Annotated in this window: 54 protein-coding genes and 1 pseudogene (1 of these 55 only partly in view); 24 read left to right on the top strand and 31 right to left on the bottom strand. The window is 71.4% G+C overall.

Annotated features, from left to right (window positions below; all coding sequences use genetic code 11):
* The 4 genes from FVS66_RS35900 to FVS66_RS13035 all read left to right on the top strand — a co-directional run.
* Positions 1 to 21, top strand: the final stretch of a protein-coding gene (locus FVS66_RS35900) for an HNH endonuclease (protein WP_262386968.1). The gene continues 495 nt to the left of window position 1, outside the view; 21 of the gene's 516 nt are visible here — the last part of the coding sequence; the start codon falls outside the window, past its left edge; the stop codon is at positions 19 to 21.
* Entirely contained in the window at positions 18 to 1,703 is a 1,686-nt protein-coding gene (locus FVS66_RS13045) for an ATP-binding protein (RefSeq protein WP_149181355.1), read from the top strand. Before FVS66_RS35900 ends, FVS66_RS13045 begins: the two co-directional genes overlap by 4 nt.
* 251 nt (positions 1,704 to 1,954) lie before the next feature.
* Positions 1,955 to 2,188 carry a helix-turn-helix domain-containing protein gene (locus FVS66_RS13040; protein WP_149181354.1) on the top strand — a complete coding sequence of 78 codons (234 nt, stop codon included), beginning with the start codon at positions 1,955 to 1,957 and terminating at the stop codon, positions 2,186 to 2,188.
* 385 nt (positions 2,189 to 2,573) lie between these two features.
* Positions 2,574 to 3,809 carry a phage integrase central domain-containing protein gene (locus FVS66_RS13035; protein WP_149181353.1) on the top strand — a complete coding sequence of 412 codons (1,236 nt, stop codon included), beginning with the start codon at positions 2,574 to 2,576 and terminating at the stop codon, positions 3,807 to 3,809.
* Positions 3,810 to 3,887: 78 nt separating this feature from the next.
* Here the strand turns inward: FVS66_RS13035 and FVS66_RS13030 are convergent, their stop codons facing one another.
* Positions 3,888 to 4,649: a phosphoglyceromutase gene (locus FVS66_RS13030; RefSeq protein ID WP_149181352.1), complete on the bottom strand. Its 762-nt coding sequence runs from the start codon at positions 4,647 to 4,649 to the stop codon at positions 3,888 to 3,890.
* 117 nt (positions 4,650 to 4,766) lie between these two features.
* Between FVS66_RS13030 and FVS66_RS13025 the strand changes: the two genes are divergently transcribed.
* Positions 4,767 to 6,074 carry an MFS transporter gene (locus tag FVS66_RS13025; RefSeq protein WP_149181351.1) on the top strand — a complete coding sequence of 436 codons (1,308 nt, stop codon included), beginning with the start codon at positions 4,767 to 4,769 and terminating at the stop codon, positions 6,072 to 6,074.
* A gap of 196 nt (positions 6,075 to 6,270) precedes the next feature.
* Here the strand turns inward: FVS66_RS13025 and FVS66_RS13020 are convergent, their stop codons facing one another.
* The gene (locus FVS66_RS13020) at positions 6,271 to 6,759 is read right to left on the bottom strand and encodes a YbjN domain-containing protein (protein ID WP_149181350.1); all 489 of its coding nucleotides are present in this window, start codon (positions 6,757 to 6,759) and stop codon (positions 6,271 to 6,273) included.
* Positions 6,752 to 8,113 (bottom strand): D-inositol-3-phosphate glycosyltransferase, encoded by a 1,362-nt coding sequence (gene mshA / locus FVS66_RS13015; RefSeq protein ID WP_149181349.1) that lies wholly within the window; start codon positions 8,111 to 8,113, stop codon positions 6,752 to 6,754. Before mshA ends, FVS66_RS13020 begins: the two co-directional genes overlap by 8 nt.
* Before the next feature lie 253 nt (positions 8,114 to 8,366).
* Between mshA and FVS66_RS13010 the strand changes: the two genes are divergently transcribed.
* From FVS66_RS13010 to FVS66_RS13000, 3 genes are all read left to right on the top strand, one after another.
* Positions 8,367 to 9,179, top strand: coding sequence for a class I SAM-dependent methyltransferase (locus FVS66_RS13010; protein WP_149181348.1), 813 nt, complete (start codon positions 8,367 to 8,369; stop codon positions 9,177 to 9,179).
* A 182-nt stretch (positions 9,180 to 9,361) separates the two neighbouring features.
* Positions 9,362 to 10,423, top strand: a complete 1,062-nt coding sequence (locus FVS66_RS13005; protein ID WP_149181347.1) for a C40 family peptidase — start codon at positions 9,362 to 9,364, stop codon at positions 10,421 to 10,423.
* Positions 10,424 to 10,667: 244 nt separating this feature from the next.
* A complete protein-coding gene (locus FVS66_RS13000; RefSeq protein ID WP_149181346.1) occupies positions 10,668 to 11,903 on the top strand; it encodes a response regulator in 1,236 nt (411 codons plus the stop codon).
* A 135-nt stretch (positions 11,904 to 12,038) separates the two neighbouring features.
* Here FVS66_RS13000 and FVS66_RS12995 read toward each other — a convergent pair whose 3' ends face one another.
* The 6 genes from FVS66_RS12995 to FVS66_RS12970 all read right to left on the bottom strand — a co-directional run bounded on the left by FVS66_RS12995 (position 12,039) and on the right by FVS66_RS12970 (position 14,941).
* Positions 12,039 to 12,374 carry a DUF2516 family protein gene (locus tag FVS66_RS12995; RefSeq protein ID WP_149181345.1) on the bottom strand — a complete coding sequence of 112 codons (336 nt, stop codon included), beginning with the start codon at positions 12,372 to 12,374 and terminating at the stop codon, positions 12,039 to 12,041.
* A gap of 118 nt (positions 12,375 to 12,492) precedes the next feature.
* Entirely contained in the window at positions 12,493 to 13,086 is a 594-nt protein-coding gene (locus tag FVS66_RS12990; RefSeq protein WP_149181344.1) for a hypothetical protein, read from the bottom strand.
* A gap of 27 nt (positions 13,087 to 13,113) precedes the next feature.
* A complete protein-coding gene (locus tag FVS66_RS12985; RefSeq protein ID WP_149181343.1) occupies positions 13,114 to 13,515 on the bottom strand; it encodes a helix-turn-helix transcriptional regulator in 402 nt (133 codons plus the stop codon).
* 118 nt (positions 13,516 to 13,633) lie between these two features.
* Positions 13,634 to 13,792, bottom strand: coding sequence for a hypothetical protein (locus FVS66_RS35895; protein WP_262386967.1), 159 nt, complete (start codon positions 13,790 to 13,792; stop codon positions 13,634 to 13,636).
* 220 nt (positions 13,793 to 14,012) lie between these two features.
* A complete protein-coding gene (locus FVS66_RS12975) occupies positions 14,013 to 14,606 on the bottom strand; it encodes a hypothetical protein (RefSeq protein WP_149181341.1) in 594 nt (197 codons plus the stop codon).
* Positions 14,603 to 14,941 (bottom strand): hypothetical protein, encoded by a 339-nt coding sequence (locus tag FVS66_RS12970; protein ID WP_149181340.1) that lies wholly within the window; start codon positions 14,939 to 14,941, stop codon positions 14,603 to 14,605. Before FVS66_RS12970 ends, FVS66_RS12975 begins: the two co-directional genes overlap by 4 nt.
* A 369-nt stretch (positions 14,942 to 15,310) precedes the next feature.
* On the opposite strand from FVS66_RS12970, the gene FVS66_RS12965 reads away from it, so the two are divergent.
* Positions 15,311 to 15,523: a transposase gene (locus FVS66_RS12965; RefSeq protein ID WP_149181339.1), complete on the top strand. Its 213-nt coding sequence runs from the start codon at positions 15,311 to 15,313 to the stop codon at positions 15,521 to 15,523.
* A gap of 7 nt (positions 15,524 to 15,530) precedes the next feature.
* Here the strand turns inward: FVS66_RS12965 and FVS66_RS12960 are convergent, their stop codons facing one another.
* The 4 genes from FVS66_RS12960 to FVS66_RS36810 all read right to left on the bottom strand — a co-directional run bounded on the left by FVS66_RS12960 (position 15,531) and on the right by FVS66_RS36810 (position 18,090).
* Positions 15,531 to 15,980 (bottom strand): hypothetical protein, encoded by a 450-nt coding sequence (locus FVS66_RS12960; protein ID WP_149181338.1) that lies wholly within the window; start codon positions 15,978 to 15,980, stop codon positions 15,531 to 15,533.
* A 103-nt stretch (positions 15,981 to 16,083) separates the two neighbouring features.
* Positions 16,084 to 16,398, bottom strand: a complete 315-nt coding sequence (locus FVS66_RS12955; protein ID WP_149181337.1) for a hypothetical protein — start codon at positions 16,396 to 16,398, stop codon at positions 16,084 to 16,086.
* A complete protein-coding gene (locus tag FVS66_RS12950; RefSeq protein WP_149181336.1) occupies positions 16,377 to 17,624 on the bottom strand; it encodes an ATP-grasp domain-containing protein in 1,248 nt (415 codons plus the stop codon). The genes FVS66_RS12955 and FVS66_RS12950 overlap by 22 nt, the downstream gene beginning before the upstream one ends.
* Before the next feature lie 7 nt (positions 17,625 to 17,631).
* The gene (locus FVS66_RS36810) at positions 17,632 to 18,090 is read right to left on the bottom strand and encodes an ADP-ribosylglycohydrolase family protein (RefSeq protein WP_399225443.1); all 459 of its coding nucleotides are present in this window, start codon (positions 18,088 to 18,090) and stop codon (positions 17,632 to 17,634) included.
* 9 nt (positions 18,091 to 18,099) lie between these two features.
* On the opposite strand from FVS66_RS36810, the gene FVS66_RS12940 reads away from it, so the two are divergent.
* Positions 18,100 to 18,324: a hypothetical protein gene (locus FVS66_RS12940; RefSeq protein WP_149181335.1), complete on the top strand. Its 225-nt coding sequence runs from the start codon at positions 18,100 to 18,102 to the stop codon at positions 18,322 to 18,324.
* A gap of 337 nt (positions 18,325 to 18,661) precedes the next feature.
* Here the strand turns inward: FVS66_RS12940 and FVS66_RS12935 are convergent, their stop codons facing one another.
* Positions 18,662 to 19,924: a GNAT family N-acetyltransferase gene (locus FVS66_RS12935; RefSeq protein WP_149181334.1), complete on the bottom strand. Its 1,263-nt coding sequence runs from the start codon at positions 19,922 to 19,924 to the stop codon at positions 18,662 to 18,664.
* 190 nt (positions 19,925 to 20,114) lie between these two features.
* Entirely contained in the window at positions 20,115 to 20,783 is a 669-nt protein-coding gene (locus tag FVS66_RS12930) for an ABC transporter substrate-binding protein (protein ID WP_149181333.1), read from the bottom strand.
* A 116-nt stretch (positions 20,784 to 20,899) separates the two neighbouring features.
* Here FVS66_RS12930 and dtd point away from each other — a divergent pair, with 116 nt between their 5' ends.
* Complete coding sequence (dtd, locus tag FVS66_RS12925; RefSeq protein WP_149181332.1) at positions 20,900 to 21,325, top strand: D-aminoacyl-tRNA deacylase; 426 nt, start codon at positions 20,900 to 20,902, stop codon at positions 21,323 to 21,325.
* A gap of 136 nt (positions 21,326 to 21,461) precedes the next feature.
* Here the strand turns inward: dtd and FVS66_RS12920 are convergent, their stop codons facing one another.
* The 6 genes from FVS66_RS12920 to FVS66_RS12890 form a co-directional block, all read right to left on the bottom strand.
* Positions 21,462 to 22,442 (bottom strand): folate-binding protein YgfZ, encoded by a 981-nt coding sequence (locus FVS66_RS12920; RefSeq protein WP_149181331.1) that lies wholly within the window; start codon positions 22,440 to 22,442, stop codon positions 21,462 to 21,464.
* 10 nt (positions 22,443 to 22,452) lie between these two features.
* Positions 22,453 to 22,917, bottom strand: a complete 465-nt coding sequence (locus FVS66_RS12915; RefSeq protein WP_149181330.1) for a transcriptional repressor — start codon at positions 22,915 to 22,917, stop codon at positions 22,453 to 22,455.
* A 38-nt stretch (positions 22,918 to 22,955) separates the two neighbouring features.
* Positions 22,956 to 23,528 (bottom strand): FABP family protein, encoded by a 573-nt coding sequence (locus tag FVS66_RS12910; protein WP_149181329.1) that lies wholly within the window; start codon positions 23,526 to 23,528, stop codon positions 22,956 to 22,958.
* Between the two features lie 236 nt (positions 23,529 to 23,764).
* Complete coding sequence (locus FVS66_RS12900; RefSeq protein WP_316248180.1) at positions 23,765 to 24,883, bottom strand: hypothetical protein; 1,119 nt, start codon at positions 24,881 to 24,883, stop codon at positions 23,765 to 23,767.
* Positions 24,880 to 25,656, bottom strand: a complete 777-nt coding sequence (locus tag FVS66_RS12895; protein ID WP_262386966.1) for a hypothetical protein — start codon at positions 25,654 to 25,656, stop codon at positions 24,880 to 24,882. The genes FVS66_RS12900 and FVS66_RS12895 overlap by 4 nt, the downstream gene beginning before the upstream one ends.
* On the bottom strand, positions 25,653 to 26,513 hold the full coding sequence (locus tag FVS66_RS12890) for a hypothetical protein (protein ID WP_262386965.1): 861 nt from the start codon (positions 26,511 to 26,513) through the stop codon (positions 25,653 to 25,655). The genes FVS66_RS12895 and FVS66_RS12890 overlap by 4 nt, the downstream gene beginning before the upstream one ends.
* A 107-nt stretch (positions 26,514 to 26,620) precedes the next feature.
* On the opposite strand from FVS66_RS12890, the gene FVS66_RS12885 reads away from it, so the two are divergent.
* Positions 26,621 to 26,983, top strand: a complete 363-nt coding sequence (locus FVS66_RS12885; RefSeq protein ID WP_149181328.1) for a DsrE family protein — start codon at positions 26,621 to 26,623, stop codon at positions 26,981 to 26,983.
* Positions 26,984 to 27,039: 56 nt separating this feature from the next.
* On the opposite strand, the gene FVS66_RS12880 is transcribed toward FVS66_RS12885, so the two are convergent.
* The 8 genes from FVS66_RS12880 to FVS66_RS12850 all read right to left on the bottom strand — a co-directional run bounded on the left by FVS66_RS12880 (position 27,040) and on the right by FVS66_RS12850 (position 32,301).
* Complete coding sequence (locus tag FVS66_RS12880; protein WP_149181327.1) at positions 27,040 to 27,303, bottom strand: DUF3099 domain-containing protein; 264 nt, start codon at positions 27,301 to 27,303, stop codon at positions 27,040 to 27,042.
* A 125-nt stretch (positions 27,304 to 27,428) separates the two neighbouring features.
* Positions 27,429 to 27,716, bottom strand: coding sequence for a DUF1416 domain-containing protein (locus tag FVS66_RS12875; RefSeq protein WP_149181326.1), 288 nt, complete (start codon positions 27,714 to 27,716; stop codon positions 27,429 to 27,431).
* 36 nt (positions 27,717 to 27,752) lie between these two features.
* Positions 27,753 to 28,598: a sulfurtransferase gene (locus tag FVS66_RS12870; protein ID WP_149181325.1), complete on the bottom strand. Its 846-nt coding sequence runs from the start codon at positions 28,596 to 28,598 to the stop codon at positions 27,753 to 27,755.
* A gap of 155 nt (positions 28,599 to 28,753) precedes the next feature.
* Positions 28,754 to 28,834, bottom strand: coding sequence for a putative leader peptide (locus tag FVS66_RS36805; protein ID WP_350203226.1), 81 nt, complete (start codon positions 28,832 to 28,834; stop codon positions 28,754 to 28,756).
* Between the two features lie 201 nt (positions 28,835 to 29,035).
* A complete protein-coding gene (locus FVS66_RS12865; protein ID WP_149181324.1) occupies positions 29,036 to 29,725 on the bottom strand; it encodes a DUF2993 domain-containing protein in 690 nt (229 codons plus the stop codon).
* A 141-nt stretch (positions 29,726 to 29,866) separates the two neighbouring features.
* The gene (locus tag FVS66_RS12860; RefSeq protein WP_399225453.1) at positions 29,867 to 31,183 is read right to left on the bottom strand and encodes a hypothetical protein; all 1,317 of its coding nucleotides are present in this window, start codon (positions 31,181 to 31,183) and stop codon (positions 29,867 to 29,869) included.
* Positions 31,119 to 31,373 carry a MoaD/ThiS family protein gene (locus FVS66_RS12855; protein ID WP_149181322.1) on the bottom strand — a complete coding sequence of 85 codons (255 nt, stop codon included), beginning with the start codon at positions 31,371 to 31,373 and terminating at the stop codon, positions 31,119 to 31,121. Before FVS66_RS12855 ends, FVS66_RS12860 begins: the two co-directional genes overlap by 65 nt.
* 16 nt (positions 31,374 to 31,389) lie before the next feature.
* A complete protein-coding gene (locus FVS66_RS12850) occupies positions 31,390 to 32,301 on the bottom strand; it encodes an alpha/beta hydrolase (RefSeq protein WP_149181321.1) in 912 nt (303 codons plus the stop codon).
* A 281-nt stretch (positions 32,302 to 32,582) separates the two neighbouring features.
* On the opposite strand from FVS66_RS12850, the gene FVS66_RS12845 reads away from it, so the two are divergent.
* The 5 genes from FVS66_RS12845 to FVS66_RS12825 all read left to right on the top strand — a co-directional run bounded on the left by FVS66_RS12845 (position 32,583) and on the right by FVS66_RS12825 (position 37,873).
* Entirely contained in the window at positions 32,583 to 33,377 is a 795-nt protein-coding gene (locus FVS66_RS12845; RefSeq protein ID WP_149181320.1) for a response regulator transcription factor, read from the top strand.
* 24 nt (positions 33,378 to 33,401) lie between these two features.
* Positions 33,402 to 34,430: a LacI family DNA-binding transcriptional regulator gene (locus FVS66_RS12840; RefSeq protein WP_149181319.1), complete on the top strand. Its 1,029-nt coding sequence runs from the start codon at positions 33,402 to 33,404 to the stop codon at positions 34,428 to 34,430.
* Positions 34,431 to 34,622: 192 nt separating this feature from the next.
* Positions 34,623 to 35,666 carry a S1C family serine protease gene (locus tag FVS66_RS12835; RefSeq protein WP_149181318.1) on the top strand — a complete coding sequence of 348 codons (1,044 nt, stop codon included), beginning with the start codon at positions 34,623 to 34,625 and terminating at the stop codon, positions 35,664 to 35,666.
* Positions 35,667 to 35,687: 21 nt separating this feature from the next.
* Positions 35,688 to 36,413, top strand: a complete 726-nt coding sequence (locus tag FVS66_RS12830; RefSeq protein WP_149181317.1) for a response regulator transcription factor — start codon at positions 35,688 to 35,690, stop codon at positions 36,411 to 36,413.
* Entirely contained in the window at positions 36,410 to 37,873 is a 1,464-nt protein-coding gene (locus FVS66_RS12825; RefSeq protein ID WP_262386964.1) for a HAMP domain-containing sensor histidine kinase, read from the top strand. Before FVS66_RS12830 ends, FVS66_RS12825 begins: the two co-directional genes overlap by 4 nt.
* Positions 37,874 to 38,025: 152 nt before the next feature.
* On the opposite strand, the gene FVS66_RS12820 is transcribed toward FVS66_RS12825, so the two are convergent.
* Positions 38,026 to 39,858, bottom strand: coding sequence for a bifunctional metallophosphatase/5'-nucleotidase (locus tag FVS66_RS12820; protein WP_149181316.1), 1,833 nt, complete (start codon positions 39,856 to 39,858; stop codon positions 38,026 to 38,028).
* Positions 39,859 to 40,042: 184 nt separating this feature from the next.
* Here FVS66_RS12820 and mshD point away from each other — a divergent pair, with 184 nt between their 5' ends.
* Positions 40,043 to 40,978: a mycothiol synthase gene (mshD, locus tag FVS66_RS12815; protein WP_149181315.1), complete on the top strand. Its 936-nt coding sequence runs from the start codon at positions 40,043 to 40,045 to the stop codon at positions 40,976 to 40,978.
* Positions 40,979 to 41,016: 38 nt separating this feature from the next.
* Here the strand turns inward: mshD and FVS66_RS35885 are convergent.
* Positions 41,017 to 41,232 (bottom strand): annotated as a pseudogene (locus FVS66_RS35885) (GNAT family N-acetyltransferase); the annotation flags it as partial.
* A gap of 414 nt (positions 41,233 to 41,646) precedes the next feature.
* Here FVS66_RS35885 and FVS66_RS12805 point away from each other — a divergent pair.
* From FVS66_RS12805 to FVS66_RS12780, 6 genes are all read left to right on the top strand, one after another.
* Positions 41,647 to 45,393, top strand: a complete 3,747-nt coding sequence (locus FVS66_RS12805) for a LamG-like jellyroll fold domain-containing protein (RefSeq protein WP_149181314.1) — start codon at positions 41,647 to 41,649, stop codon at positions 45,391 to 45,393.
* 226 nt (positions 45,394 to 45,619) lie between these two features.
* Positions 45,620 to 52,075, top strand: a complete 6,456-nt coding sequence (locus FVS66_RS12800; protein WP_262386963.1) for an RHS repeat-associated core domain-containing protein — start codon at positions 45,620 to 45,622, stop codon at positions 52,073 to 52,075.
* Positions 52,076 to 52,196: 121 nt separating this feature from the next.
* Positions 52,197 to 52,595 (top strand): hypothetical protein, encoded by a 399-nt coding sequence (locus FVS66_RS12795; RefSeq protein ID WP_149181313.1) that lies wholly within the window; start codon positions 52,197 to 52,199, stop codon positions 52,593 to 52,595.
* A 266-nt stretch (positions 52,596 to 52,861) separates the two neighbouring features.
* On the top strand, positions 52,862 to 55,108 hold the full coding sequence (locus tag FVS66_RS12790; protein WP_149181312.1) for an RNA degradosome polyphosphate kinase: 2,247 nt from the start codon (positions 52,862 to 52,864) through the stop codon (positions 55,106 to 55,108).
* The gene (locus tag FVS66_RS12785; RefSeq protein ID WP_149181311.1) at positions 55,095 to 56,048 is read left to right on the top strand and encodes a CHAD domain-containing protein; all 954 of its coding nucleotides are present in this window, start codon (positions 55,095 to 55,097) and stop codon (positions 56,046 to 56,048) included. Before FVS66_RS12790 ends, FVS66_RS12785 begins: the two co-directional genes overlap by 14 nt.
* Positions 56,045 to 56,458 carry an NUDIX hydrolase gene (locus tag FVS66_RS12780; protein WP_149181310.1) on the top strand — a complete coding sequence of 138 codons (414 nt, stop codon included), beginning with the start codon at positions 56,045 to 56,047 and terminating at the stop codon, positions 56,456 to 56,458. Before FVS66_RS12785 ends, FVS66_RS12780 begins: the two co-directional genes overlap by 4 nt.
* Positions 56,459 to 56,535 lie beyond the last annotated feature (77 nt).

The raw sequence follows: 56,535 nt of genomic DNA, 5'->3' as shown, positions 1-56,535 counted from the left end.
GCCGGAAGGACGGCAGCATGAACACCCCCACCAAACCGTTGAACGCCGTGAACGGCACCGTGAACGACCGGCCCGCCGCCATGAACGATCGACCGGCCGCCGTGAACAGTCGGCCCGGTCCCGTGAACACGAGCCCGACCGGCGTGAACACGAGTCGGCCGACCGATCGGGAGTCGACCGGTGGCGGGGAGCCGGGCAAGAAGCCGTCGGCCGCAACCCGACTCGTCGGCCTGGCCCGTGAACGCTACCGATTCGTCATGTCGACCGACGGCCGCCCCTACGCGGTCGCCGTGAACGGCCCCAACATCGCGCTCCCGCTGCGCGGCCGGGCCGGAGTGCGCCAGCGCCTCGCCCGCCTGTACGCGGACACCTTCGAGGGCGAGGTGGCCTCTCAGTCCGCGCTCGCGGACGCGATGACGGTCCTCGAAGGCATCGCGGAAGACCACGACCCCGTCCCGGTGCATCTGCGCGTCGGCAGCGACGAAGCCGGGGTGATCGTGGTCGACCTGGGCACCGCAGACGGCCGCGCGGTCACCGTGAGCGCACTCGGCTGGGAAGTGGTCGACCGCTCCCCGGTCCTGTTCCGCCGCTCCGGCGCCATGGCCCCGATGCCCACCCCCGTGCTCGATGGTGACGGCCTGGCCAAGCTGCACGGCCTGCTGAACATGGACGAGACCGTGTTCCGCCAGCTCGTCGCCTGGCTGGTCGCCGCGTGGATTCCGACGATCCCGCACCCCGTGCTCACCTTCAAAGGGGAGCAGGGCACCGGCAAGTCCAAGACCGCGCAGATGGTCGTGAACCTCATCGACCCGAGCCCCGCCAGCAAGCGGAGCCAGCCGCGGGACATCAAGGCGTGGTCGGCGCAGGCGTTCAACTCCTGGGCGCTGTGCCTGGACAACATCTCGACCATCCCGCCCTGGCTGTCCGACACGCTGTGCAAGGCGGTGACCGGGGACGGCATCGTGGACCGGGCGCTCTACACCGACGACGACGTCGTCGTGCTCTCGTTCCGGCGGGTGCTGGCCATGACCACCATCGACGCGGGAGCTCTCGCCGGGGACCTGGCCGAACGTCTGCTCATGCTCGATCTGCAACTGATCGAGGAGGACCGGCGCCGCACCGAGGAGGAGTTGGACGCCGCCTTCGAAGCGGTCCGGCCGGCGGTCCTCGGAGCACTCCTCGACCTGCTGGCCTGCGTGCTCGCCATGCTGCCCGGCGTGCGGCTCGACACGATGCCGCGCATGGCCGACTTCGCCCGCGTCCTCGCGGCCGTCGACCAGGTGCAGGACTGGCACACCCTGGACGCCTACCTCACCACGTCCGCGAACGTCGCGGGCGACGCACTGGAGGGCGACCCGTTCGGCACGGCCGTTGCCGCCCTGGTCGAAGAGGCCGGGACGTGGACCGGCACCGCCGCCCAACTGCTGGAACAGGTACAGCCGCCGGGAGGCTTCCGCCCCAACGGCTGGCCCAAGGACGCCACCCGCGCCGGCGGCCGCATCAAGCGCCTCGCCCCGCTCCTGCGCTCCGTCGGCATCACCGTGGACGACACGCAACGTAGCCGCGACCGGCACCGGCACAAGCTCCTCATCCTCACCCGGACCGACCCACCCGACACCACAGCGTCCGCACCCGACCAGGGCTCTCTGTGGCCGCACGTCGCCCCGATCGAACAGGGCCGCACCGCCCCCGACCAGCACTGACGCCACCGGAACACCTCCGGGCCGGGCCGCAATCCAGCGGCCCGGACACGTCACCCGCTGCGGACGCTACAGCCGTCCAGCGTCCGCAGCGTCCACCCCAGCGTCCGCACCCCTCACCCTGCTTGACCTGCACGCTTCGAGCCGTGCGGACGCTGGGACGCTGCGGACGCTGGAATACACCAACTCTCTAGGACGGCACCCGGCATCACTCCCACGCACCGCACCACGGACACGAGGAGTCACCACCAGCCATGGCCGCCACCCCACACCAGGACCCGCGCGACACCCTGCGCGCCGGACTCCCAGACCGCTACCTCACCCCCGAAGACCTCGCTTCCCTGCTCGCCGTGCCGATCGAGACCGTCTACGGCTGGCGCAAGAAGCGCACCGGCCCGCCCGGCTTCCGCGTCGGCCGCCACGTCCGCTACGACCCCGCCGCCCTCCGCGACTGGATCGCCCGACAGTCCGCCCTCGACGCGGCCTGACCCCCGCCACTCGTCGCCGCTTGTCGCTTGTCGCTTGTCGCCCGTAGTGCGGGCTCTGAGCGGCCCTGTGAGAGCCCGAAACGCCCCGTGACCTGCAAGGCGACAAGCGACAAGACAAGACAAGCGACAAGCCGCACGACAAGCCGAACCACTCGGTGAGCGGCCCCCGACAGCACCCGCCGGCGGGCCCCACCGCTCAGGGAGGCAGGGAGGACTCCCTCACCGCCTCCCTGCCCCGCCTCCCTCCGACCGACCTGCGCAAACACCCACCCAGGGAGGCAGGGAGGCAGACACCGGAGCCCCCTCGAAACCCCCTCCACGGCGTTCTGCCGCCCTCCCCCCTCGCCTCCCTCCCTGACACCACCACCAAAGGACAGCAGCCCACATGGCAGGAAGCATTCAGGACCGTTGGTTCAAGACCGAGACGGACGCCAACGGCAAGACCGTTCGCACCAAGACCGCCCGCCACGGCAGCGGTCTGCGCTACCGGGCGCGCTACTTCGCGCCCGACGGCAAGCGAAAGTCCAAGTCGTTCGCCGACGGGCAGAAGCGCCTTGCCGAGCAGTGGCTCAGCAGCATCAGCGCGGATGTGGCTCGCGGCCAGTACATCGACCCGAACGCGGCCCGGACGTCCTTCCAAGAGTTCGCGGAGCAGTGGCTGGCGAGCCAGAGCGGCGACCCGAACACTCGGGCGTCGATGCAATCTCAGCTCAAGCTGCACGCCTTCCCGCGCATCGGGACACGTCCGCTGGGCTCGTTCCAGCCGAGTCACATCCGCGAGTTCGTGACGCAGCTCGAAGCATCCGGCATGTCTGGCTCGTACGCCCGCGTCATCTTCTCCAACGTGCGGGCCATCCTGAGCGCGGCCGTCGAAGACGGCTGTCTGCCCCGCAACCCCTGCAACTCGCGCACGGTGACCCTCCCCGAGATGGGCGCCCGTCGGGTGGTTCCATGGCTGCCGGAACGAGTCTTCGCCATGCGCGCCGCCCTGGTCGAGCGGTTCCAGCCCATGGTGGACGTCGGCGCCGGGTGCGGCCTGCGACAGGGCGAGATCCTCGGACTGTCCGTCGAAGAGCTGGACTTCGACAACGCTACGCTGCACGTCGTCCAGCAACTCAAGCTGAGCCTGAGCCAACCCGTGTTCGCCCCGCCAAAGGGCGGCAAGCTGCGTGACGTGCCGCTCCCCGATCCCGTGGCGGACGCGCTCAAGGCGCACATGAAGCTGTTCCCGCCGATAGAGATCACGCTTCCGTGGATGCGCGCCGGCGGTCCGCCCGTGACCAAGCGCCTGATCTTCACCGGTCCCCTCGGTGGGCACGTCTGGCGCACGTCGCTGAACGAGGATCACTGGAAGCCCGCACTCGCCAAGGTCGGCGTCATCCCGCAGGCAAAGAGCCGCGAACACGCCGCCGCTCGGGAGCACGGCATGCACGCGCTCAGGCACTTCTACGCGTCCGTTCTCCTAGACGCCGGAGAGAGCATCAAGGCCGTCAGCGAGTACCTCGGACACTCTGATCCGGGACTGACCCTGAAGGTGTACGCGCACCTCATGCCGAGCAGCCGGGACCGCGCCCGGAAGGCTCTCGGCCTGGCACTCCGACCGCAGGAACCGGGGCGCTGAGGGCCCAGAGTGGGCCCAGGCCGTGAAAATGCCCCCGACCCGCGCGATAAGCGCAGGTCGGGGGCATGATCACAAAGGCTACTTCTTCTTGCCCTGGTTCTTGACGGCCTCGATGGCGGCCGCGGCGGCCTCCGGGTCGAGGTACTTGCCCCCGGGGACGACCGGGTTGAAGTCGGCGTCGAGCTCGTAGTAGAGCGGGATGCCCGTCGGGATGTTGAGGCCCGCGATGTCGGCGTCGGAGATGCCGTCCAGGTGCTTGACCAGGGCGCGGAGGCTGTTGCCGTGAGCGGCGATCAGGACCGTGCGCCCCGCGAGGAGGTCGGGGATGATGCCGTCGTACCAGTACGGCAGCATGCGGTCGACGACGTCCTTCAGGCACTCCGTGCGGGGGCGCAGCTCGCTGGGGATCGTCGCATAGCGCGGGTCATGGGCCTGCGAGAACTCGTTGTCGTCGGCCAGGACCGGCGGCGGCGTGTCGTAGGAGCGGCGCCAGAGCATGAACTGCTCCTCGCCGAACTCGGCGAGCGTCTGCGCCTTGTCCTTGCCCTGCAGCGCGCCGTAATGGCGCTCGTTCAGCCGCCAGGAGCGGTGGACCGGGATCCAGTGGCGGTCGGCGGCCTCCAGGGCGAGCTGCGCGGTGCGGATCGCGCGCTTCTGGAGGGAGGTGTGCAGTACGTCGGGGAGCAGACCGGCGTCCTTGATCAGCTCACCGCCGCGGACCGCCTCCTTCTCGCCCTTCTCGGTGAGGTTGACGTCCACCCAGCCGGTGAACAGATTCTTCGCGTTCCATTCGCTCTCGCCGTGGCGGAGGAGGATCAGTTTGTACGGTGCGTCGGCCATGCGTACGAGATTAATGGACGCCTCTGACGCTTGACGGTCCGCGTCAATTCAGTGGCACCGCCGAGCGGCTCTCCGTAAGTTCCGGGTACTGAATCAGCCGCTTACGGGGGAGCTCGCGTGTTCATCGTCCCGCTCATACGTTCAGCGCGCCTCACCGTGTCGGGGCTCCCCGGCGGCTTCTGGTGGCTATGGCTTTCGACGCTCGTGAACCGTACGGGCGCTTTCGTCCTGACTTTCCTGTCGCTCTTCCTCACCCAGGAGCTGGGTTTCTCCGGCTGGTACGCGGGGCTCGTCATCGCGCTGCACGGGCTGGGCGGGATCGCCGGGTCGCCGCTGGGCGGGATGCTCAGCGACCGGTGGGGGCGGCGGCCCACGATGGTGACCGGACACCTGGCGGCCGCGGCCTGCGCGGCGGCGCTCGCGGTGGTGACCAGCCCCTGGGCGGTCGCGGCCGTGGTGCTGCTCATGGGCGTCGCCATGCAGTCGGTACGGCCCGCCATCGGCGCGACCATCGCGGACCAGGTGCCCGAGCACGACCGGCGGCGCGCGTACGCGCTGAACTACTGGGCGCTCAACCTCGGCTTCGCCATCGCGGCGACGGGCGGCGGCGCCGCGCTGTTCCTCGGCTACCGGACGCTGTTCCTGGCGGAGGCGGTCGCGACGGCGCTGTGCGCCCTGGTCGTGTTCCTGCGGCTGCCCGAGACCCGGCCGGAGGTGCGGCCCCGCGAGGACGGGAAGGGCTCCGACGGGCAGCGCGTCACGATGCTGGACGTGCTCCGGGACGGGCCGTTCCGGACGCTGGTCCTGTTGAGCCTGCTGGTGTGCACGGTCTTCAGCACCCCGTGGGTCGGCCTGCCTCTGACAATGACCTCCAAGGGGCTGGACCCCGATGCGTACGGCGTGGTCATCGCGGTCAACGGCGTGGTCATCGTCGCCTTCCAGCTGCTGGTCAACAGAATCACCGAGAAGCGGTCGACGGTCGCGCTGCTCGTCGTCTCGTCCCTGCTGTTCGCCGCCGGGACCGGCGCCACCGCGCTGGCGGGGACGCCGCTGATGTTCGCGCTGACCGTGGTGGTGTGGACGGTCGGCGAGATGGTCTACATCCCGGTCAGCGCCGCCGCCACCGCCCGCCTGGCCCCGGAGCACGCCCGGGGCCGCTACCAGGGCGTGATGGGCATGTCCTGGTCGCTCGGCGGGTTCATCGCCCCGGTGATGGCCGGCTGGATCGTGACCGGCCCCGGCCCGGACGTGCTCTGGCTGGGCTGCGCGGTCGTCGGGACCGTCGCGGCCGTCGGGTACGCGGTGCTGCTGCGGCGGGCGCTGGGGAGCGGCGGAGCCGTGCCCGAGGAGGCGCCGGAGGGCACGGCCGGCCCGGTACGGGGCGAGGAGCGGGGCGAGGAGCGGGAGGTCAGCGCCGTCGCATAGGGGCGCGCTGGGCCTCGTGAAGCTTCTGGGGGCGTACGGACACGGGGGTGCCGTACGCCCCCGGATGTGTGTGGAGGGTGCGGCGCGGAGACGTCGCCGCCGCGAACTCCCGCCGGAGGTCGGTGGGGTGGTTCGCGGGGGTGCGGCCGCCGCGGGACCGCGATGACGGCGGTGACGGGGAATCAGGCGCGCGTCGTCAGTTGGACGGCTGGGTCAGATGGCTGAACGCCTCTAGGTTGCGGGTGGACTCGCCGCGCGCGACGCGCCACTCGTACTCCTTGCGGATCGCCGTCGCGAAGCCCATCTCCAGAAGGGTGTTGAACGAGCCGTCCGCCGCCTCCAGGACCGAGCCCATCAAGCGGTCCAGCTCCTCCGGGGTGACCGCGGAGAGGGGCAGCTTGCCGGTCAGATAGATGTCGCCGAGACCGTCGACGGCGTAGCCGACGCCGTAGAGCTTCAGGTTGCGCTCCAGCAGCCAGCGGTGGACGCCCGGCTCGTTCTCCTCCGGGTGGCGGATCACGAAGGCGTTCAGAGAGAGCGAGTGGTTGCCGAGGCGCAGGGACAGCGTGGTGGAGAGCTTGTTGGTGCCGGGGAGCGTGACGACGTACGAGCCGGCCTCCGGTGACTCCCAGGCCAGGTCGGCGTCGCGCAGTGCGGACTCGATGATCTGCTGTGCGTCAGCCATGGGGCGAGCGTACGCGACGGCGGTGCTCGTGCATCGCAGCCGCGTACACGTCGGCCGTGGCCGACGCCGCCCGGTCCCAGCCGAACGACCGCGCATGCCGCGCCGCCGCCTCGCCGAGGCGGGCGGTGAGGGACGGCCCGTCGGCGAAACGGGCCAGTACGCGCGCGTAGTCCGCCGGGTCGTGGCCCTGGACCAGGAAGCCGGTCTCGCCGTCCCGTACGGCCACCGGCAGGCCGCCCACCGCGGCCGCCACGACCGGGGTGCCGGCCGCCTGCGCCTCGATGGCGACCAGCCCGAAGGACTCGCTGTGCGAGGGCATCACCAGGACGCTCGCCGCGCGGAACCAGTCGGACAGCTCCTGCTGGGCGACCGGCGGGTGGAAGCGCACCACGTCCGCGATGCCCAGGCGGCACGCCAGCTTCTGGAGCCCCTCCGGCCGGGCCAGGCCGCTGCCGCTCGGGCCGCCCACGACCGGGACGACCAGGCGGGAGCGGAGGCCGGGGTCCCTGTCCAGGAGGCGGGCGGTGGCGTGGAGGAGGACGTCCGGGGCCTTAAGAGGCTGTATACGGCCCGCGAAGAGCGGTACGAACGCGTCCGCCGGCAGGCCCAGGCGGGCCCTCGCCGCCGCCCGGCCGTCCGCGGGGCGGAACCGGTCCAGGTTGACGCCCGGGTGGACGACGGCCACCTTCGCCGGGTCGGCCTCGTAGTGATGGATCAGCTCCTCGGCCTCGCCCGCCGTGTTGGCGATCAGCCGGTCGGACGCCCGTACGATCTGCGTCTCGCCGATCACGCGCGCGGGGGGCTCCGGGGTGTCGCCGTCCGCCAGCGCGGCGTTCTTGACCTTGGCCATGGTGTGCATGGCGTGCACGAGCGGCGATCCCCACCGCTCGGCCGCCAGCCAGCCGACATGGCCGCTGAGCCAGTAGTGGGAGTGGACGAGGTCGTAGTGGCCCGGCCGGTTCCGCGCCCAGGCCCGCATGACGCCGTGTGTGAAGGCACACAGCTGGGCGGGCAGGTCCTCCTTGTTCAGCCCCTCGTATGGGCCCGCGTCCACATGCCGTACGAGGACGCCGGGGGCCAGCTCCACGGCCGGGGGCAGCCCACCCGCGGTGGCGCGCGTGAAGATCTCCACCTCGACATCGATCGCGGCGAGACGTTTCGCCAGCTCCACGATGTAGACGTTCATGCCGCCCGCGTCGCCCGTGCCGGGCTGGTGCAGGGGAGAGGTGTGGACGCTGAGCATGGCGATCCGGCGGGGGCTCCGGTGACCCCGGGTGCCGCGGTGGCGGCCGGGCAGCCTGAGCCGGGGCGGCGGTACCAGGGTGCCGGCGAGCCGGGACACGTACTGGCTCACGTCGTCGGTCCTTCCGCTCAGGGGCAGGGGGCAGGGGCAGGCGTGACAGGCACGGCGTGGCATGACGAAGGAGAGGGGTCGGGCTCCTCTCCGTAGGCGCTCAACAGCGGAGGGGGCCCCTTTCATTTCCGCCCCCGCCCCCGCTTTACCAATTCATTACGGGCCGGGGTTCCACATGAAGGGGGTCGCGGTCACAAGAGTCCTGGAGTCCTGGACCTGGGTGCCCTTTCCGCAAGCGTTTACGCTCGTCCCCATGGCCCCGCGTACGACCCGCCCTGTCGGCACCCCCACCCGCGGGACCACCAATCCGAACCGGCTGCGCCGTATGGACCGCTGGATCGCCGCCGCGCACGGCCCCGCCCTGCGCCGCGCCGCCGCCCCGCCGGTCGCCGTCGACCTCGGCTACGGGGCGGCACCCTGGACGGCCGTCGAGCTGCTGGCCCGGCTGCGCCGTGACGCCGATCCGCGCGCGCGAGTCGTCGGCGTCGAGATCGACCCCGGGCGGGTTGCCGCTGCCGAGCCGTACGCGCGCGAGGGCCTGTCGTTCGCGCACGGCGGCTTCGAGGTGCCGGTGGACGGGCCGGTCGCGCTGATCCGGGCGGCGAACGTGCTGCGCCAGTACGACGAGGACGGGGTCGCGGAGGTGTGGGCGCGGCTGTGCGGGCGGCTCGCGGCGCCGGGCGGGCTGCTGGTGGAGGGGACGTGCGACGAGATCGGGCGCCGCCATGTGTGGGTCGCGCTCGGGCCGGAGGGGCCGCGCACGGTGACGTTCGCCACGCGGCTCGGCTCCCTGGAGCGGCCTTCCGACCTGGCGGAGCGGCTGCCCAAGGCGTTGATCCACCGGAACGTGCCGGGTGAGCCGGTGCACGCGTTTCTGCGGGACTTCGACCGGGCGTGGGCGGCGGCCGCCCCGTACGCGTCGCTGGGCGCCCGTCAGCGGTGGATCGCGGCGGCCTCGGCACTGGCCGCGGACTGGCCGCTGGTGGACGGGCGGCGGCGGTGGCGCCAGGGGGAGCTGACCGTGCGGTGGGACGCGGTGGCACCGCGGGGGTGGGCGGGCCCGTAGCGGGGAGGGAGCCGCGTTCGTACGACTTATGCCCTCCGCCTGTGGAAGACGGTGCACGGCCCGCTGAAAGGGCCTGTTACTTTCCCGAGTGACATGGCACGATCGCCACGGCACAGATGTTACTGACGGTTAGTCAGATGGCGCGTGCCGCCTGGTCGGTCGACGTCCGGAGGGGGAAGCTTGTGAACCGACGCCACCGCGTCACTGTCGCGATCACCGTGGCGTGCGCTCTGACCGTACTGGCGGCGCCCGCGTACGCGGCGCCCGAACCGACAGCGGGGCCGGGCGCGTCGGCCACCCGGCAGCCGGAGAAGAGCCTGGAGGAGGTGCGGGCCGAGATCGACGGCCTGTACCGGCAGGCGGCGTCCGCCACCGACGCGTACAACCTCGCCGAGGAGCAGGCGAAGAAGCAGTCCGCCGAGATCGTGAAGCTCGCCCAGGCGATCGTGGACGGCCAGGCCCGGATCGAGGAGCTGAAGCAGCGGGCGGGCGCGGCGGCCCGCGCCCAGTACCGCAACGGCGGGATTCCGGAGGAGGCCAAGCTGGTCCTCACTGACGACCCTCAGCTCTTCCTGGAGAGCGCCGGCCGCCTCGTACAGGGCCAGAAGGCCACGCGCGACCTGCTGACCGAACTGCAGCGGCGCCAGGACGACCTGGAGACGTACACCAGGGACGCCAGTACAGAGTGGACCAGGCTGGAGGCCAACCGCGCCCGGCAGGCCCAGACGAAGAAGCTGATAACCGAGAAGATCGCCGCGGCCGAGAAGCTGGAGTCGCAGCTGGAGGCCGCCGAGCGCGAGCGGCTGCGGAAGCTGGAACAGCAGGCGCAGTACGCGGCCCAGACGGCGTGGCTGGAGTCGGGCGCCCTGAAGGAGATCAACCGCAGCGCGAGCGCCCAGGGCAAGGCCGCCATCAGGTTCGCGACGGAGCAGATCGGCAAGCCCTACGTATGGGGCGCCGAGGGCCCGGACTCGTACGACTGCTCGGGGCTGACGCAGCGCGCCTGGGGCACGGCCGGCCGGGGCATACCGCGTACGTCGCAGGAGCAGTGGCGGCTGCTGCCACGGATCTCGGTGAAGGACATGCGGCCCGGCGACCTGATCATCTACTACGCGGACGCCTCGCATGTGGCGATGTACATCGGCGACGGCGCGATGGTGCACGCGCCGAGGCCGGGCAGGCATGTCACGGTGGCGGGAGCCGGCTCGATGCCGATCCTGGGCGTGGTCCGCCCGGACAAATAGCGGCAGAAGCAGCCATATCACCAGGGTCCATCCCCATGACGGGTGTGACCGCGGGTAGGTCACACCGCCGCGTGATGTTTCTCATGAGGGGGTGCCCAACTACCTCCCCATGCGGGGCATATGCCGTGGGCTCTTCGGTGATCACCATTCCGTTCGAGCGCCGGGTGCCGCTATGGTCCCCGTCGGCGGGGTGTCGTCCGGCGCTCCACCCGCACCCTCGGGGGGAGGGAAGGAAACCGAAGCGATGCCCGTACCCGCGCCCCTGCCCGCTCAGCGACAGAGGGTGAATGCGCTCGACGTGTCGAGTGGCGACCTCACCCTACTGGTGATCGAGGACGATCCTGCGGGCACGTTCACCGTCCCCGAGCTGGTCGACGCCGCCGGCGGCCGCGTCCGTATCCGTACCGCCCGGAACCTCACCGAGGCAGAGCGGCTGCTCACCGACGATGTGCACTGCGTCCTGGTCGACCTCGACCTCCCCACCGACGCACGCCGCGCCGAGGACCCGCTGGCGCCGCTGCGGCACGTCCTGCGCGTCGCCCCACGCCACGCCGTCCTCGCCCTGGCCACGTCCGAGCGGGCCGAGCTGGCGGCGGAGGCCGTACGGGCCGGGGCGCAGGACCGGCTGTTCCGCGAGGAGCTGGACGGGCCGCTGCTGAGCCGGGCCATCCGGTACGCGGTGGAGCGGAAACGCGCGGACTCGGTACAGGTGAAGCTGGCCGAGTCGCGGCTGCGGGCCCAGGAGAACGCCCGCCTGGAGCGCGGCCTGCTCCCGACACCGCTCCTCCAGGGCTCCGACCTGCGGTTCGCCGCCCGGTACCGACCGGGCCGCTCGCGGGCGCTGCTGGGCGGCGACTTCTACGACACGGTGCGCACCCCGGACGGCACGGTGCACGCGATGATCGGCGATGTGTGCGGGCACGGCCCGGACGAGGCGGCGCTGGGCGTGGAGCTGCGTATCGCGTGGCGGGCGCTGACGTTCGCGGGCCTGTGCGGCGACGAGCTCCTCTCCACACTGCAGCGTGTACTGGAGCACGAGCGCGAGAGCGACGAGATCTTCGCGACGCTGTGCACGGTGGACATCGCGCCGGACGGGCGGCGCGCGGGCCTGTGCCTGGCCGGCCACCCCGCTCCGCTGCTGGCCCGCCCCGGCTGGGCCGCCCAGCTCCTCCCGTACGAGGACGGGGGCCCGGCGCTGGGCCTGCTCCCGCGCGCCCGGTGGCCGCGGCGGCAGGTGGAGCTGGGCGGGGCGTGGAGCCTGATGATGTACACGGACGGCCTGATAGAGGGCCGCTCGGCAGGCCCCGGCTCGCCGCGGCTGGGCCAGGAAGGCATGGTCGAGATGATCGACCGCCAGCTGGCGCGCGGCATGGGCGGCGAGGAACTGCTGGAGGCCGCCGTGGCGGAGGTCCGTGAACTGAACGGCGGCGAGCTGACGGACGACGTGGCGGTGCTGCTGCTGGACAGGGCGGGGCGCTAGGTCGTACGGGCGGGGCTGGTCATTACATCCGGGCCGGCCGCCCGGGGGCGAGCCCGCGAGCGCCGCTGAGGCGAGAGCCCGTAAAGGCCGGGGGCGCAGAGGCCGCCGAGGCCGAGCCGCCCGGGCGCTTCCGGACTACCGGCCGCCGTTGTAGGGCCCGTACGGCCCGTCGCTACTGGAGCCCTTGCGGCCGCCACCACCGCCCGAGACCTGCTGGAGGGCGGGGCGGACGTCAACCATGAAGACGATGGTCGCGATGAGTCCGGCGATCTGAAGGATGAGCATCGGCAGGAACAGGTCCACAGCCACCGTGACGCCCAGGATGATCAGCCAGAAGGTCTTGCTCTGCTTGCTCGCAGCCCGGTAGGCGTCCTCGCGCGCCAGGGCCGCGAAGACCAGCGCCACGACCGCGAACACGAGCATGGCGACGAAGAGCAGCCCGATCAACGAGTTGAAACCGGACATCAGCATGGTGAGCACCGCCTAGTAAGTGGATGGAGCGCCTCGCGGCCAAGGTACCGGTACAACGCTCCGGCGTCCGTGAATGTGCCCGGCCGGGCTGGTCTGCAACCCGGCCGGGCGGCGCCGGTTACTTCTCGCCGGAGGGGGTGGCCTTCCGGGCGGCGGGCTTGCGGGCGGGGGCCTTCTTGGCGGCGGGCTTGGCCGAGGCGCCGGCGGTAGCCGTCTTCCCGGCCGCCGGTCCACCGTCGGCCTTCTCCTCGCCGCCCTTCTCCTGCTCCGCCTTCTTCTCCCCCGTGCGCGGGGCGGGCTCCGGCTCGACGGCGACGGCGATCTCGGTGATCTCCTCGGCGGCCTCACCGCGCCACGTCTTGACGGTCTGCTCGCCGTGCTCGGCGACCTTCTCGTACGCCTCACGGGCCTTGACGGCGTACTCGGCCGCCACGCCGACGCTGCGCAGCGCCAGCCCCTGGGCGGTCTCGCCGAGCTTCTTCAGGTCCGTGTCGAGGCCGCCGACGATCTCGCTGAACTTCGTCTGGAGGGTCGCCTGGGCCTCCTTGGCCTGAGTGGTGACCTTCTCCTGGACCGCCTTCGGGTCGGTGTTGCGCACCGCGTCGATCCGGGCCGGGGCCTCGGCGGCGATCCTGCGGGCCTGCTGCACGGCAAGGTCGGCGGTACCGGCGGCGAAGTAGAGGGGCGTGCGCAGCTCGTCGATGATGGCCATGGTCTGGGGTCCTCCCGCGTCGCGGAGTCAGAGTTCGGTAGTTCCAGTGCCTGCTCCGGCATCACTGCCACCGCTGTCCGCCTCGAGCGCGTTCTCCTTGCGGAACGACTCGTAGATCTGGAGCAGCACCTGCTTCTGCCGCTCGTTGATCGACGGGTCGGCGAGGATGGCGGCCCGCGTCTCCAGCTCCTCGCGGTCCCGCTCGTCCAGGATCCCGGCGCGTACGTACAGCGTCTCGGCGGAGATCCGCAGCGCCTTCGCGACCTGCTGGAGCACCTCCGCGCTCGGCTTGCGCAGCCCGCGCTCGATCTGGCTCAGATACGGATTCGACACCCCGGCCGCCTCCGCGAGCTGCCGCAACGACAGCTGCGCGTTGCGCCGCTGCTCGCGCAGGTACTCGCCGAGACTGCCGACGTTCAGTGATGCCATGCCTCGATGGTGCACCACACTCGCTAACAATTGCAAGCACATGCTTGCATCTGCTAGCCGTGGCCGCCGCAGCCCCATGAGCCTGAGCACGATGGTTGTCACTTGAGCAGAACAACTGTCACCGCTCGGCTTGGCGGACTCCCGTGCAGGCGAGGACTGCGCCGGCGTCGTCGGCGAGGAAGAGCATGAAAGCCCACGTCCGGTCCGGTGAGAAGATGCAGCCGATCCTGACCTGAGCAGCTTCGAGCTGGGTGAGGATGTCGACGGTGGACGGCAAGGCGAGAGTCTCAGTACCTCGCTTCCTCGCCCGTCGGAGGCGAGCCGCGTAGATGCCGGCAAGCTGCTGACTGGGAACGCGGCCGTCCCATACGACGAAGTCGCCTCCGTCGAGAAGCGCCGCTCTGGCGGGTTCGCAGGCCGTGGTCCGGTCGCCCAGCATCCCGGCGAGTTCCGCCCGGTCCGTCTGTCGTCCTCTCGCGTGCGGTCCCGTCGTCCGCTCAGTCGTCGAAGTGGAGCTCAGGTCGGGTCCAGAGGGTGAGGTCGCTGCTGGTGGCGACCGCGAGGGTCAGGCCGGAGGGAGAGAAGCCGGCCGCACGGAGTTCCGAGTACTCGGAGTGGAAGATGTGCCACCACGTCCCTCCCGTCGGGCCTTTGTGGGCCCCGCCGTCGGCGGAGAGGATGACGCGGTCGTGGGGCCACTCGGGGTTGACGACGTCCAGGGTCCAGCCGTCCGGTGTAGTGCTGTGAAGGCCGCCGCCGAAGAGACCGGCGATGCGCACCGGGGAGCCTGCGACCGGGCCGAGCCCGGGGCAGGCCAGGTCCGGGTGGGCGTCCGGGGTGCTCGTGTCGGGGTCAAGGTCCCGGTCGCGGGCGATCTTCTCTCCGGTGACCGCGTCGAAGAGTCCATGACCGTCGCTGGACACGACCATGACGAGGTCGTGGCCGCTGTCGGGATGGACGGCGAATCCGATACCGAGGAGGCCCCCGATGGGCGTCCTGCGGTCCAGCACCGGCTGCCACGGCTCCGGGGCCGGCAGGACGGGGGCGGCGAGGTGGCGCTCGCGCAGCTTCTGCTGGTACTCGGTGATCAACTCGTCTCCTCGGTGCGATTCGCGTCGATGGTCTCTCGCGCAGCAGCCCACGTCGACTCGAATTCTTGGCGGGCTGTCTCGGCAACGCCGTCCGCTTCTCGCCAGCCGTGCAGGGTGCCTTCCGCGAGGACGCCGTACTGCCGCTCGTAGGAGGCCATGGCTGCGAGGTCACCGCGGTCACGGATCTCGATGACCTCCGCCAGCGAGGCTGCGGTCACGGGCTGGCGCTGAAGTCCTTGCAGGTCGACGTGCCGTAGCGCCCGTTCCTCGTCGTCAAGTTCGAAGTACGACCAGATTTCGCTCTCGTCGTCGTAGGTGCGGATCCAAGTCGTCACGCTCGCGTGATCTCTCAGCGGGAAGACGACGACTTCAAACCGTACTTGCACGAGCGGTGGGCGGTGGGCCGAGGGCTGCACGAACGCCTGGACCCTCTGGAAGGAGATCCAGACCCACGGATACGCAGGCGGATATGGGGCCGTCCGCGCCTACCTCCGTCCCTTCCGCAACGCCGTGCCGGGTGGTCGGCCGCCGTCGCCTCGGACCGTTGCCGGGTGGATCCTGACCCACCCCGACGCCCTACCGGAGACCAACCGTCTGAAGCTCAAGTCCGTCCTCGCCTGCTGCTCCGCGCTGGACGCCCTCGCCCGACACGTCCGCTCATTCGGGCAGATGCTCACCCAGCGCCTGGGAGAACGGATCCCCGAGTGGATCGCGGCGGTCCTAGCCGACTGCCCGGCCTGCACACCTTCACCAGCGGCCTCGAACGCGACCTCGCAGCCGTCACAGCCGGCCTGACCCTGCCCTGGAGCTCGGGTGTCGTGGAGGGCCACGTCAACCGCATCAAGATGATCAAACGCCAGATGTACGGTCGGGCCGGCTTCAATCTGCTGCGCAAGCGAGTCCTGTTGGCGGCCTGAGCCCCGGTTACATACTGATCCAGCAGTACAACCGGTGGCCGCGAACGGATGCCCTCTCCGCGAGGGCGGCAAGATCCTCCAGGAAGCCCGTGAGCCCACTCAGGTCCGACTGAGCGTTGAAGACACCCGACGCAGACCAACCGCGTGCCACTTCGCCCAACTGCTTCCGGTCGAAACGGGCGAGGGAGTTACAAAAGGAATCCGTGAGCGACAGCGTGACGACTTCTCCGTCACCCACCATCCCGACCAAACGCCCATGCCGCGGATCAGCCTCGATGGCGTCGGCAGTTCGCCCAGTAACGAGTATCTCGGCCGGCAGCAACGCGACCACCGGATCGACGCCCTTCACGACGAATGAGTCGTACCCCGTTCCCATCGGCTGTCCGTCCGCACGGACCACAGCGCGAACGGCGTCTTCGTCATCAGCAGCGGCGTAGTAGCCGAAGAGAGCTCCCATACAACCGATCATGACACCCAGACCAACTGACAGTCGGACCCAACCATGGATCACCACGCAGCGTCACCGACCACAGAATGTGTGCCAGAGCCAGAACCCGTTCTCATGGACGGAGCCACACGCTCTCGCGGACCATCACGGGCAGCACTGTGGTGTCCAGCGCGATCACCTGTCCGTGCCGGTGGACGAGCACGTGCCCGTTCTTCGCGGGCAGTTCGGCCGAGCACGCGTAGCGCTGGCGGGCCTCTGGCCCGGCAGTCCGGCTCCCCCACGGGTGTGCGTCGCAGGTCGTCCGGGCCGCCGCGATAGCCGCCGCGCATCGGCGTACGGGTGCGGCGACCGCCCGGGCGTCGCCCGTGGGCTTGGGCGGGTCGTCGGGGCACCGTTCGGCGGCGTTCAGGCGTCCTGCCCAGGGCACTCGGTCGTGACGACACGCAGCGCTGTCAGTTCCTCCACCGCCGCCGCGCACTCGGCGCCGCTCGCCGCCGTCAGTACCGCCATCCCCAATCGGTCCGCCGACGACCTGAGCGGGGAGACCGGGTCGCCCGGCTCCACCGCGACGTCCCACTCCACCACCCGCGCACGCCTCGTCGGCGTCGGCCGGGGCGCCACCGTGGTCACCTGGCCCGGCGGCGCGGTGAAGAAGACCGTCGCGGCGGCGGCCGAAGGGGCGCCGGGCTCCGTACGCGGGGGCTCCCCGACCGCCCAGCCCAGCGCGGCGCGCCGCCAGTCGACGCCGCTGGTGAGCCGTACGAGGTCGGGGATGCCGTCGCCGCCCGGGCGGTTGTGCGTCTCGATGACCGTCACACGCTCGCCGTCGACCTTGACCTCCGTGTGCGCGGGGCCGTCCGACAGCCCGACGGCGTCCAGAAGCTCGCCCACCGCCTCCTCCACCCGGCGCCGCCCTGCCGCGTCCAGGGAGGGCGCCGGCATGATGTGCGCGACCTCAACGAACCCCTCCGCGGTCGTCCGCTTCTCCGCGATGCCCACGCACGTGTGCCGACCGGACGAGGACAGTGTCTCCACGCTGAACTCGCGGCCGCCGACGTACCGTTCGAGCAGCGTCGCGGGTGTCCTGCGGTCCTCCGGGAGGTCCGCCAGGGCCGTCACGAGCGCCACCGCGTTGCTACCGGTACCCGCCACCGGCTTCACCACGACGGCGCCGCCTCGCCCTTCGCCACGCCCGCCGTCCCCGACGCCCCCGACGCCCCCGACGCCCCCGACGCCCCCGACAGGCTCGCCGAACAGCCTCGCCACCGCCCCCTCGTCGTCGCCCGCCGCGAAACCGGGCGGGTTCAGATGCGGCGCCTCCCGCTCCAGGACCCGCCGCATCTCCCGCTTGTCGCGGGTGGCCCGTACGACCTCAGGCGGCACCCCCACCACCCCGAGGCGCCGCGCCGCGACGGCCGCCGGTTCGAGCCCGAGTTCGGTGAGCGAGACGACGGCCGACGGGGCGAGCGGGCGTAGTACCTCGTCCACGAACGCCAGGAACGTCGGGCCGTGCTGGTAGTCGACGGAGTGGTACGCGGCCGCCGCCACGTCCAGGGGCGGAGCGCCCGGCAGGCGCACATGGACCACGTCCACCGGCAGCGTCGCCGCCGCGCGGGCGACCGCCGCGTCCGCGCCGACGACGACGAGGGTCACGACGGCCTCACGACGGTATGTACGTATGTACCTCGGTGCATATCCCCCCGCTCCACGCGCCTGATCGTAGCGGCACACCCCCGGCCGTCACCCCGCCAAGCACCGGGCAGGTTCGGCCGATTCCGGCGCCCGCAGAACCCGCTCCCCCTGGCCGTCGGCCCCGCCGGGCGGCGGCACGCGCCCGGGCGCGGGTCCGGTCCTGCGGGATCGCCTCGTGCCCGTACACCGCCCCCGCGAAGCCACCGGTGACCGTCGCCACCGCGTCGGTGTCCCCGCCGACGTCGACGGCGACACGCAGGGCGGCCCCGTACGTCCCCGTCGTCCGCAGCGCCCATACGGCGGACCCGCCGCCCGGCTGGGGGAAGCGCGCGTAGAACGCCCCGCCAGGCCCGAACTCTCCGGACCATAGCTCCCGACGGGTGACACAGCCCCCGTGCCGGTCGGGTGACCCCGCTCGCCGGGGCACAGACTTCTCGTGAACGGACCCGAGGTGAACGATGTGGTGGCCACCCTGCTGGCCGGTCTCAGCGACGAGAACCGGGACTGGCTGGCCCGACAGCCCGTGGAGCTACGTCGGCAGATCGCCGAGGACTGGGGCGCGGGCGCCGGTACGGCCCCGGGCGCCGAGGGGCCGCTCCGGGGCGGCCTCCAGCAGGATCCGGACGAGTACGTCTCGACCCTGCGGCTCATGAGTCCCTGAGTCCACGCCCGTCCCTGAGACGCCCGTCCCCGGGGCGTGGCCCTCGGCGGCGTCGCCCGGTTCCGCTCCCTCGACATGGCGCGACGCCGGTCCTCGCCGGGCACGTCGGTCCTCGCCGGGCACGTCGGCGCGAGCCTGGCCGCCCGCAAGCTGCTGTCGACCACCCTCGTCCTCGGCTCGTCCTCGGCCTCGGCGTCGGCGTCGCGTTCATGCTCGGCTTCCGTCCGGCGGCGGGCCTCTTTCGGCGGCGGCCGGACTGCCGGCGCGGACGCCGGAGGCGGCGAGCGGGTTCACCTTCTTCCGGATGAGGACCCGCTGACCGGGCCCCTCCGTACCGTCAGAAGATGTCCGGGCACCACGCCCGACGTGACGCCCTGAACAGCACATCCGCCCGCGCGGCCGCCCCCTCCGTCGACTCCTCGACCCGGCCCAGCGCCACCAGCCGCGCCACCGACTCGTCGCCCAGGTACAGCGCCCCCAACTCGCCGACGTCCAGCGTCAGGTCCGCCGAGGCGGTGGTGGGGGCGCACGCCGCGCCCTCCGGGGAGGCGTCCAGCCGGTACCGGCCGCCGGCCATACCCGCCGCGTCCCGCACGTCCAGGACCAGCGACCCGGACGTCCCGTAGGTCCGTGTCTCCAACGCCCGTACGACGTCGAGGATCCGCACCCACAGCATGTCCGCGTACGTCAGCACCCGGGCCGCGCGCGGGTCCGGGAGCAGCATGGGCAGGAGGTCGTCGGGCGCACGGTCGCCGCTGTCCACGAACGTCACCCAGTCGATCGCGCACACATACCGCCACAGCGCCAGCTCGGCGGCCGGGGTGACCGCGATCAGGTCCCGTACCGTCGCGGTGTTCAGCGGCTGCTTGCTGTCCTCCCACTTGTCGTCGCAGGCATATGTGACATACCCCTCCAGCTCGCCGGACGCCGAGCGGTACATGGCGTGGAACGGCTCCGTCCAGGGCTCGCTCGGCGGTACGTTCCTGCCGGTACGGCGGTCCCAGTCGCGCGGCGTGCGGCTCACCATGCCGTGCCGCACGGCCCTGGCCCTGTCGTACGGCTCCGGGCCCAGTTTCCGGACCGTCCCGCCGTCGACCAGGTCGATCCGGCCACCGTCCGCCGGGCCCGACCAGCGCGGGTCGAGGCCGGTGCGGCGCACGTCGACGCTCCACCGGGTCAGCCGGCTGGCCGGACCGAAGCCGAAGCGGCCGTAGATCGGATACTCGGCGGCGATCAGCGTCGCCAGCACGTCACCCCGCTCGCGCGCCTCCGCCAGGTCGGCGCCCATCATCCGCCCCAGCAGGCCACGGCGCCGGTGCGTCGGCGACACGGTCACGCTCGACACCGCGCACGCCGGCACCGGGGCGCCCCCGACGGCCGTCACCTCCTGCGCGAACGACCGGTACGTCGCCACGCACCGCCCCGCGTCGAACGCGCCCCGCATCCGCGTGAAGTCCTGGTACGGCAGCCGAGCCGCCACATCCTCGTCCGAGGGGGTGGGCGCCCGCAGAAACCCTGTGTTCAGGGCACGGAGCCAGTCGGGGAAGTCGCCTTCGACAAGGGTGCGTACGACGACGTGGTCACGGTCACCGGAGCTCATGCCGCCACGCTAGACAGCACCACCACCCCCGCGCACCCGGGTTTCCCACGCCCGCGGCGCGTCCACCGCACACCCACCACCTGGTGCGCGGCGTACCCGGAAGAACGGCACGGCGCGCACCGGGGCGGACCGGTGCAGACCGGGACCGGTGCAGACCGGTGCGGGCGGTCAGCCGCGCCGGTGCGGGCGGTCAGGACAGGAGGTCGTCCACCTGGGCCTCGCCCTCCCGGTAGCGGCGGGCGATCTCCGCGCTGCAGTCGTCCGCCGTCCGCTGGAGCTCCTGCCGCCGCCGCGACACCTGCTGCTCGTAGCGCGCGAGCCGGCCCATCGCCTCGTGCAGCTCTTCGTCCGTACGCGCGTCGAGGTCCGACAGCTCGACCTCGGCGAGCATCTCGGCCGCCAGCACCCGGTACGCCTCGCTCCGCGGCGTGGACAGCGTCAGGTGCCGCGCCGAACCGGGTCGGCGCCGCGACGGCGCGTCGGCGAGGATCTCGGAGAGCCGGTGCACCACCGGCACCTCGGGCGCGGCGCGGCGCGCCAGCTCGGCGCGGAGGATGTCGATCCGCCCCTGCAGCAGCCGCCGCACATAGCTCAGATCGGCTTCGTCGGTGTGCGAGTCACGGCGCAGCGCACGCAGCTCGTCGAGGCGCAGCGCCTTCAGGTCGATCACCAGGGCCGGTCCCGGCGGCATGACCGCCTCCAGGGCGGCGAGGGCCCCGACAGTCCTCGTCGTCCCGGCGGTCGGGGGCTCGGCGGCGGTCCGCTGTATCGGCGGACGGGACCGCTCGAACCCTGAACCCGAACCTGCACAGGTGATCGATGCGGGGCCGGGCGTCTGCCCGGCGCCAGGTGTGCTCATGGTGTTCCGTCCCCTCGACCGGTGCTTCAGGCGCACCGCCTGACAGGCATGGTGCCACTCCCGCATGCGATGTGCAGGTGCTCTGCACCCGTTCGGCCCTCGGTAAGTTGGGGGGTATGCGAGCAGTGGTACAGAGAGTGGACGGCGCGCGGGTCGACGTCGCGGGCGAGACGGTCGGGGAGATCGTCGGCGAGGGGCTGTGCGTCCTCGTCGGCGTCACGCACGGGGACACTCCGGAGAAGGCCGCGCAGCTGGCCCGCAAGCTCTGGTCCGTCCGCATCCTGGACGGCGAGAAGTCCTGCTCGGACGTGAATGCACCCTTGCTGGTGATTTCGCAGTTCACCCTCTACGGGGACGCCCGGAAGGGCCGCCGCCCCACCTGGAACGCGGCGGCGCCCGGCGAGGTGGCGGAGCCGCTGGTCGACGAGGTCGTGGCGCGGCTACGGGAGCTGGGGGCGACGGTGGCGACGGGCCGGTTCGGCGCGGAGATGCGGGTCTCGCTCACGAACCACGGCCCGTTCACCGTGCTCGTCGAGGTGTGACCGAGTAGCCGCGTGACCGAGTAACCGTGACCGGGTGTGACCGGGTGACGGGGTGACCGGGTGACCGCGTAACCGCGTGACCGGTCGAGCCGTGACCGGACGCGGCCCCGGGCACGGCTCACCGACCACCGACCTGCTACGGCTCGACGACCGGTTCCTGTGCCGCCGCCGTGTCCCCCGCCAGCAGCGGCGCGTCCACCGGCACGTTCCGCTTCACCAGGGCGAGGGCGATGGGGCCCAGCTCGTAGTGGCGTACGGCCGTGGTGACGAAGCCGAGCTGCCTGCCCTCGGGACCGTCCGAAGCGAGCCGTACCGGGGCGCCGTGCGCGGGCAGGTGGACCTCGCTGCCGTCCAGGTGCAGGAAGACCAGCCTGCGCGGCGGCTTCCCCAGGTTGTGGACACGGGCGACGGTCTCCTGGCCCCGGTAGCAGCCCTTCTGCAGATGGACGGCGCTGCCGATGAGGCCGATCTCGTGCGGGATGGTGCGGTGGTCGGTCTCGTACCCGAGCCGCGGCCGGTGCGCCTCGACACGCAGCGCCTCGTACGCCAGCATCCCGGCGAGCGGGCCGTGCTTCCCGGCGTACGCCTCCAGGTCGCCGCGCGGCAGGAACAGGTCACGGCCGTGCGGGGTCTCCCGTACGACGACACCGTCCGGCACGTCGGCGATGGAGCCGGCGGGCAGGTGGACGACGGCGTAGTCGTCCGTACGGTCGGCGACTTCGACCCGGTAGAAGAACTTCATCGACTCCAGGTAGGCGAGGAGCGCGCCCTGCGTACCGGGCTCGACGTGCGCCCAGACTGTCGAGCCGTCGTCGACGAGGTGCAGGGCGTGCTCGATGTGGCCGTTCGCGGAGAGGATCAGCGCGTCGGTGGCCCGGCCGGGCGGGAGGTCGCTGACGTGCTGGGTGAGCAGCAGATGCAGCCAGCTCAGCCGGTCGTCACCGCTGACCGTGACGACACCGCGGTGGGAGAGGTCCACGAGGCCGCTGCCCGCGGTGAGAGCGCGCTGCTCCCGGAACGGGTCGCCGTAGTGCGCGGCGACACCTTCGTCCCGCCCCTCGGCGGGGACGGCGCCGGGCAGGGACAGCAGAGGGCTGGTCGGTGAATGTCGCTGCATGGCGTCCAGCCTACGACCCGGTGTTCGACGCCTCTTCCGTCCCGTCCGCCTTGTCCATCTTCTCCGTGCAGTCCCGGCACCGGCCGTAGATCGCGAAGTGCTTCATGTCGGTGTCGAAGCCGAAGGAGTCGAGGAGCTTACGGGTGAACTCGGCGGCCACCGAGACATCCGCCTCGATGACGCCCGTGCAGTCCCGGCACACGAGGTGGAGGTGGTGGTGGCGGTCGGCGAGGTGGTAGGTGGGCGCGCCGTGACCGAGGTGGGCGTGGCTGACCAGGCCCAGTTCCTCGAGTAGCTCCAGCGTCCGGTAGACGGTGGAGATGTTCACGCCGGACGCGGTCTTCCGGACCTCGGTCAGGATGTCGTCGGGCGTCGCGTGCTCCAGCACGTCCACCGCCTCGAGGACGAGCTGACGCTGGGGGGTCAGCCGATAACCGCGCTGCCGGAGATCGCTCTTCCAGTCGGTGCTCACCACGCGCTCCAGTGTATGAGCACCGACCGGAATGACCAGGGCTACTTGAAGAAGGCGATGCCGTCGTCCGGCAGGTCACCGAGGCTCTTGGCCATGGCCTCGACCTCTTCGGGCGTGACGACCTTCTTCAGGTGCGCCGACATGTACGGGCGGAGCGGCACCTCAGGGGTGGCCTTCTCGCCGACCCACATGAGGTCGCTGTTGACATAGCCGTACAGCCGCTTGCCACCGCTGTACGGGCCGGAGGCGGCGGTCCGGGCGACGGCGTCGGTCGCGAGGTCGATCTGGGGCTTCTTCTCGGCGAGCTCGCCGTACCAGATCTCGACGACGCCCTGGTCACGGACCATGACGACCTCGACCTTGCGGTCCTTGGCGACGCGCCAGTAGCCGCTCTCGCTCTCCAGGGGGCGGACCTTGTTGCCCTCGGTGTCCAGGACCCAGGAGCGGGAGACATACTCGATGAAGTCCCGGCCGTCGTGGCTGAACGTCACGGACTGGCCGAAGTTGCACTTCTCGGCGCCGGGGAAGTCGGAGACGCCCGCGCCCTCCCACGTGCCGAGGAGGAACGCGAGGGGGACGAGGTCCGGGTGCAGGTCGGACGGGATCTGGATCATGATGTCAGGCTGCTCTGGCGATCTGTGCGGGTGCGGGTGGTCAGCGCTGGCCCTGGTACAGCTTCTTCACGGTCAGCCCGGCGAAGGCGAGCACGCCGACGCAGACCAGAACCAGCAGGGCGGAGAAGAAAGCCTCAAGCACGGGGTGCTCCTCGGTGGGCGGTGGGACGGTATACAGGGGCCGGGACCCAGCCTAATGGGTCGGGACCCGGCCCTCTGTGTGAGGTACGCCCGGCTCAGCCGAGGAGCTGGTTCTGCAGGACGACCGTCTGGTGGAACGGCACCTCCGGGGTGCCGCCCTTCTTGGACTGCACGACCAGGGCGAGGGTGTCACCGGCGACGACATACCCCTGCCGGGTCTGCTCCGGGCCGTACGGCTCGGTCTCCCGGAACACGTACGAGGACGTGTCCATCTCCTCCGGCAGGGTCCAGCGCGGGTCGTTCTCCATGTCGGCGGCACCCTGCAGGGCGGCGCCGGAGGAGCCGCCGAACCCGAGGTCGTCGTCCTGGAAGGCCCGGGTGAAGGCGCCGGAGTTGAACTGGAGCAGGTAGACGCGGGTGACCGTGCCGTCGGGCATGGTCCAGCCGCGGGCGGCGATGTGCCGTACGGCGTGGTCGGTGAGCGCCTGCTTGAGCGCGGGGCGCTTGTCGGCGTCGTACTCGGCGAGGTACTGGTCGACGGTGACCCAGCCGCCGGCCAGCTTCTTGTCGACCGTGGCCCCGGCGGGGGCGGGCAGCAGCAGCTTCCGCAGGTCGGCGTAGTGGTTCTCGCCGTTGTTGCCGTCGCTGAACGGCCGTGGGACCCCCGCGGGCAGGGCGGGCAACGAGAGCTTCGGGTACTCCCAGCGCCCGTCCTTCTCGGTGGCGAGCCCCGGCACCTCGTGCCGTTCCATCCCGGCGATCCCATACGCGGCCCCGGCCCCGAGCCCCCCGCACACGAGGGCGGCCACGGTCCACCGGGCCACGGCCCACGCGACCCTCCGCCCTCGGCCGCTGCGGCCGGACACGGCGGGCGGCGCGTCCTCGGCGGGCGGCGCGTCCACGGGCACGGCCTCCGCAGGCGCGTCATCGGCCGGCACCGCCTCCGCGGGCACGGCCTCCGTGGGCACGGCCCCCGCGGGCACCGCCTCACCAGGCGCGGGCACCGCCTCACCAGGCGCGGGCACCGCCTCACCAGGCGCGGCATCCGCCGACGGGGCCGGTGTCGCGGCGGCCGGCCCGGCGGGCGGCGCATCCACGGGCGCGGTGGCCTCCGGAGCCGCGGGCGCCTCGGCGGCCGGAGCCGGCGTCACGTCGCCGGACGCCGCCTCGGGGGACGTCGACACGGTGTCCGGGGTGGTGGTCTGCTCGCTCATACGTACTCCCCCGGGCTTGCGATGTGGTCGAGTTGCTTCTTGACCAGTTCGGCCACCTCGGACTTGTCGAAGGGCTTCGTGCCGTTGGCGGTGATGGTGACCTGGATGCCGTCGGTGTACGCCATGCATTCCATGCCCGCCAGCTCCGACTTGTGCTCGTCCCTGTCGTAGGAGGGGGCCAGGTAGCACGCGGCCTTCTTGTGGCCCTCGATCTTCGGGCCCTTCTTGAACTCCAGCAGCTCGGCCAGCTCGACGCGGAGCTTGTGCGCGTCGTGGATGCGCTTCTCGTCCTTCATGCGGAGGATGTGGACCTGCACCAGCAGGTCGTTCGAGGACGACAGATACGAGCGCATCGCCATGCCCTGCACGCCGAGCTTCTCGATCCGCTTCTCGAAGTCGCGGCGCTCCTTGCCGGCGAGGCCGCGCCCGGCGTCCTTCATAAGCTGAGTGGCCTGCTTGCCGCTGACCTCGCCGTCGTTGCCGTACTCGCCGATGTCCGGGCCGAGCCGGTACGAGGCAGGGACCGGCAGCAGCAGCTTGCTCATCGGCGTGGACGACCCGCCCTTGACGCGCGCGTCGCCGGCCGGGTCCTTCGCGGGCTCGGGCGCGTCCTTCGCCCACAGGGTGGTCGGCACCGTCCGGTCCGCACCCTCGACCGTCTTCTTCGTGTACGCCACACCGCCGCCGACAGCGCCCAGCACCAGCACCGCCGGGAGGACGACACCGAGCACGCGCCGCATACGGGAACGGGGCTTCGGTTCCTCGGTGGTCACAGGCGCTCCAGCTGTCGTTCGGCCAAGGTGCGGATGTCCTTCTCGGCGATGCGTTTCGTGTCGTAGAGCCAGATGTCGACCATCACGTCCCCGCGGTGGAAGACCGCCCTGGCCTTGTAGAGCGGCAGGTACCCGGGCTCTCTGTCCGGCTTGTCGTACACGTAGTAGCGGCCGTCGGCGGTGCCCTTCAGGAGGGTGCCCCCGTTGCCCGCGCCGTTCTTCGAGTAGGGCATGTAAGCCCGCTGGCCCTCGGCGTGTTCGGCGGCACCCGCGTAGTACCCGGACCGGAACTGCACGAGCCTGACGAGTGTCGTCCTGTTGCCCTTGGCCCAGCCGATGTCCGCGACCCGCCGCAGCCCCTCCTCAGCGAGCTGCTCGAACATGTAGTCGTCGCTCTCGAAGGTGAGGGCGTACGAGGTGAGGTCGGACCACGTCCCGTCGGCCGGCAAGCCGTCGGCGTCCTCCGCGCCCTTCGGCTTCGGCACGAGCAGTTTGCGCAGGTCGCCGTCCGTCTTGGCCCGGCGGTCCTCGGCGGCGCTCAGCGGGGCCGGTTCCTGGCCCTTCGGCAGCGGCTTCGCCGGGTACGCCAGTCCGGGCTGGCTCAGGGCGGGCAGCGGTGTCGGCGGGCGATCGGCCTGGATCTTGTAGCCGACGGCCGTACCGCCGACGAGCCCGATGACCGACGCGGAGGCGATCAGCAGCGCCGTACGGCCCCAGCGGCGCCGTGGCGCGGGCGCGGTCGCGCTCACCGGCACCTGCGGCTCTACGAGCGGCTCCGGCGGCGTCGGCGGCTGCGGCTGCGGCTGCGGCGACAGCGACAGCGGCTCCGGCTCCGGCGGTCTTTCTGCGGTGTCCAAGAGGGTCCCCCCACGAGACCTAGAGGCATGCGTTCCGATTGGTTGTACGCCTCAGTGACATGTACAGGGAGATCAGGGTTGTACGCACGCGCATTACAGTTCCGCATATGGCGAAGAAGCTCGTGATCAAGGTGACAGCGGGGGCCGACGCCCCCGAGCGCTGCTCGCAGGCGTTCACGGTGGCGGCGGTCGCCGCGGCCAGTGGCGTGGAGGTGTCGCTCTGGCTGACCGGGGAGTCCTCGTGGTTCGCGCTGCCCGGACGGGCGGCCGAGTTCGAGCTGCCGCACGCCGCGCCGCTGCCGGATCTCATCGAGGGCATCCAGGCGGCCGGGCGGATCACGCTGTGCACCCAGTGCGCGGCGCGGCGCGAGATCACCGAGAAGGATGTGATCGAGGGCGTACGGATCGCGGGCGCCCAGGTCTTCGTGAGCGAGGTCATGGGGGACGGCGTCCAGGCGCTCGTCTACTGAGCGCTCGTCCACTGCGCGCTCGTCCACTGACGCGCTCGTCCCCCCGACGCGCGCGTCTACTCGCGCGGCCTCTTCTTGCCGTCCAGTTCGTCCCACCACTCGTCGGACTTCGGGTCCCCGGACGGGTCGTCCCACCAGCGGTCGTCCGGGCCCCGCCGGTTCGCCGCCCAGGCGGCGAGGGGCGGCAGCAGCATGGCCGCGAACGCCATGCCGACGGCGGCCTCCACGGACCACAGGCGCACAAACGCCCATGCGCTGACGAAGAGCGCCAGGCAGGTGCCCATCAGCACGAAGTACGTGTGCCGACGCCGTGCGTACATGGTTCCAGCGTAAGACGGACAAGGCCGGCAAGGCAGACAAGACCGAAGGGCCGCACCTCAAGTCCCGGAAAGCGTCCAACCCCCAGGAGGCGCGGCCCTTCGGCCGTATTGGGTGATGCCGTCGGTCAGACGGCGATCGCGACCTCGGCGAGGCCACCCGTCTGCACGACGACCGTACGGTCGGCCGTGCCGCCCGGCACCAGGGCGCGGACGGTCCAGGTGCCCTCGGCCGCGTAGAAGCGGAACTGGCCCGTCGCGGAGGTCGGGACCTCGGCGGTGAACTCGCCGGTCGAGTCCAGCAGCCGGACGTAGCCGGTGACGGGCTCGCCCTCGCGGGTCACCTGCCCCTGGATCGTGGTCTCACCGGGCTTGATCGCGGAGGCGTCGGGGCCGCCGGCCTGTGCTCCACACATGTCGATTCTGTCCTTCGGTCGCAGGTCGGGGCGGGATTACTTGTTGGCGCCGAGCTCGATCGGCACGCCGACGAGGGAGCCGTACTCGGTCCACGAACCGTCGTAGTTCTTGACGTTCGCCTGGTCGAGCAGCTCGTGCAGGACGAACCAGGTCAGCGCGGAGCGCTCACCGATGCGGCAGTACGCGATGGTGTCCTTCGCCAGGTCGACCTGCTCCTCGGCGTAGAGCGCCTTGAGCTCCTCGTCCGACTTGAAGGTGCCGTCGTCGTTGGCGTTCTTCGACCACGGGATGTTGCGGGCGCTCGGCACGTGGCCGGGGCGCTGCGACTGCTCCTGCGGGAGGTGCGCCGGGGCGAGCAGCTTGCCGCTGAACTCGTCGGGCGAGCGCACGTCGACCAGGTTCCGGTTGCCGATCGCGGCGACGACGTCGTCACGGAAGGCGCGGATCGAGGTGTCCTGGGCCTTGGCCTTGTACTCGGTGGCCGGGCGGTTCGGGACCTCGGAGCCGTCGACCAGGTCGCGGGAGTCGAGCTCCCACTTCTTGCGGCCGCCGTCGAGGAGCTTGACGCTCTCGTGGCCGTACAGCTTGAAGTACCAGTAGGCGTAGGAGGCGAACCAGTTGTTGTTGCCGCCGTAGAGGACGACGGTGTCGTCGTTGGCGATGCCCTTCGCGGAGAGGAGCTTCTCGAAGCCCTCCTGGTCGACGAAGTCGCGGCGGACCGGGTCCTGGAGGTCCTTCTTCCAGTCGATCCGGACGGCGTTCTTGATGTGGTTCTTGTCGTACGCCGACGTGTCCTCGTCGACCTCGACGATGACGACCTTCGGGTCGTCGATGTGGGCCTCGACCCAGTCGGCGTCTACCAGGACGTCGCTGCGGCTCATACTGTCTTCTCCTCCGGGGCAGTCTGCGGCGGGATGATGCGGATGGGGCAGGTCGCGCCGAGCGCTCTACGCGTATGAGGGTGCGGGGCGGCTACGGCACAGGGAAGGCCCTCTACGGACGAAGGGCCGAAAAACGCGGGGCTTCGAAGCCCCGCTCAGACAGTGCGACAGAGCATGGCGGCGACGCGGCACAGGTCTACTGCCCGCCGCTTCGTGAGATCCGCCTGTCGCTTCATCATGGGTCCGATCGTAGGGACGGACAGGCGGCCGTGTCACCGGCGTGTCGCATAGTGAGACGCGATCATCCGAATAGCGGGATGCGAACGCCCCCGGCACCGGCTCGGAGCCGGTGGGGCCGGGGGCGTTCCCGCAGTTCGTCTATGGTGCGGACATCAATGTCTCGCTATGTGGGCAAAGGGGGGTGGCAGGGCCCGTTCTCAGCCCGTCAGGACTATGTTCTGACCGCCCACGGTGACCGCGAGACCGTCCGGTGTCGCCTCGACCTTCTGGAGCTTCAGCCCGGCCGGGAAGCCGCTGACCTGCCGGTCGAAGTCCGTGCGCTTGCGGACCAGTTCCTCGATGCCGGGAATGCCGTTGCCGGGCACCTCGTCGGCCCGCACCCGGAGCGTGTCGCCGTCGACGACGCTGACCGTGGACAGCACGCTGCGCGTGATCTTCCGGCCCAGGACCTCGACGCTGCCGGTCACCTTGATCTTGCCTTCGCCGCCGTAGGCGAGGGTCACGTCGTTCTCGGACGCCTTCTGCAGTTCCTCGTACGCGATGCGGGCCGTGCCGGTGGCCGTGGCCGCGACCGCGCGCGAGTAGTTGTTCTCCAGCCGTACGTCCCGCAGCTCCGCGCTCAGCTCGCCGACCCGGACCTTGCGGCCGCCGGCCGTCGCCTCGACGCCGGTCATGGCGACGTCGACCTGGTCCAGTTCCTTGTCGAGGACCTGCGTCAGGAAGGGGAAGCCCTTGATCGAGACGTCCGGCGAACCGGAAAGGCCCTGATTGGCCTGAATGCGCTCGGCCGCCTCCGACTCGGCGGCGCTTACCGCCAGCCGGTCGCCGATGGCGAAGAGCCCGCCGAGGACGACGGCGATGATCAGCAGTATTCGCAGTGCTCGCATGGCTTCGGTGTCTTCCCCCGTGTTGTTCGTGCCCGGCCCCCGACGATGTGATTGATCGACGTACGGGGTTACTCATTGGTTCCCCCATCGCCTCGGACGTCACTCACGCCACACACGAGGTTCACCCTGGGCCGGGCCCCGTCACACCAGAGTGCGGCCGAGCAGGTACACGGCGGGCGCCGCCACCGCGAGCGGCAGCGCCACCCCCGCGGTCATGTGCACGAACCGCGACGGGTAGTCGTACGCGGCCACCCGCAGCCCGATCGCCGCGCACACACCGGCCGCGAAGCCCAGTACGGCGCCCTGCGCGCCGAACCCGGTCGCCGCACCGGCCGCGGCACCGGCGCCCGCACCCGCCGACAGCGCGACCACCAGGGAGGCCACGCCCGGCAGCGGGAGCGCGCGGGCGACCGTCGCGGCGGCGACCGCGAGGGCGCCCACGACGACCGCGTCCGGGTCTGCGGCGAGGAACCCGGCCGCGACCACGGCCAGGGCGGACGACGCGACCGTGGCCATCAGCCCGTACATCCGCTCCTCCGGCGCCGCGTGGCTGCGCAGCTGGAGGACGAGGACCAGCAGCACCCAGACGCCGAGGGTGCCGAGGATCGCGGCAGGCGCGTGTTCCCGGCCCGCGGCGAGCAGTGCGGCATCCGCGACGACGCCGCCCAGGAAGGCCAGCGCGATGCCCTGCCGGGCGGGCCACATGCCGTTGAGCCGGAACCAGCCGGCGGCGGTGACCGCCTGGAGCAGCACCAGCGGGACCAGCAGCCCGTACGGGCCGACGGCCGCGCCCACGGCCAGCAGGACGGCGAGGAGCGCGGTGAGCCCGGCGGGCTGGATGCCCGGGTCGATGATCGGCGACCGGCCCTCGGCCCGGGCGCGCTGGGCGTCGGTGATCCGGGCGTTGCCCATCGTGGTCGGCACGCTGTACTCGGCGGTGTCCGCGGGGGCTGCGGCGGCCGGGGCGGAGCCCTCGGGCTGCGGCCGGGCGTGCCGCGGGGCGTCGTACGCGTACGAGGGCGCCGGGGCCTGCCCGTAGGACGGCGACTGCCGCTGGTCGGTGACCGGCGGCAGATACGAGGTCGGCGCGTCGTACCCGGGCGCCTGCTGCTGTGCCGGTGCCTCCGGCGGCAGCGGGTACGCACCCGGAGCCTGCTGCGGTGGCAGGTACATCGTCGCGTCGGCCGGCCCCTCGTGCCCCGGCTGCCGGGCCTGTGCCTGGGCCTGGGCCTGGTCGTGCGGATGTGCCTGGGCCTGGGTGTGCGGATGGGCCTGGGGCTGGACGGCCGGCTGGTAGTGGGTGTCCCAGGTCTGGCCCTCCCACCTCTGGGCGACGTCGGGCTCCGCGTACGGGTCGTACGGGTACTGCTGATCGCTGCTCATGCTGTTCGGTTCACCCTCCTGCGAACGGCGGGAGCACCTCGACCGTGCCGCCCTCGGCCAGCCGTACCGTCTCATGTCCACGCTTGCCCACGGGGTCCCCGTCGACCAGGAACGAGCAGCGCCGCAGCACCCGGACCAGCTCGCCGGGGTGCCGCTCACGGGCGGCGTCCAGCGCCTCGGCCAGGGTCTCCGCGGCGTACGGCTCCTCGGCTGTACCGGCGGCGGCCTTGGCCGCCGCCCAGTAGCGGATGGTTCCCGCTGCCATAGGAGGGCTCCTTTCGTCAGGCTTCCATGATGGGCCACGCCGCAGACACCGGAGACGGCCCTGTGGACAACTCCGACGCGGCCCCCCGGGACGGCCCCGAGGTCAGCCACTCCCCGATCCGCGTCAGCAGCGCCTCACCGGCGGCGTTCTCGGCGTGCCCCATCCCCGGCTCCAGCCACAGCTCACCCGCCTCGCCCGCCGCGTCGGCGAGCATCCGCGGATGGTCGACCGGGAAGTACGGGTCCCTGTCCCCGTGCACGACCAGCAGCGGCGTCGGCGCGACAAGCGGCACCGCCTCGACCGGGGAGAGCGGTACGGGGTCCCAGTCGCGGTTGTGGATCCGGGTGCGGAACCCGTACCGGCCGACCAGCCGCCCGGCCCGCCCGGTGATCAGCCAGTGCACGCGCCGCATCGGGGCCGTACCCCGGTAGTACCAGCGCGCCGGCGCACTGACGGACACGACGGCGTCGGTACGTGCATCAGTGCGCCCCTCGTGCTTCTCCCCGTACAGCGCCGCGTGCCGGAGCACCACCGACCCGCCCATCGAGAAGCCGACCGTCACCACGCGCGCGTGGCCCCGCTCCCGCGCCCACTCCACCGCCGCCGCGACGTCGAGCACCTCGCGGTCACCGACCGTGGAGCGCCCGCCGGACCGGCCGTGACCGCGGAAGGAGAAGGTCACGACCGCCGCGTGCCGTGCGAGGACGGCCGCGGCGCGCCGCACCGCGGGCCGGTCGGCCGAGCCGGTGAAGCCGTGCGCCACGACGACGGCCGTGTCCGTCGGTCCGGCCGCGCACGGCTCGTACCGGGCCTCCAGCCGCACACCGTCAGGAGTCCGCAAAAACATACGCAAGGTTTCGCCCAGAGGGCCGCGCGTGAGCGATGAGACATCCACACTGTGAAACGGACCCTCTGTCCTGGAACTCATGTGAGCTATTCTGGCTGGCAGAGGATCCGGGCAAAGCAGCCCCCGGGTCCTTTTGTGTTTTCCCGCCGTTGTTACAGGCAGGTGAACAAAGGCTCTCAGGGCGCGGGAGCCGGCGTACGAAGCCGTACGAAGCAGTGCCGCAAACGTCCTCGCACGGACCGAGGAGGAACCGACGTTATGGGCGAGCTGATCGTGCACGACCGGACGACGAGCAGGACGACGACCCAGGCATGGGGGCACCCCGTGCCCGAGTTCCGTCGAGAGCTTGAGGGAGGGACGCGATGAGTTCCCTGCTCCTCCTGACGAACGCCCTGCAGCCGTCGACCGAGGTGCTTCCGGCACTCGGCCTGCTGTTGCACAACGTGCGGGTGGCGCCCGCCGAGGGCCCCGCCCTCGTCGACACCCCCGGTGCGGACGTGATCCTCATCGACGGCCGCCGCGACCTGCCGCAGGTGCGGTCGCTGTGCCAGCTGCTCCGCTCGACGGGGCCCGGCTGCCCGCTGCTCCTGGTGGTCACCGAGGGCGGTCTCGCCGCCGTCACCGCCGACTGGGGCATCGACGACGTCCTGCTGGACACGGCGGGCCCGGCCGAGGTCGAAGCGCGGCTGCGGCTCGCGATGGGCCGCCAGCAGATCACCACCGACGACTCCCCGATGGAGATCCGCAACGGCGACCTGTCGGTCGACGAGGCGACGTACAGCGCGAAGCTGAAGGGCCGGGTCCTGGATCTGACCTTCAAGGAGTTCGAGCTCCTGAAGTACCTGGCGCAGCACCCCGGCCGGGTCTTCACGCGCGCGCAGCTCCTCCAGGAGGTCTGGGGCTACGACTACTTCGGCGGTACGCGGACGGTCGACGTCCATGTGCGGCGGCTCCGCGCCAAGCTGGGCCCCGAGCACGAGTCGCTGATCGGCACCGTGCGGAACGTCGGGTACCGGTTCGTGGCGCCCGAGAAGGTGGAGCGCGCGGCCGAGGAGGCGCGAGCCGAGACCCGTGCCAAGGGCGCCGCGCCGGAAGTCCTCCGGATGGAGCAGGCCGACGAAACAGAGGAAGCCGCCGTACGACCTGCCCAGAGGTAGGTCACCCCGCGTAGACTGCCGCGCGTGGCCAAGGTGACGCGGGACGACGTGGCACGACTGGCGGGTACCTCCACCGCGGTCGTGAGCTATGTCATCAACAACGGACCCCGGCCGGTCGCCCCGGCCACGCGCGAGCGTGTCCTCGCCGCCATCAAGGAGCTGGGGTACCGGCCCGACCGGGTCGCCCAGGCGATGGCATCTCGGCGCACCGACCTCATAGGCATGATCGTCCCCGACGCGCGGCAGCCGTTCTTCGCGGAGATGGCACACGCGGTGGAGCGGGCGGCGGCGGACCGCGGAAAGATGGTCCTGGTAGGCAATTCGGACTACCGGGACGAGCGCGAGGTCCACTATCTGCGCGCTTTCCTCGGCATGCGCGTCGCGGGCCTGATCCTGGTCAGCCAGGGGCCCAGCCAGCGTGCCGCGCAGGAGATCGAGGCGTGGGACGCCCGCGTGGTGCTCCTCCACGAGCGGCCGGAGGCCATCGACGACGTCGCGGTCGTCACGGACGACATCGGCGGCGCACAGCTGGCGACCCGCCACCTCCTGGAACACGGCCACGCCTACGTGGCGTGTCTGGGCGGCGTGGAGTCGACCCCGGCGGTCGGCGACCCGGTGGCTGATCACGTGGAGGGCTGGCGCCGCGCCATGCGGGAGGCCGGCCGCGCCACGGAGGGGCGGCTCTTCCAGGCCCCGTACAACCGCTACGACGCGTACGAGCTGGCCCTGAAGGTGCTCTCGGGCCCGGACCGGCCCCCGGCCATCTTCTGCTCGACCGACGACCAGGCGATCGGCGTGCTCCGGGCCGCGCGGGAGCTCCGGCTGGACGTCCCGCGCGATCTGGCGGTCGCCGGCTTCGACGACGTCAAGGAAGCCGCCCTGACGGACCCGCCGCTGACCACGGTCTCGTCCGACCGCCCGGCCATGGCCCGCGCGGCCGTCGACCTGGTCCTGGACGACGGCCTCCGGGTCGCGGGCTCCCGTCGCGAACGGGTCAAGCAGTTCCCCTCCGCCCTGGTGATCCGCCACAGCTGCGGCTGCAACGGCGCGTAAGGGCGGAGCCCGGGCGGCGGGCCGTGCGGGAAGCCGTGCGAGGCTGTGCGGGAAGCCGTGCGAGGGCGGGAAGCCGTGCAAAAGGCTGTGCGGCTGCCGCGCGCGGGGCCTTACACCGGCCATACGCGGTTCTGTCGGGTCTCTTAGCGCGTCCTCAGGCTGCTCTCATCTACGGGCGCCACAGTCGTACCCATGACGGACCACCACCGCCGCGGCGACGGCGACCAGGGCCAGAACGAACCGCAGCAGTACGCCGGGTTCCACGACCCGGTCCACCAGCCGCCGCCCGCGTACCAGCCCGCCTACCAGCCCACCTACCAGCCCACCTGCCAGCACGCGTACCAGCCCGCGCCTCCGACCCGGCGCCGGGCGAAGCGGCCCGTCGGGCTGATCGCCGCCGTCGCGATCGCGGCCGCCGCCATCGGGGGCGGGGCGGGCGCGCTCGCCCAGCAGTGGGCGGGCGGGGACATCGCCACCGGCGCGTCACCCGTCGCGGGGACCACCGTCTCGCGGTCCAGCACCGGCACCGTCGCCGGCGTCGCCCAGGCCGTCTCCCCCAGCATCGTGGAGATCAAGGCCGCCTCCACCTCCGGGCAGTCCACCGGCTCCGGGGTGATCATCACCGGCGACGGCGAGATCGTCACCAACAACCACGTCATCTCCGGCGCCTCCGAGATCAAGGTCCGGCTCAGCGACGGCACCACCTACACCGCCGACGTCCTCGGCACCGCCCCGGACAAGGACCTCGCCCTGATCAAGCTCCGGGACGCCAAGGGCCTCAAGGCCGCCACGCTCGGCGACTCCGGCAAGGTCCAGGTCGGCGAGCAGGTCGTCGCGATCGGCTCCCCCGAGGGCCTCACCGGGACCGTCACCAGCGGCATCGTCTCGGCTCTCGACCGGGACGTCACCGTCGCCAAGGAGGACCGGGACAGCCCGCGGCAGCGCGACCCGCGGCAGGGGTGGCCCTTCGAGTTCGACGGGCGGCAGTTCAACGGCGACACCGGCTCCTCCAGGACCACCTACAAGGCCATCCAGACCGACGCCTCCCTCAACCCCGGCAACTCCGGCGGCGCCCTGATCAACATGAGCGGCGAGATCATCGGCATCAACTCCGCCATGTACTCGCCCAGCTCCGCCAACCGCTCCACCGCCGGCAGTGTCGGCCTCGGCTTCGCCATCCCGGTCAACACCGTCAAGGCCGACCTGGACGCCCTCCGCTCCGGTGGCGGCGACTGAGGCCGTGCGACGCTGACGTACATGAACACCACAGGTGAGCACGAGCGCATCCTCGTCGTCGACGACGAGCCCGCCGTCCGCGAAGCGCTCCGGCGCAGCCTCGCCTTCGAGGGGTACGGGACGGAGGTCGCCGTCGACGGCGCCGACGCACTCGACAAGATCGCGGCGTACGCGCCCGACCTGATCGTCCTGGACATCCAGATGCCCCGTATGGACGGGCTGACCGCCGCCCGCCGCGTCCGGGCGTCCGGCTCGACCGTGCCGATCCTGATGCTCACCGCCCGCGACACCGTCGGTGACCGGGTGACCGGACTCGACGCGGGCGCGGACGACTACCTGGTGAAGCCGTTCGAGCTGGACGAGCTCTTCGCCCGGATCCGGGCCCTGCTGCGCCGCAGCTCCTACACGGCCGGCAGCGGCGCGGCCCAGGACGAGCACGACGTGCTGGCCTTCGGCGATCTCCGGATGGACCTGGCGACCCGCGAGGTGACCCGCGGGTCCCGGCGCGTCGAGCTGACCCGTACCGAGTTCACCCTCCTCGAGATGTTCCTCGCCCACCCCCGGCAGGTGCTGACGCGCGAACAGATCCTCAAGGCCGTCTGGGGCTTCGACTTCGAGCCGACCTCCAACTCCCTGGACGTGTACGTGATGTACCTGCGGCGCAAGACGGAGGCCGGCGGCGAGCCCCGGCTGGTGCACACCGTGCGCGGGGTGGGCTATGTCCTGCGCGAGGGAGGAGGCGAGTGACGGGTGGTGGTCCCGTGCGGCGGTTCCGCGCGCTGCCGCTGCGCTCCCGGCTGGCGCTGCTGACGGCGACGGCGGTCGCGGTGGCGGTCGCGGCGGTGTCGGTGGCGGCCTGGCTGCTGACCCGCGCGCAGCTCCTCGACGAGCTTGACACGTCGCTGCGGAACACGGGGGCTCCCAGGGAGCAGCTGGCGGACGCGCTGGTCGCCTGCCGGACCGGGGCCACCACCTCCGAGGACGCGGCAAGGCCCGGGTTCGCGTACATCCAGCTGGTGGGGGCGGACGGCAGCCGCTGCGTCGTCCCGTACTCGCGCGCGGTGCAGGTGGGGGACGTGGACATCGCCGTGGCGAACGGCGCCCGGACGGATGCCCTGCACACGTCCAGGACCGACAGCGGCGAGACGGTCCGCGTCCGTACCGTGCGGGACACCTTCAGGGTGCCGGGCGCGGTCGGGCCGGTGACGGTCGCGGTGTCCGTGGCCCGTCCGCTCACCGAGATCGACGCGGCCCTCGACCGCCTGGCGCTTCTGCTGACCGCGCTCGCCGGCATCGGCGTCGTCGGCGCGGGTGCGGCGGGACTGTGGGTGGCCCGGGCGGGGCTCAAGCCGGTCGACCGGCTGACGGACGCCGTCGAGCACGTCGCCAGGACCGAGGACCTGACCGTACGGATCCCCGCGGAGGGCGAGGACGAGATCGCCCGCCTGTCCCGCTCCTTCAACGCCATGACGGCCGCGCTCGCCTCGTCCCGCGACCGGCAGGCGCAGCTGATCGCCGACGCGGGCCACGAGCTGCGGACACCGCTGACCTCGCTGCGTACGAACATCGAGCTGCTGGCGCGCAGCGAGGAGACCGGACGGGCGATCCCGGCGGAGGACCGGCGGGCTCTGATGGCGTCCGTGAAGGCGCAGATGACGGAGTTGGCGGCGCTGATCGGCGACCTTCAGGAGCTGGCCCGCCCCGACGCGGTCGCGCCGGGCCGCCTGGACGTGGTCGGGCTGCACGACGTACTCGGCACGGCCCTGGCGCGGGCGCGGCTGCGCGGCCGGGAGCTGACGTTCACGGAGCACGTACGCCCCTGGTACGTACGGGCGGAGCCGGCCGCGCTGGAGCGTGCGCTGATCAACGTCCTGGACAACGCGGTGAAGTTCTCCCCGCCGGGCGGGACGGTCGAGGTGGCCCTGGTGGACGGCCTGCTCACCGTACGGGACCACGGGCCGGGCATCCCCGCGGACGAGCTCCCGCACGTCTTCGAGCGGTTCTGGCGCTCCCCGTCCGCGCGGTCGCTGCCCGGCTCCGGACTCGGCCTGTCGATCGTGGCCCGCACGGTCCGGCAGGCGGGCGGCGAGGTGGCGCTGACGCCGATCGCGGCGGCGGAGGGCGGCGGCACGCGCGCGGAGATCCGCCTTCCTGGCGCGCCGACGCCACCGCCCGGAAGCCCCGGGTCGGTTGTGCCGCGGTGGTGACTCGGCCGCTCGCCGGGCGCGTCGGTCCGTAGCCATGAGTGGGAGTACGGCGCGCGCACGTCAAGGAACGCCAGGGACGCGGCGCCGCCCTGCGGAAGCGGGGCGGCGAGCCGTCCCGGCCCACCGCCCCGCCACCGGAGAAGACCCTTCGCCTACTCCACGACCGTGATCCGGCCCACCGCCGGCGGCGCGATCGGCGCGTCGGCCGACGAGTGCGCCCCGAGGTACGCCAGGAAGATCTCCAGGTCGGACGCGCCGACCAGCTTGTTCTTGCCCTCGGTGAACACCGGGAAGCCGTCGCCGCCACCGCCGAGGAACTCGTTCATCGCGACGCGGTACGTCTTGGCCGGGTCTATCGGCTCGCCGTTCAGCTTCACCGACGCGGCGTCGACGCGGGCGGCGCCCGACTGGGTGAGGTCCAGCGTGTAGGTGAGGCCCGCGGACACCTGGAGGATCTTCGGGGACGCCTCGTTGCGGCCGCTGACCTGCTGCTGGAGCGCGGTGACGACCTGGGCGCCGGTGAGGTCCATGACGTTCATCATGTTGGTGAACGGCTGGACGGTGTACGCCTCGCCGTAGGTCACGACACCGTCGCCCTCGCCCGCCGTGGAGCCCGCGTACACCAGGTCGGAACGGATACCGCCCGGATTCATGAACGCGATCTGCGCGCCGCCCTTGTCGGCCGGGGCGAGGCCCTCCAGCTGGGCGTCGGCGATCAGGTTGCCGAGCGGCTTCTCGTACGCCGACGAGCCGCGGCCGTCGATGTCGGCCGAGATGTGGCCGACCGGGCGGTTGGCGATCGGCGCGGCCAGGGCGTTCCAGTCCTCGATGAGCCGGGTCATGTCCGCGGCCTTGGGGACGTCACGCGTGACGACGTGGTTGGCGGAGGCGACGGCCGTACGGACGATGTCCTTGGTGGCCCGGTCGTACGTCAGCGTCGTGTCGGTGTAGAGCCGGCCGAAGGACGCCGCCGAGGTGACCGTGCGCGGCTTGCCCGCCGGGTCGGGGATGGTGCAGGCGTACGCCTGGTGGGTGTGGCCGGTGACCAGCGCGTCGACCTGCGGGTCGATGTTCTTGGCGATGTCGACGATCGGGCCGGAGATGCCGTCGCCCGGGCCGGGGCTGTCGCAGTCGTAGTTGTACGAGCCGGAGGCGGGCGCGCCGCCCTCGTGGATCAGGGCGACGATCGACTTGACGCCCTTGCGCTCCAGCTCCTTGGCGTACCTGTTGATCGTCTCGACCTCGTCGCCGAACTTCAGGCCCTTGATGCCCTCGGCGGAGACGATGTTCGCCGTGCCCTCCAGGGTCACGCCGATGAAGCCGATCTTGACGCCCTGCTTCTGCCAGACGAAGTACGGGTCGAGGAGCGGCTTGCCGGTCTTCTCGTGTGTGACGTTGGCGGCCAGGAAGGGGAAGTCGGCACCCCCGAACGGCTTGCCGTCGACATGGCAGCCGTCGGTCGGGTGGCAGCCGCCGTTCTGCATACGGGCGAGCTCGATCGCGCCCTCGTCGAACTCGTGGTTGCCGACCGAGGTGACGTCCAGCTTCAGCCTGTTGAGCGCGTCGATGGTCGGCTCGTCGTGGAACAGGCCGGAGATCAGCGGGGATGCGCCGACCATGTCACCGGCGGCGGCCGTGATCGACAGCCGCTGGCCCTTGCGGGCCTCGCGCAGATGCGTGGCCAGGTACTCGACGCCGCCCGCGTCGATCTGCTCGGTCGTGCCGTCCTCGTGGGTGTGGGTGACCCGGCCCGACGAGCCGGCCGGCGGCTCGAGGTTGCCGTGCAGGTCGTTGAAGGAGAGCAGCTGCACATCGACGGTCCGGCCGGAGGCCGCCTTCTTGCCGTACGTCCAGCCGCCCGGACCCGAGCCCTCCTCCGCCGCGCCGGCCGGCAGGGCCGCCACGAGCGCGCCCGCGGTGGCGAGTCCGGCCGCAGTGGCGAGAATCCGCCGCCCCGTGCGCTTCTTATGCCGTGTCGCTGACATCTTTCCCCTTTATCCCCTTGTGACGGCACGTGACCTCATGGGCCGTCACGCACGGCTGAGGCCATGGCCACTGGTCTGCCGAGCGCAGCCTAAGGTCAACGCGCGTAGCGCAACAGAGGGATCGGGTTACGACCTGGTTGCCTTCACCCGACAGGCGGCCGCGCGCCGCCGTAGGCTCGTACGCATGACGACTGACGTTCGCGCATCAGCCCCCGAGTCGGGCCGCCGGATCGAGACCCTCGACGAGCTCACCCCGGAGCAGGCCCAGGACGTCCTCGACCTCATCGCCGACGCCGCACGCACCGACGGCGTGCAGGCGGTCTCCGAACAGGGCCGACTCCAACTGCGCGGCGGCCGCCGCGAGGGCGTACGCCATCTGCTGCTCACCGTCTCCGACCGGCTCGTCGCCTACGCCCAGCTGGAGGACACCGACCCGGTCGAGGCCCCGGCCGCCGAGCTGGTCGTCGACCCCTCGCAGCGCGGGCGCGGCCACGGGCGGGCGCTCGGCTCGGCGCTGCTCGGCGAGTCGGGCAAGCGGCTGCGGGTCTGGGCGCACGGCGGCAAGTCGGCCGCCCGCCACCTGGCCCAGGTGCTGGGGCTCACGCTCTTCCGCGAACTCCGCCAGCTGCGCCGCCCCTTGGCCCCGCTGGACATCCCGGAGCCGGCCCTCCCGCCCGGCATCCGCATCCGCACGTTCGTCCCCGGACAGGACGACGCGGCCTGGCTCGCCGTCAACGCCGCCGCCTTCGCCCACCACCCGGAGCAGGGCACGCTGACCCAGCGCGACCTGGACGACCGCAAGGCCGAGCCGTGGTTCGACCCGGAGGGCTTCTTCCTGGCCGAGCGCGAGTCGGACGGCGCCCTCGTCGGCTTCCACTGGACGAAGGTCCACGCCGAGGAGCAGCTCGGCGAGGTGTACGTCCTGGGCATCGCGCCGGAGGCCCAGGGCCTGGGCCTCGGCAAGGCCCTGACCGCCATCGGCCTGCGCCACCTGGCCGGCCAGGGCATGCCGACGGCGATGCTCTACGTGGACGCGGACAACCCGGCGGCGCTGCGGGTGTACGAGGGGATGGGCTTCACGACCCACGAGGTCGACCTGATGTACCGCACGGAGACGTGAGGCCGGACCGCACCGCCGACCGGGCGCCCCGCACGCATGAACGTGGTGAGGGTCAGGGCGGGCGCCCCCTCCCTTGTGGCCTGATCCGCCAGGTGATCCAGCAGCGACCGGCGGATACCACGGCGCGCGCTGTCCGGGTGCACCGAGACCTGTTCGACGTGGAGGTTGCCGTCGACACGGCCGGCGATCTCCGGCATGCCGATGTCGCGGAAAGAGCGATCGGCGACCCTCTCTTCATCAAAGAGGCATGCCACATCTCCGGCCGAGTCGGGTACGAACTCCTCGGGCCGCGGCGCCTGTTGACAGCTCCCTCTCTTTGATCCCCTTTCACTGCTTAATTCATGAAAGGGGGGAAGTCGCGTACTCGCCTACCGGATCGGCTGACACAGCGGGAACCATCACGCTCGCACTGTCCGCACTTGCCGTCTACGCGGCATTTCTGCTGCTCAGAGCGCGGCACACATGACCTGACGGATCGTCAAATCCCTTCTTGCCCCGCTTGGTTACCATTTCGTGATCACGCTTTGGTCACCGTGTCGCCTCATGTGTTCCGCCACCCCGCCCGACGCAGAAACGCTGCTGCCAAGTGACCGAAATCGATCCATGGGGTGGGAATGAGACGGACACAACCCGTCGATCACGCCAGACGCCGACCGACACACCGCCTCATGGCGGCCGCGACGGCGACCGTACTCCTGGCCACGCTGCCCACGCTGGGCGCCGTATCCTCCGCGACCGCGGCCGAACAGAGCCCGCGCCTCTCCGAAGGGGCGCGGGCTCTCGCCGCTGCCAAGGAGTCCGGCGAGCGGGTGGAGGTGCTCGGGGAGCGGTCCGAGCGGACGACGGTCTTCGCGAACCCGGACGGCCACACCTTCACACTGGAGCAGTCCTCCGTCCCGGTACGGGTCGCGAAGCAGGACGGCGGCTGGCAGTCGCCTGACGCCACGCTCCAGCGGCGTGCGGACGGCACGGTCGGGCCGAAGGCGGCCGCGGCGGAGATGGTGTTCTCCGGCGGCGGTGACAAGGCGCCGCTGGTGTCGATCGCGGACAAGGGCCGCGAGCTGGCGCTGGACTGGCCGGGCAAGCTGCCGAAGCCGGAGCTGGACGGGGCGAGCGCCCTGTACCGGAACGTGCTGCCGGACGTCGACCTGAAGGTGACCGCGACCGTCGAAGGCTTCCAGCATGTGCTGGTCGTCAAGACCCCGAAGGCCGCCGCCGACGCCAAGCTGAAGGAGCTCACCTTCGGGCTCCGTACGAGCGCCGGGCTGACCGTGCGCAAGAACGAGCGCGGCGCGCTGGCCGCGGTCGACGCGACCGGGCAGGCCGTCTTCCGGGCGCCGACCGCACAGATGTGGAACTCGGCGGGCAAGGCCGCCCAGGACAAGCGCGTGAAGTCCGGCGTCACCCCGCCGGCCCCGAAGCGGGTCACGGCCCCGGCCGCGGTGAACGAGGCCGACATCCCCCAGGACCGGCCGAAGGCCGCCGGACCGGCCGTCCCGCAGGCCCCCGCCTCCGCACAGTCCTCCGCCCCGGTGAAGGGCGCCGAGGCGCCCGGCTCCGCCACCGGACTGGAGCCGGGCCAGGGCGACGAGGTCACCCGCATGGCCGTGAAGGTGTCCAAGGACACCCTGTCGGTCGTCCCGGACGCCGCGCTGCTGAAGAGCACGCCCGCCTCCGCGTTCCCCGTCTACATCGACCCGACGGTGACCTGGGGCGAGTCCGAGCGCACCCTGCTGCGCTCCGACGGCTATGAGTCCTACGGCTGGAGCAACGGCTCCGACGACATGGGCAAGGGCGCCGGCAAGTGCGGTACCTGGAACGGTTACTACTGCGGCCCCGGCTACGTCCAGCGTCTGTACTTCGAGTTCTCGCCCGCGAGCCTGAAGGGCAAGAAGGTCCTCGACGCGACCTTCCGCGTGACCGAACCGTGGGCGTTCCAGTGCGACCCACGCTGGGTCGACCTGGTCCGTACGAACAACATCTCCTCCTCCACCACCTGGTCCTCGCGCCCCAAGGAGCTGGACTGGATGGGTGACCGCTACGTCTCCGCCGGGCGCGGCTCCCTGTGCGACCCGGACTCGCCGGACGCACCGATCGAGTTCAACGACAACCCCGAGGAGACCAACGAGAACCTCACGCCGACCGTGCGGGACTTCGCGGCGGGCAAGTTCTCCCGGCTCACCCTGGAGATCCGGGCGCACGACGAGTCCGACACCTCCGCGTGGAAGCGCTTCAAGAACGACGCCGTGCTCGCCGTCGACTTCGTCGGTCTGCCCGAGAAGCCGTCCTCCATCGGTCTGGTGACCGGCTCCGGCACCACCTGCTCCACGACGGAGTCCAACCCGACGATCATGTCCGACCCGACGCCGCCGCTGACCGCGACCGCGCAGACCAAGTCGGGCGGTGAGAGCGGCGCCCAACTGCGCGTCGCCTTCGACATCGACCACAAGAACACCGACGGCACCTGGTCCGACACCGCTCCCGGCAACGGCGACATACGGCCCTCCACCGGCTATGTCGGCGACAACACCAAGCTGACGTTGTCCTGGTCCACACTGACCGAGGGCAAGCTGTACCGCTACCGCGCCTGGGTGCGCTCGTACTACAACAGCGGCGGCAGCTACCTGGCCGGGCCGTCCAACGCCTCGACGACCGGCTGGTGCTACTTCAAGGTCGACCCGACCGCGCCCGAGGCGCCGACCATCACGTTCGGCACCCCGTACACCGAGTGCACACCCAACGCGTGCGCGTCCAACGGCGGCCCCGGCGTCAAGGGGACATGGACGTTCAAGCCCGCCAGTGGGGACACCACCAATGTCTCCTACCAGTACACGCTGTCCGGGATGACGACGTGGCCGACCGTGACGGGGTCCAGCCCGACCGTCTCGATCACGCCCGAGCGCTCCGGCACCTACACGCTGTGGGCACGGGCCAAGGACAACGTCGGCCGGTACGGAGCCTGGAACGCGGTCGACTTCCTCGTCGCCGCCGGTGCGGGGCCGATCGCCACGTACCACTTCGACGAGGACAGCGGCGCGGCGGTCGACACCGCGACGACCGGTCCGACCCGCCACCCGGCGACCCTGGCGAGCGGTGCCGTACGTGACGACCGCGGCCGCCGCGGCCTGATCACCCATGACGCCACCGGCCAGCCGCTGGCCACACCGGTCACCGACAAGGGCCTGGCGATGAACGGCTCCACCGGCTGGGCGTCCACGTCCGGCCAGGTCCTGGAGACCCGGTCGTCGTACACGGTGTCGGCGTGGGTGCGGGTCGACCCGGCGTCGACGAAGACGGTGACGGTGCTGAGCCAGACCCCGGACACGACGAGCCCGTACACCCAGAAGTACAGCCCGTTCATCATCTCCTACGGCGGCAAGTGGAGCCTGCGCGTGTTCTCCACGGAGGGCACGTGGTCCCGGGAGGCCATGACGCCGACGTCCTACCCCAAGGGCGTGTGGACGCATGTCGCGGGTGTGCACGACGCGGCCGCCAAGAAGGTCCACCTGTATGTGAACGGCAAGCTGCAGGCATCCGTGGACGCCGGCACGCCGTGGTCGGCCGACGGCAACATGGAGATCGGCCGGACCATCTACGCCGACAACTACGTGGACCAGTTCCACGGCTCCATCGACGAGGTAACCGTCTGGCAGCGGTCGCTCACCCCCAAGGAGATCGGCGACGAGGCGAAGCTGCTGACGTCCGAAGGCTACGCGGGCCTGGAGCTGGTCGCCGACTGGCAGGCCGCCGACGGCAGCGGCACCACGGTCCCGGACGCCTCCGGCTACGGCAGGACCCTCACGCTGAACAGCGGAGCCTCCCTGGCCGGCGGTGAACTCGTACTGGACGGCATCGACGACCACGCGGTCTCGCCGATGAACACCGCGGTGGTCGACGGCACCGGTGCGTTCACCGTGACCACCACCGTGTCGCTGGACGGGGCGAAGCTGGCCACGCAGGCCATCGGCTACTCCGGGGCGGTGCTCTCCCAGCGGACCAACGGCGCCGGCTCGTACGGCTTCTGGTACGAGCTGACCGGCAAGGACACCGTGTTCGACGAGGAGACCTTCGAAGAGCGCACAGTCCCGGTCGGAAAGTGGCACTTCGGCACCCGGCACGAGGACGGCACCTTCACCTCCGTGGTCTCCGACGAGGTCGCCGCGCTCGACAGCGTGGTCCGGCTGACCGGCGTCCACGACCCGGTGACCGGAACCATCAGCCTCTACCTCGGTCACAACCAGAACGGCGCCGACCTTGCCTTCACGGCCCTGCTCGGGTCGTACGAGGTCTCAGTCGGCCGTGCCTGGCAGGACTGGTACTGGAACGACTACCTGCCCGCCCGGATCGGTGAGGTGCGCCTGTTCTCGGGCGCGGTCGCCGGCTCGGAGCAGATCAGCACCCACATCGGGGACTGAGCCGGGCGGTCGCGGGCCGCGGTCGACACCGACCGCGGCCCGCGTCACCTCCGCCTCCCCTCCCTCACCCCCCACACACAGACGGCCGGCCCCCGCCCGGGGGCCGGTCCTTTCAACCACCCAGGTGAGAAGGGCTTCCATGTCCTTGGACAAGATCAAAGCCAGATCGCAACTCCTGGCGAGAGCCACGCTCCGCGGAGGTCGGCGGCACAGCAGGCGTCGCTCCGTGGCCACCGTGCTAGCGCTGGCCCTGACCGTCCCGACCGTCCTGTTCATCCCGGTCGCGCAGGCCGCCGAGAACGGCGGTCTCGGGCGCCCGAAGGTGCCCGACAGCCGGGTCAGCGAGGTGAAGGAAGTCAAGGGTCTCGGCGCGAAGAAGGCCCGCGACCAGGTCGCCCGCGACAAGAAGGCCAACGCCGCGCAGGCCGCCCGTGCCCAGCGCGAGCAGCGCCGCGCCGCCTGGCCGAAGCGGGGCTCCGCCACGGTCCGGCTGACCGGCGGCGGCAAGGCCGCGGCCACGGGCAGGCCCGGCGGGCTGCCCCTCACCGTCCGGCCCGCCGCCGGCAAGGGCGGGCTCCCCGACGGCACCGGCACCCACTTCACCGTGCTCGGCCCCGACGCGGCCGAGGCCGCCGGTATCAACGGCGTCCTGTTCACCGGCACAGCCGACAGCGCGGGCCGCGCCCAAGTCAGCGTCGGCTACAAGGATCTGGCCGGTGCGACGGGCGGCGGCTGGGCGTCCCGGCTGCGTCTGGTCCAGCTGCCCGCCTGCGCGCTGACCACGCCCGAGAAGCCCGAGTGCCGCAAGCAGACCCCGCTGCCGTCGGCCAACGACACGGCCACGCAGACCGTCACGGCGCCCCTCGCCCTCCCCGAAGGCGGCGGCCTGGCCCCGCAGCTCGCCACCGCCGCCACGGCGACCACGTCGGGGGCGGGCGTCTTCGCCATGACCGCGTCCGGCACCGGCGAGGGCGAGTCGCCCAACGGAAGCGGCGACTACTCCGCGACCCCGCTCTCCCCGTCGGCGTCCTGGGAGGCGGGCGGCAACTCCGGCTCGTTCACCTGGACCCACGACTTCACGATGCCGCCCTCGGCCGCGGGGCCGGTACCGACGCTCTCCCTGGCATACGACTCGGGCAGCATCGACGGACGCAGCGCCACGACGAACAACCAGGGCACGTCGGCCGGTGAGGGCTTCACCATCACCGAGTCCTACATCGAGCGCACCTACGGCAGCTGCGACAAGGACGGCCACGACGGCATCCACGACAAGTGCTGGAAGTACGACAACGCCAAGCTGGTCCTCAACGGCAAGGCGTCGCTGCTGGTCAAGGACAACACCTCCGGTCAGTGGCGGCTCGCCGACGACGACGCCTCCAAGGTGACCCGCTCGACCGGGGCGGACAACGGCGACGACAACGGCGAGTACTGGACGGTCGTCACCGGTGAGGGCACCACGTATGTCTTCGGCCTGGAGAAGCTGGACGGTGCCACGACCCAGCGCACCCACTCCACATGGACAGCTCCCGTCTTCGGTGACGACTCCGGCGAGCCCGGCTACGCCAACGGCACCACCTTCGGAAGCCGCTGGCTGACGCAGGCATGGCGCTGGAACCTCGACTACGTCGAGGACGTGCACGGCAACGCCGCCACGTACTGGTACGCCAAGGAGACCAACCACTACCGCAAGAACAAGGCGTCCACCGCGAACGCGTCCTACATCCGTGGCGGTTACCTCAAGGAGATCAAGTACGGTCTCCGCAAGGGCGCGCTGTTCACCGACGACGCCGACGCGAAGGTCACCTTCGGTTACGCCGAGCGCTGCACCGCCGCGGACTGCTCCTCGCTGACCGAGTCGACCGCGCACAACTGGCCGGACGTGCCCTTCGACGCGATCTGCTCCAGCGGCGAGAGCGAGACCGACTGCCTGGCCATCGGCCCGTCGTTCTTCTCCCGCAAGCGGCTCACCACCGTCGACACGGTCTCGTGGGACGCGGCATCGGCCGCCTACAAGCCGGTGGACTCCTGGACGCTGACCCAGAAGTACCTGGACGGCGGCGACATCGGCGACTCGTCCGACCAGACACTCGCCCTGATGTCGGTCAAGCGCATCGCAAAGGCCGGCACGGCCATCACGATGAACCCGATCTCGTTCACGTACCACATGCGGCCCAACCGCGTGGACGGCACGGACGACATCCTGCCGCTGACCCGCCCGCGTATCTCCACCATCACCTCGGAGACCGGCGGCATCACCACGGTGACACTGTCCGGGCAGGAGTGCCTACGCAGTGAGGTGACAGGAGCCGCCGAGGACACCAACACCCGCTCCTGCTACCCGCTGTACTGGAACATCAACGGCGCTGCGAACGCGTCCCTCGACTGGTTCCACAAGTACCGGGTCCTCGCCGTCACCGAGTCCGAGCCCACCGGTCAGAACGACGCCGTCGAGCACGCGTACAGCTACAGCGGCGCCGCCTGGCACCACACCGACGACCCGTTCGTCCCGAAGGCCGAGCGGACCTGGTCCGACTGGCGCGGCTACCGTCAGGTCACCGAGTACAAGGGCGCCCTGAACACCACCCGCTCCAAGACGGTGTCCCTGTACATGCAGGGCATGCACGGCGACAAGAAGAAGGACGGCACCACCAAGTCGGTGAGCGTCGCCCCCCTGGCGAGCCCCGCGCTCGGCCTCGCCACCCTCACGGACAGCGACCAGTACGCGGGCCACCTGCGCCAGAAGGTCGTCTACAACGGCACAACGGCGATCTCCGCCGAGTCCAGCGAGCCGTGGTCGTCGGAGACCGCCCGGCAGAGCGTGCCGGACGCCGGGGACCAGGTCGCCCGCTTCGTCCGGACGACGAAGGAGACCGACCACACCTACCTGACCGTGCCGAAGACCTGGCGCTCCCGCACCACCGAGCGCGACTTCGACAGCTACGGCATGGTCTACCAGGAGGACGACAAGGGCGACGACGCCAAGACCGGCGACGAAACCTGCACCCGCACCTGGTACGCCCGCAACGCAACCGCCGGTCTGACGAGCCTCGTCTCACGCAAGCGCGTCGTGGGCAGAACCTGCTCGGTCGCCGACTCCAGCCTGTCGCTGCCGACGACCTCGGCGACGCGCGGCGACGTCCTGTCGGACACCGCCGTCGCATACGACGGCGCCACTTGGTCGACGTCCATGACACCGGCCAAGGGCCTGAAGACCTGGACCGGCCGGGTCAAGAGCTACAGCGGCACCACGCCCAGCTGGCAGACGGTCGAGACCACCGGGTACGACACGTTCGGCCGCGTCACCAGCGTCACCGACTCCGCGTCCCACAGCACGACGACCGCATACACCCCCGCCGCGGCGGGCCCGCTCACCAGGAGGATGGTCACCGACCCCAAGGGACACCGAGTCACGACGTTCCTGGACCCGCGGCGCGGCCTCGATCTGCGGATCTACGACCCGAACCTGAAGAAGACGGAACTCGCGTACGACGCACTGGGACGGATCACCGACGTCTGGGAACCCAACCGCAACCGAGCGGCCGGCTACGGCCCGAACCAGAAGTTCGGCTACGGACTGAGTGCCAGTCAGCCGTCGTGGGTGTCGTCCTCCACGCTCAAGGCCGACGGCACCACGTACAACACCACGTACACGCTCCATGACGCGCTGCTGCGCCCCCTGCAGGTCCAGGCGCCCAGCCCCGAGGGCGGTCGCGTGCTCACCGACACCCGGTATGACTCCCGCAGCCTCGCCTACGAGAAGCACGAGGAGATCTTCGACACCACGTCTGCACCGACGTCCACGTACGTCCGGGCCGAGTACGGCGAGGCACCGAAGCAGACGGAGACCGTCTTCGACGGCGCCGAACGGGCCGTCACCGACAAGCTGCTGGTGTACGGCGTCCAGAAGTGGGCGACCTCGACCACCTACACCGGTGACTCCACGGCGACCACCGCGCAGCAGGGCGGCAACGCCGTCCGGAACATCAAGGACGCCCGCGGCCAGGAGGTCGAGCGGCGCGAGTACGCCGGCGAGAACCCCGCGGACACCGCGTTCGGCGGCGGTCTGGGCACTTCGTACAGCACTGTGAAGTTCCAGTACACGCTGGACGGCAAGCAGCGCACCGTCACCGGCCCGGACGGGGCGGTCTGGACTTACGGCTACGACCTGTTCGGGCGGGAGAGCAGCATCTCCGATCCGGACAAGGGAACGTCGACGACCGGGTACGACGCGCTCGACCAGGCAGTCAAGACCACCGACTCGCGCGGCCGCACCGTGCTGAGGGCGTACGACGAGCTGGGCCGGGTCACCGCGACATGGGACGGTGTCCAGGACGATGCCCACCTGCTGACGGAACGCACATACGACACGGTCCTGAAGGGCCTGCCCGGCGCGAACACCCGGTACGTGGGCGGCAAGGCGGGCAAGGCGTACACCAAGGCGGTGACCGCGTACGACAGCCTCGCGCGGCCCGCGGCCACCACGCTCACGCTGCCGGCCGGCGATCCGCTGGTCGCCGCGGGAGCTCCGGCCACGATCGAGTTCACCAGCTCCTACCGTCTCGACGGCACGCTGGGGAACAACGCGGAGCCCGCGCTGGGCGGCCTGCCCTCCGAGGTGATCAGCTACGGCTACACCCCGCTCGGGCAGGTGAAGTCGATCACCGGCGCCACCGGCTACCTGCTGGACGCCGACTACTCGTCCACGGGCCGCGTGCAGCAGTACACGCTGGGCACGGCCAACACCGAGACGGCGAAGAAGGTGTACGTCAGCAACAAGTACGAGGAGGGCACCGGACGCCTGCTCCGCAGCCACGTCACGGACCAGACCCACCCGTACATGCTGATGGACCTCAACTACACCTTCGACGACGCCGGGAACGTCACGGCCATCTCCGACCCGACCACCCTGGGCGGGGCGGGCGCGGCCGAGACCCAGTGCTTCCGTTACGACGGCAGCCGCCGTCTGGCCGACGCCTGGACGCCGTCGTCGCAGAACTGCGCCGACCCGCGTGACGCGTCCGCCCTGTCCGGCCCCGCGCCGTACTGGACGGACTACGCCTACAACGCGGCCGGTCAGCGCACCGCCGAGACCCAGCACAAGGCGACCGGCGACACCACGACCACCTACTGCTACAAGGAGGGCCGCCCGCACCTGATGTCGGGCACCAGCAAGACCGCCGACTGCACCGCGCCGGACACGTCCTACGGCTACGACGCCTCCGGCAACACGACCGCGCGCCCCGGGCCGTCCGCAGCCCAGAGCCTGGACTGGTCCGCGGAGGGCAAGCTCGCGCGGGTCACGGAGAACGGAGACAGCACCGACTACCTGTACGACGCCGATGGCGCGCTGCTGATCCGGTCCGCCGAGAACGGCGAGCGCGTCCTCTACACCGGCAATACCGAACTGCACCTGCGTGCCGACGGCACCACCTGGGGGCAGCGGTTCTACTCGTCCGGAAGCCTCCAGATCGCGGTCCGCAGCAACGAGTCGGGAAGCAACAAGCTCTCGTACCTCGCCGGTGACCACCAGGGCACCCAGAGCCTGGCGGTGGCCGCGGACGCCTCGCAGACGTTCACCAAGCGGCGCACGACGCCGTTCGGCGCGGAACGGGGCACGGCCACCGGCGGCACCTGGCCCGACGACAGAGGATTCCTGGGCAAGACGGCCGACAAGGACACAGGCCTGACCCACGTCGACGCGCGTGAGTACGACCCGGTGATCGGCCAGTTCATCAGCGCGGACCCCAGCCTCAGCACCGGCCAGGCGCAGTCCCTGAACGGCTACGCGTACGCCAACAACAACCCGACCACGTTCGCCGACCCGACCGGCGAAAAGGTCCCCGAGTGCGACAACCCGCAGAAGTACGGCATCACATGCCGGGGCGGTATTCCCGTCACCAGCGGCGGCGACGACAAGGGCGGCAGCGGAAAGGGCAACGGCGGCGGAGGCGGCGGCAACACCGGCGGCACCGGCAGCACCGGCAGCACCGGTGGCACCGCGCCGGTCGGTCCCGTGTACGGGCCCCCGGTCCCCAGCTGCGGCACACCCCCCCTGTTGGCCTGCCCACCCGTGATCGGGCCGGCGACGCAGCCGCTGCTCAAGGGCCCGGACCCGGCGACGATCTTCTCGTTCTCCGCCGACTGCGGAATCATGGACATCCGCAACTACATGTGCAACGCGGGCAACGGACTCGTCACCTCGGGGTCGTATCTCCACGAGGGTTTCAACCAGGCGAACGAGATCACGTCGAAATCCGCACGGAACATGCGGAGCCACGAGAGCGCCAAGGTACGGAGCAACTCGGCCAAGACCTTGCGCACGCTCCAGACTCACCAGGGCATGAAGCGGCTGGTGGATATCGGCCGCAACCCGATGGTGCAGAAGCTGGGCAAGGCCAACCTGGTGACCGGCGTCGCGTTCACCTACTGGTCGAACCTGGAGAACTCCGACGGCAACGTCGCTCTGGCGGCCACGGAGACAGCGGTGGACACCGCGGTGGTGATGGGTGCGACCAAGCTCGGTGCCACGCTGGGCGCCACCATCGGTACCGCCATCGCCCCCGGTGTCGGCACCATCGTCGGCGCGGCCATCGGCGGAGCGGCCGGAGCTGTCGGCGGCATCCTGGCGACCGGGCCGGTCAACAACGCCATATCGAAGGGATGGAAAAAGCTCTTCGGCTGATCGACCGATCAGCGCCGGGCGGGCTCCGGGGGGACGGTGACGTACCCTCGGAGCCCGCCCGGGCGGCGTCCGTCCCACCAGGGACGGACCGTGTGGCCCCCCTCCCGGAGGAATCACCCCCATGACCTACTTCTTGATCGCCTTCTTCGCCCTCGGCTCCGCCTTCATGACCTGGAAGGCGTCCCGGCTGTGGCGGAACCCGGAGCTCGTGGAGGAGTTCACGCAGACCTTCGCGTTCCTGCCGTTCGGCCCGGACGTCAAGCGCGGGGAGGTGCGGTCGGCCGGCCTCACGGCCGTCTCGCTCTGGGCGATCACCGCCCTGATCGGGCTGGGCAGCGTGGAGGCGGAGGCGACCGGCGCCTGGCTGGCTGTCTTCGTCGTCGCGCTGCTCACGGTGCTGCTCTGCCTGCTGGCCGAGGCGGCGGTCGTGCTGTTCAACGCCCCGAAGGCGGTCGTCCCGCCCCATATGCGCGACGACCTCGGCGTCATCGCCGCCCGCAGGGCCCGCCGCAAGGCATAGTCGCCCGTACGGGTGAACGAACGGCTTCTGGTGCGCCTCGGGGGCCCGTGGCGCACCCCGCCGCAAGCCCGTCAGAAGCCCGGCGGCACCCCGAGAGCACCCCGACAGCACCCCCGACAGCACCCCCGCCCGCACCCTGCACGTCACGTCCCCGTAACCGATCATTCAGACGCGCTTGCGACGCTCAGCCGATGAAGCCCGCCGTGTCCGCGTTCACGGCCCGCTCCGACGCGCCTGACCAGCCCCTGGCGCGGAAGAATGGTGTCATGAACCAGCAGCCCGCCGAGGTCCCGGTCCAGCAGACCCCGTCGTCCACCCCGCACGCCCAGCCGTCCGTGGGGTCCATAGCCGCGCACCGGCCCCACACGGTCACCGGTCCGCAGCCCACCGGGCTCGCGCCCGACCTCGACGCCGACCTCGACACGTACGACGCGGACGGCGCCCGCTCGGAGCTGCCCGAGGGCCGGTTCCTGGACCGGGAGCGCAGCTGGCTCGCGTTCAACGAACGCGTCCTGGAGCTCGCCGAGGACCCGACGACCCCGCTCCTCGAACGGGCGAACTTCCTCGCGATCTTCGCCTCGAACCTGGACGAGTTCTTCATGGTCCGGGTCGCCGGCCTCAAGCGCCGGATAGCGACCGGTGTCGCCACCCGCTCCGCGTCCGGGCTCCAGCCCCGCGAGGTCCTCGACCTGATCTGGACCCGCTCCCGTGAGCTCATGGCGCGGCACGCGGCCTGCTTCCAGCAGGACGTCGCCCCGGCCCTGGCGGACGAGGGCATCCACCTGATCCGCTGGCCGGAGCTGACCGAGAAGGAGCAGGCCCGACTGTTCACGCTCTTCCGGCAGCAGATCTTCCCGGTGCTCACACCGCTGGCGGTGGACCCGGCGCACCCCTTCCCGTACATCTCCGGGCTGTCCCTGAACCTGGCCGTGGTGGTCCGCAACCCGGTCAGCGGCCACCGCCACTTCGCACGTGTGAAGGTCCCGCCCCTGCTGACGCGCTTCCTGGAGGCGTCCCCGCAGCGGTACGTCCCGCTGGAGGACGTCATCGCCGCGCACCTGGAGGAGCTGTTCCCGGGCATGGAGGTGCTGGCCACCCACATGTTCCGGGTGACGCGGAACGAGGACCTGGAGGTCGAGGAGGACGACACCGAGAACCTGCTCCAGGCCCTGGAGAAGGAGCTGCTGCGCCGCCGCTTCGGCCCCCCGGTGCGGCTGGAGGTGGAGGAGTCGATCGACCCGTACGTCCTCGACCTCCTCGTAAGGGAGCTGAAGGTCTCCGACGCCGAGGTGTACCCGCTGCCCGGACCGCTGGACCTGACCGGGCTGTTCGGCATCGCGGGCCAGGACCGGCCGGAGCTGAAGTACCCGAAGTTCGTGGCGGGCACCCATCGGGACCTGGCGGAGGTCGAGTCGGCGTCCGCGCCGGACATCTTCGCGGCCCTCCGGGAGCGGGACGTCCTGCTCCACCACCCGTACGACAGCTTCTCCACGTCGGTCCAGGCGTTCCTGGAGCAGGCGGCGAGCGACCCGGACGTCCTGGCGATCAAGCAGACGCTGTACCGCACCTCCGGCAAGTCGCCGATCGTCGACGCGCTGATAGACGCGGCCGAGGCCGGCAAGCAGGTCCTCGTCCTCGTCGAGATCAAGGCCCGCTTCGACGAGCAGGCCAACATCAAGTGGGCGCGGAAGCTGGAGGAGGCCGGCTGCCATGTCGTGTACGGCCTGGTGGGCCTGAAGACCCACTGCAAGCTGTCCCTGGTCGTCCGCCAGGAGGGCGAGCTGCTGCGCCGCTACTCGCACGTCGGCACCGGCAACTACCACCCGAAGACCGCCCGCCTCTACGAGGACCTGGGGCTGCTCACCGCGGACCCGCAGGTCGGCGCGGACCTGTCGGACCTGTTCAACCGGCTGTCGGGCTACTCGCGCCGCGAGACGTACCGCCGCCTCCTGGTCGCCCCCAAGTCGCTCCGCGACGGTCTGGTCTCCCGGATCGACAAGGAGGTCGCCCACCACAGGGCGGGCCGGCCCGCGTACGTCCGCATCAAGGTCAACTCGATGGTCGACGAGGCGGTCATCGACGCCTGCTACCGCGCCTCGCAGGCGGGCGTACCCGTCGACATCTGGGTCCGCGGCATCTGCGCCGTGCGCCCGGGAGTGACGGGGCTCTCGGAGAACATCCGGGTCCGCTCGGTCCTCGGCCGGTTCCTGGAACACTCACGCGTATTCGCGTTCGGGAACGGCGGGGAGCCGGAGGTGTGGCTCGGCAGCGCCGACATGATGCACCGCAACCTCGACCGCCGCATAGAGGCACTGGTACGGGTCTCCGACCCGGCCCACCGCGCGGCCCTCAACCGCCTGCTGGAGACCGGCATGGCAGACACCACGTCCTCGTGGCACCTCGGCCCCGACGGCAACTGGACCCGGCACGCGACCGACGCCGAGGGCCGGCCGCTGCGCCATGTCCAGGAGATGCTCATAGACGCGCGGAGGCGCCGACGTGCACAACCCTGACGACCGGACGTCCGCCGGGGAGGTCCTCGCGCCGTACCTCCGGGCCCGGGCGAACGACTTCCTGCGCGCGCTGCGCCTGCACACGGAGAGCAACGGCAACGACACCTCCGCCGCCGAGGAGGCCGCCCGCGCGCTCCGCGCCGCCGCCCGCCGCATCAGCGGCACGCTGCACACCTTCCGGCCCCTCGTGGACGGCCCCTGGGCGGACGGCCTGCGCACGGAGCTGGCCTGGCTGTCGAGCACGCTGGCCCAGGAGCACGCGTGCACATCGCGCCTGGTCCGCCTGGTGGACGCGCTGTCCCGTCTGACGGGCGGTGCGGGGGTACCGGCCCCGAGGGGCTCGTCCGGGGCACCCTCCGCCGGCGACGAGGCCATGCGGATGGGCGCGGCCAGGGCGGGCGCCCTCCTGGAACGCCGGCTGACCCTGTCCCGGGCGAAGGCGCATTCGGCGGCCCTGGAGGCGCTGGGCTCGTCCCGCTTCCACGCGGTGGCCGACGCGGTGGCGCTCCTGGCGTCGGAGGTCCCGCTGGGCCCGGCGGCGACGTCCCCGGCGGAAGAGATCCTCCCCGCGTCCACGGACACGCTGGAACGCCGCCTCCTGGACGCGGTGGCCGCGCTCCCCATGGCACCGGCGGTGGGCGGCGAGCACCAGGACGCCCCCTGGCACCAGGTCCGGCTCCTCCTCCGCCTCCACCGGTACGCCCTGGAGGTACGGTCGGCCCCGGCGCCCGAGCTGTACGAGGCGGCCACCGCCCTGGACCGCCACCGCGACGCCGCCGAGGCCGCGGCGGCAGCGGCGACGGCCGCCCGGACCCCCCGCATCGCCCCGGCCACGGCCTACACCCTGGGCGTCCTCCACGCCGACCAGCGCCACGAGGTCGGCTCCGCCCGCCACGCCTTCCACCTCGCGTGGCGCCGCACGGCCGTGGCGGCCCGGTGAACGACCTGGTGAGGGCGGCGGGCTGCGTCCTGTGGCGCGGTCTCCGGGACGGCACCCCGGAGATCTGCCTGATCCACCGTCCGAAATACGACGACTGGTCCTTCCCCAAGGGCAAGCTCAAGCAGGGCGAGGACCCCCTGACCGCCGCTCTCCGCGAGGTCCACGAGGAAACCGGCCACACCTGCACCCCGGGCCCCCGCCTCGCCACGGTGCTCTACATCGCGAAGGGCCGCCCCAAGGAGGTCACGTACTGGTCGGCGCGGTCGACGGGCGGCACGTTCACCCCCAACAAGGAGGTGGACCGCCTGACCTGGCTGTCCCCGGCGGAGGCGGAGTCCTGGCTGACCCACCCCCTGGACAAGCCGTTGATCCGCTCCTTCCTCGCCACGGGCGGCGCCGCCGGCGACTGAGCACCAGCGGCGCACCGCCCCGCCCGGGTCCGCCCCGCCCGGGTCCGCCCCGCCCGGGTCTACCCGGGTCCGCGCCG

The sequence above is a fragment of the Streptomyces sp. TRM49041 genome (genome assembly GCF_008271805.1).
GTDB lineage: Bacteria > Actinomycetota > Actinomycetes > Streptomycetales > Streptomycetaceae > Streptomyces.
This window is presented reverse-complemented; position numbering and strand designations above follow the sequence as displayed.

Excerpts from the sequence above, each read along its gene's own strand:
- FVS66_RS12875 (WP_149181326.1), bottom strand. The coding sequence starts at position 27,716 with ATGTGTGGAGCACAGGCCGGCGGCCCCGACGCCTCCGCGATCAAGCCC.
- FVS66_RS13010 (WP_149181348.1), top strand. The coding sequence starts at position 8,367 with ATGGCCCCGCGTACGACCCGCCCTGTCGGCACCCCCACCCGCGGGACC.
- FVS66_RS12880 (WP_149181327.1), bottom strand. The coding sequence starts at position 27,303 with ATGTACGCACGGCGTCGGCACACGTACTTCGTGCTGATGGGCACCTGC.
- FVS66_RS12935 (WP_149181334.1), bottom strand. The coding sequence starts at position 19,924 with ATGAGCTCCGGTGACCGTGACCACGTCGTCGTACGCACCCTTGTCGAA.
- FVS66_RS12990 (WP_149181344.1), bottom strand. The coding sequence starts at position 13,086 with ATGGCCATCATCGACGAGCTGCGCACGCCCCTCTACTTCGCCGCCGGT.
- FVS66_RS13030 (WP_149181352.1), bottom strand. The coding sequence starts at position 4,649 with ATGGCCGACGCACCGTACAAACTGATCCTCCTCCGCCACGGCGAGAGC.
- FVS66_RS13040 (WP_149181354.1), top strand. The coding sequence starts at position 1,955 with ATGGCCGCCACCCCACACCAGGACCCGCGCGACACCCTGCGCGCCGGA.
- FVS66_RS12985 (WP_149181343.1), bottom strand. The coding sequence starts at position 13,515 with ATGGCATCACTGAACGTCGGCAGTCTCGGCGAGTACCTGCGCGAGCAG.
- FVS66_RS12855 (WP_149181322.1), bottom strand. The coding sequence starts at position 31,373 with ATGGCAGCGGGAACCATCCGCTACTGGGCGGCGGCCAAGGCCGCCGCC.
- FVS66_RS13020 (WP_149181350.1), bottom strand. The coding sequence starts at position 6,759 with ATGGCTGACGCACAGCAGATCATCGAGTCCGCACTGCGCGACGCCGAC.
- FVS66_RS12960 (WP_149181338.1), bottom strand. The coding sequence starts at position 15,980 with ATGGGAGCTCTCTTCGGCTACTACGCCGCTGCTGATGACGAAGACGCC.
- FVS66_RS13045 (WP_149181355.1), top strand. The coding sequence starts at position 18 with ATGAACACCCCCACCAAACCGTTGAACGCCGTGAACGGCACCGTGAAC.
- mshD (WP_149181315.1), top strand. The coding sequence starts at position 40,043 with ATGACGACTGACGTTCGCGCATCAGCCCCCGAGTCGGGCCGCCGGATC.
- FVS66_RS12830 (WP_149181317.1), top strand. The coding sequence starts at position 35,688 with ATGAACACCACAGGTGAGCACGAGCGCATCCTCGTCGTCGACGACGAG.
- FVS66_RS12795 (WP_149181313.1), top strand. The coding sequence starts at position 52,197 with ATGACCTACTTCTTGATCGCCTTCTTCGCCCTCGGCTCCGCCTTCATG.
- FVS66_RS12920 (WP_149181331.1), bottom strand. The coding sequence starts at position 22,442 with ATGCAGCGACATTCACCGACCAGCCCTCTGCTGTCCCTGCCCGGCGCC.
- dtd (WP_149181332.1), top strand. The coding sequence starts at position 20,900 with ATGCGAGCAGTGGTACAGAGAGTGGACGGCGCGCGGGTCGACGTCGCG.
- FVS66_RS12930 (WP_149181333.1), bottom strand. The coding sequence starts at position 20,783 with ATGAGCACACCTGGCGCCGGGCAGACGCCCGGCCCCGCATCGATCACC.
- FVS66_RS12850 (WP_149181321.1), bottom strand. The coding sequence starts at position 32,301 with ATGAGTTCCAGGACAGAGGGTCCGTTTCACAGTGTGGATGTCTCATCG.
- FVS66_RS12835 (WP_149181318.1), top strand. The coding sequence starts at position 34,623 with ATGACGGACCACCACCGCCGCGGCGACGGCGACCAGGGCCAGAACGAA.
- FVS66_RS12845 (WP_149181320.1), top strand. The coding sequence starts at position 32,583 with ATGAGTTCCCTGCTCCTCCTGACGAACGCCCTGCAGCCGTCGACCGAG.
- FVS66_RS12995 (WP_149181345.1), bottom strand. The coding sequence starts at position 12,374 with ATGCTGATGTCCGGTTTCAACTCGTTGATCGGGCTGCTCTTCGTCGCC.
- FVS66_RS13000 (WP_149181346.1), top strand. The coding sequence starts at position 10,668 with ATGCCCGTACCCGCGCCCCTGCCCGCTCAGCGACAGAGGGTGAATGCG.
- FVS66_RS12910 (WP_149181329.1), bottom strand. The coding sequence starts at position 23,528 with ATGATCCAGATCCCGTCCGACCTGCACCCGGACCTCGTCCCCCTCGCG.
- FVS66_RS12885 (WP_149181328.1), top strand. The coding sequence starts at position 26,621 with ATGGCGAAGAAGCTCGTGATCAAGGTGACAGCGGGGGCCGACGCCCCC.
- FVS66_RS12900 (WP_316248180.1), bottom strand. The coding sequence starts at position 24,883 with ATGAGCGAGCAGACCACCACCCCGGACACCGTGTCGACGTCCCCCGAG.
- FVS66_RS12790 (WP_149181312.1), top strand. The coding sequence starts at position 52,862 with ATGAACCAGCAGCCCGCCGAGGTCCCGGTCCAGCAGACCCCGTCGTCC.
- FVS66_RS12865 (WP_149181324.1), bottom strand. The coding sequence starts at position 29,725 with ATGCGAGCACTGCGAATACTGCTGATCATCGCCGTCGTCCTCGGCGGG.
- FVS66_RS12805 (WP_149181314.1), top strand. The coding sequence starts at position 41,647 with ATGGCGGCCGCGACGGCGACCGTACTCCTGGCCACGCTGCCCACGCTG.
- FVS66_RS12860 (WP_399225453.1), bottom strand. The coding sequence starts at position 31,183 with ATGAGACGGTACGGCTGGCCGAGGGCGGCACGGTCGAGGTGCTCCCGC.
- FVS66_RS36805 (WP_350203226.1), bottom strand. The coding sequence starts at position 28,834 with ATGAAGCGACAGGCGGATCTCACGAAGCGGCGGGCAGTAGACCTGTGC.
- FVS66_RS12820 (WP_149181316.1), bottom strand. The coding sequence starts at position 39,858 with ATGTCAGCGACACGGCATAAGAAGCGCACGGGGCGGCGGATTCTCGCC.
- FVS66_RS13035 (WP_149181353.1), top strand. The coding sequence starts at position 2,574 with ATGGCAGGAAGCATTCAGGACCGTTGGTTCAAGACCGAGACGGACGCC.
- FVS66_RS12870 (WP_149181325.1), bottom strand. The coding sequence starts at position 28,598 with ATGAGCCGCAGCGACGTCCTGGTAGACGCCGACTGGGTCGAGGCCCAC.